Raw genomic sequence first — 56,229 nt, 5'->3', positions numbered from 1 at the left:
GATAACGCCGGCGGTCTGCATGCGCTGAAAACGGGCCAGGATCTCGTCTGCGGGTAATCCCAGTTCTTCGCCCAGAGCTCCCCAAGGGTCCGGCACCAGAGGCAGGCCGCTCTGGGTCGCCAGGATCAGTTTCCGGTCCAGCGAGCAGAGCACATAGCTGTGGTCAGACCGGGAAGTGGAGATGAACATGGAACTCTTCCTCCTTGGGCATGTTGTAAACGGGATAGCCCGTGGCGGATTCAATTGCGGCGATAACCCGGGCTATGTCGTCCGGCGCTTCCGTTGCCAAGACAAACCACATGTTCAGTTCATGTTCCCTGCGGTAGTTGTGGGCCACTTCCTCAAAGGCGTTAACCTTCGCGGTGATGCTGTCAAAGTCCTGTTCGGGAATGCGCATGGCGGCCAGAGTCAGCCCGCCTCCCATTTCGCCGGCATGGAACATGGGGCCGAAACGCGTGAAAATGCGACGATCCAGTAGGTCCTGCAGGGTGTTCAGAACCGCTTCTTCGGCCATACCCAGCTCATTGGCTACCGCTGCATAGGGCGAATGCACCAGAGGCAGCCCCGTTTGCAACCGGTTAATCACAGCCCGCTCCACCTCAGTAAATTCGGGCGTTGTCACCAGGCTCTCAGTCATGGCTGACATAACGGCCTCCTCTCTGCCGGTAGGCTTTGGTGCTGAACAGCACCGCATGAGGTATTTGCTCCAGGCCGTGATCTTCGATCAGCGCTTTGAGCTGGCGCAGAACCCGTTGCCGGTCTACGCCATGAATCATGCAAAACAGGTTGTAGGGCCAGTCAGGGAGCCGGCGAGGGCGCTGATAGCAGAGCGTGACATACGATGTGCGAGCCAGTGCCTGACCCAATGCCTGCACCTGGTCTTCAGGGACATCCCACACCACCATGGCATTGGCGGTGTAGCCGAGCGCTCGGTGCCGGACAACCAGCCCGAATCGCTTGATGAGCCCATGGGCCTGCCACTGCCTGATGGCTATTATCACCTCCTGCTCTGACAGACCGGTCTTTTCAGCCAGCGCCTCATAGGGCCGTGGTGTCAGCGGAAGGCCAAGTTCCAGATGCCGCCGCAGCCGAAACAAACCCCAGGCACTAACAGGACCGGTCGAGGCGACTTCCGGCACCATTGCCAGATATTCCGGGCACTGCTGAAGAGTCACGAGAGCGACTCCCAGTCAATATCGAAGCCCAGATCAATGTGGTATGCCTCCACCATCGGTAACCGAAGCATTGGCAGTCTGAGCTGGCGCTCCAGTTCGTCGAGCCGTTCTTCCAGGGTGTCTTCATCCGGGGCGGTCATGACGAACCAGAGGTTGTAGGTGTGCTCGCGGGCATAGTTGTGATTCACCCCGGGAGCGCGATTAACTGTGGCAGCGACCAGATCCAGCTGCTCATCTGGCACGGCCACGGCAGCCAGCAGGCTCGCGCCTGCTCGGCTATGTTCGAAAACCGGTCCGACCCGGCTGAGAACCTGGCTGTCCTGGAGCGACTGAAGTCGTTCAATAACCTCCTCTTCGGCGATGCCCAGCTGTCGGGCTATTGCTTCATAGGGCCTGTCACAGACGGGTAGGTCTCGCTGGAAAAGGTTGATCAATTGTTTGTCTGTCGTGTCCAGTCTCATCAGTGATCTCCTCCGGGTCGGAACCGATCAATACACGTCGTGCTGGGTGTTGTAGACGTTGAACTTGCCGGTGGGTGTTACCAGCCGTTCATCGGTGATCACCTTCTTCAGCTTGCGTGTCTTATCGTCAACTACCACCAGGGCGGATTTCTTGTCCTGAGCGTTCCAGACCGAGAACCAGACCTCATCGCCCTTAACGTTGTACTCCGGCTGAACGACCCGCTTGGGCCCTTCGCCCAGGTCTGCCCATTCGGCGATCGGGAGCACGTCATAGCCGGCATCGAGGTTATTGATGTCGAACACCGCAATGCTCTGGCTCACGGCTTCGGCCGGGTTCAGGGCGGTATCAACCCAGAGGTTGGTGGATTTCGGGTGGGTTTTGATAAAGAGCGACCCGCCGCCCTGGCCATTCAGTGTTCTGACCACTTTCCAGGCCTTGTCCGGGTGATCTTCCGGGTCAGTACCGATTAGCTGTATGGTCGGATCGCCCAGGTGACTTGTGGCCCAGACCGGACCATGTTCAGGATCCACGAAGTTAGCGCCGCGACCCGGGTGGGGAATCTTGCCCACGTCCACCATGGCTTCCAGGTTACGGTCCTGGGAGTCGACCACAGCGATCTTGTCGGACTGGTTGGCGGCGGTCATGAAGTAACGCATGCTGCTGTCCCAGCCGCCATCATGCAGGAAGCGCGCAGCATCGATATTGGTGATGGAGAGGTTGTCCAGATCCTCGTAGTTCACCAACATGATCTTGCCGGTTTCCTTCACGTTTACGATAAATTCCGGGTGCTTGTGAGACGCGACAATGGCAGCGACCCGTGGTTCCGGGTGGTAATCCTGGGTGTCCACAGTCATCCCGCGGGTGCCGACGATTTTCTTCGGTTCCAGGGTCTCCCCGTCCATGATCACAAACTGGGGTGGCCAGTAAGTACCTGCGATCGCGAACTTGTCCTCATAGCCCTTGTATTTCGAGGTTTCGACCGACCGCGCCTCCATGCCGACTTTGATCTTGGCCACCGTATCCGGCTCCTCCATCCACAGGTCGACCATATTCACCAGTGCATCGCGACCGATAACAAACAGGTACCGGCCGGAGGCGGACATGCGTGATATGTGGACCGCGTAACCCGTGTTAATGATGTGCGCGATTTCATGGGTATCGCCATCAATCAGGGCAATCTGTCCGGCATCCCGCAGGGTCACACTGAACAGGTTCTTAAGGTTCAAGTCGTTCATTTGCTTTTTGGGACGGTCTTCAGGCGGGACAACCACGTTCCAGGTCGCTTTCATTTCTTCCAGCCCGTATTCCGGAGGCTGGGGTGGTTCGTGCATGACGTATTTGGCCATCAGCTCCACTTCTTGCTCGGTCAGGTCGCCAGAGGTCAGCCAGTTCGGCATGCCCGCCGGTGAGCCATAGCTGATAAAGGCCTTCAGGTAATCAATGCCCCTTTCCTGGGTGATGTCGGTGGTCAGTGGCTTGCCCGTTGCGCCTTTGCGCAGAACGCCATGGCAGCCGGCGCAACGCTCGAAATAGATCTGTTTTGCTTTTTCAAACTCGGCATCGGTCAGGTCCGGGGCGCCCGGTGTGCGAACCACTTTCGCGGATTCGGGGTCGACCGCGCTGGCGGTGCCCTCATAAGCGGTTGTCGAAGGATCGGGATCCTTGGGCGTGGCCTGGACAGTCATCACTCCGAAGGAAGCGACGGCGACGGCCAGTGCCAATGGTTTGAACAGCAGGTTTGATACTCTCATCAGGTTCTCTCCTTGGATTTAAGAGTCCCTGTAGGTTTCGCTTCTTTGCTCTCATGGTCATTGATTAATATCAGATATATGTTAAGTGGCTGCGCTATACCCAATGCTAGGTAATCCAAAATAGTTCTGGATCTGAAGGGCTCTATTAACAAATATCAAGGATGAGTGTTATTGCTGTCTTCACGATGTGGCTGGGACTCGGGAGGATGTAGCGTGTGAATGGCTTTTGGCGGGAAGCGCAGATGCGAATGCTGATTGTGGCACTTCTTTTTTTAGGGTTGAGCATACTGTCCGTCACTGTTTTGGGCGACGACAACACAGACCGGAATGAGAGCCTTGCCCGTCTTGCCAATCTTGTGGTCCAGGATTGTGGCTCTTGTCATGGACTGACCCTGAGAGGAGGTCTGGGGCCACCCTTGCGGCCAGAGAATCTCGACCACCTTCCGGTAGAGGCCATTGCCGCCATTATCCGGGAGGGGGTACCAGGCACAGCGATGCCACCCTGGAAGCCATTGTTATCTCCGGAAGAGATCCACTGGATCAGCGAGTGGTTGAAAACCGGAGTACTGTTGTCGCCCTGATGGCCAACCTGGAGGAATAATCAAGCATGAGTCCGACATTCAAGTTGCCCGAAAAACTGATCCTGGCGTTGTTCCTGATCTTGGGCCTGGCCGGGTGTCAGACGTTCCAGGGATCGGCGGGGGCAGGGCCTCATCCTGAGCTCATGGGAACGGGTGATCTGGGCCTGATTATTGAACGCGCTTCTGGCTCAGTACTGGTCATTAATACTTCCCGCCACCAGATTCTCGGGCGAGTCGAAGGGTTGGGGGATCTGTCTCATGCATCGGTTGTCTATTCCAGGGACGCCCGATACGGCTATGTATTCGGAAGGGATGGCGGGCTCACCAAAGTGGATCTGCTGACCCAAACCATTGCCGATCGCATTATCCAGTCGGGTAACAGTATTGGCGGCGCGATATCTCAGGATGGCCGCTTTGTGGCCGTGTCCAACTACGAGCCGGGAGGCGTGAAGATTTTTGACAGCCAGACGTTGGCGCTGGTGACGGATGTGACCGCTAACTACACCAGTGGACACAGCGAATCGGGACAGTCAAAAACAGTCGGTCTGGTAGACGCGCCGGGTAACCAGTTTGTGTTCAGCCTGTTCGAGGCCGGTGAGATTTGGACCCTCGACATGAGTGATGGGTCGGCCGAGCCCACCCGCTTCAAGGCGGGCAAGTCACCTTACGACGCGCTGATCACCCCGGATGGCCGTTATTACATTGCCGGTCTGTTTGGTGAAGACGGCCTGTCTATGCTGGATCTGTGGAACCCGGGCCAGGGTGTGACTGAAATTCTTCCGGATTATGGCAAGGGCGAACAGAAACTTCCGGTGTACAAGATGCCCCACCTCGAAGGCTGGGCCATCGCCGACGGCCGGGCTTTTGTGCCGGCCGTCGGTCACCATCAGGTGCTGGTAGCAGATACGGACACCTGGTCCCTGATTGATCGGATTCCCGTACAGGGCCAGCCGGTGTTTGTGATGGCCAGTCCGGACAACCGCCAGATCTGGGTAAGCTTTGCCCACCCGACCAACGATGTGGTTCAGGTGATTGACTCACAGACCCATGAAATTATCCGTACTCTGGAGCCCGGTGACGCGGTTCTGCACATGGAATTTACCCCCCGTGGTGAGGAAGTGTGGGTGTCTGCCAGGGACAGTAACCGGGTAACCGTCTACAGCACCCGCACCCTGGAGCCGGTTGCGACGCTCAGTGCCGAAAAGCCCAGTGGCATCTTCTTTACCAGTCGGGCCCATGCCCTGGGTCTCTAGAGTGTGGCGGGCGGCGTCTGTCGCTCTACTGGCAGGCCTGTCGTGTGCAGCGCAGGCGGATAATGGGGATACACGGATTGTGCTCGGCGTTGAGTCCGCCACCAGCGTGACCGATGTGGCGCACTACCGGCTGACGGAGTATCTGCGAGAAGAAGGGTGCCTGGCCGATCTCCGGTTTAACACGCAGATCCAGAGCCTTGCACTGGCGTTCCTGCCGGTCGCTCCGGAGGGGCGCTCGCCGATCCTGGCGGCCGTTAACCGGAATGGGCAGCTTCCGGTTCCCGTCTGGGTAACGCGCAGGACGGCCGGTGTGAGGCATATCCGAGACCTGCAGGGGCGTGACCTTGCGACGGTTGCCGGCACAGATCCCTTGGGCGCCGGGCTGCCTCTGGCGGCGCTGAAAGAACAGGGCTTCATGCCCGGCGCGGAGCAGTTGTACGAAGCCGGTGACTACAGCTCTGCTTTGGGCCTGTTGCTTCACAACAACACCCATGCGGCGGTTTCAGAGTTGGGCTTTGTGAGGCCGTTTCTGGCCGGGAACAACCTGTTGGTGAGCTGGCAGGGCAGGCCGGTAGAGGCGGCTGGCTGGTACCGTCAGGCTGGCTGGGGCCAGGCGGCAATGGTTTGTGAGCGGGCATTGCTCAGGTTGCAGCGGGAAGATGACTCGCAGACATTTGTTATCTTCCCTGAATGGGTATTTGGCTTTGCCTTGCCCGACAAACAGTTTTCAGAGGATTCAGTGCAATGACGTTTTACCAATCGGTTGGCAACGAAATCGAGCTCTTTCAGGCGGCGGCAACCAACGGTTTGCCTGTGCTGATCAAGGGCCCTACAGGCTGTGGCAAAACCCGCTTCGTCCGGTTCATGGCCGAGAAGCTCGGGCGACCGGTGTATACGGTTGCCTGTCACGACGATCTGACCGCCGCTGACCTGGTAGGGCGCCACCTGATCGGGCCCGAGGGCACCTATTGGCAGGACGGCCCCTTGACCCGGGCGGTGCGTGAAGGTGGCATCTGCTACCTTGATGAGGTGGTGGAAGCCCGCAAGGACACCACCGTGGTTCTGCACCCGCTGGCGGATGATCGCCGTGAGCTGCCCATCGAACGCACCGGCGAGGTGCTGAAGGCGGCTCCGGGCTTTATGCTGGTGGTTTCCTACAATCCGGGCTACCAGAGCCTGCTCAAGGGCATGAAACCCAGTACCCGCCAGCGGTTTGTTTCGATGAGTTTCGACTACCCGGGCGCGGAGGCGGAACAGACCATCGTGATCGAGGAGTCCGGCTGCAACCGGGAGCTGGCGGAGCAACTGGTCAACCTGGCCCGGTCGGTCCGCAATCTGAAGGATCATGATCTGGAAGAGGCGGCGTCGACACGCCTGCTGATTCATACCGCGCATCTGGTGCGTGCTGGCGTTCCGGTGAGTGACGCCTGCCGGGCGGGGATGATCGAGCCGTTGTCGGACGACGAAGCAACTGTCAGTGCACTCATGGAGGTGGTCTATGCCGTATTCGGGAGGTCAGACGAAGGCCAGTAGTGGAGCCGTCGTTCCTGTTGCCTGGTACCTTTTGAACCTGCTGGCTCTGCCGGTTATCGGCTTCGCGGTGCTGGCCTGGCTGTTCCTGAGCTCTGAACAGGCACCGGCCTTGCGGCGGGCCCATACCCGGGCATCGTTTTACATGTCGATTATCGGCGCGGTGCTGATTTTCTCCGGCATCGGGGTGTTCTGGCTGCTGTTTGGCAATACCGGTAACTTCTGGACGGGCGCCATTGTCTGGGCAATTGTTCTGCACACGTCGTTCGTCTTGTGGGGGATGATCGCGCTGGCTCAGGCGATTGGTGACAAGCCGCCCTATTTTCCACGACGTTTTCTGTGAAGACGGGGTGAAGACGGGGTCAGATGAACGCTTTCATCTGGCCCCAAGTTCAGCCCATGGCATGAAACCCCGCAACGACCACCACCACGACCGGCGCCCAGGCCTGGGCGGCAACTCGCCAGCCAACTGGTGCATGGCGCATTTCCATAAAATGATCGACCAGCAGAACCGCTTTCACGATCACCAGTGCAAAAACCAGCCACACGAGAACAGAAGCATCCGCACCGGCCTGCATAGCAATCACAGGCGTCATGGTGCAAACCATCAGGGCGATGTAAACCGCTAGCATCGAGACTCCTCCTTACGCCAGAACATAAAGCATCGGGAACAAGACCAGCCACACCAGATCCACCATGTGCCAGTAGGATGCGCCAGATTCCATGCCGTTCATGTCGTCGCCGTTGTAGTCGCCTCTGGTGACCTTTACCGCCAGAACCACCAGGATGATCTGGCCCAGGACCACGTGCATGAAGTGGAAGAAGGTGAGGAAAAAATAGAACATGAAGAAGGTGTCGGTCCCCACGTTGTAGCCGTTGCTGTAAAGGTCTGCGTACTCCCAGAGTTTGCCAAAGGTGTAGATGCCCGAAGCCGCGATGGCGCCCCATAGCAGTGGGGTGACGCCTCCCTGACGATCGCGCAGGCGGTGAACGGCGACGGCCACCAGGTAACTGGCGGTGATCAGGCCGACCGTATTGATCAGGCCGGTCCAGGGATGCAGTACCTCTCGGCCGGCGCTGAAAGTGTCCGGATCCAGGCTGCGGGCGACGCCGAAACCGATGAACAGAATTCCGAACACCGCCAGTTCCGCGAAGATGAAGAACCAGACGGCGAGGTCGCCGGGCAGGTGGTTGGGTGTCGGGGCAGATGTTTGCATCGGTCTCAGCGGGTCAGGTTCATGTAGAGTTTGGGCAGCTGGAGCGGCAGCTGCGTCGGATCCTTGATGACCACGAAATGATTGCTGCCAAAGACATAGGGCAGGTATTCATTGGCGTCGTCATCAATGGTGACGCAGAAGGGGTCAGGCCCGCCTTGTGGGCTTCCTGCACCGCCATTCGGGTGTCCTCCACGCCGTAGCGGCCCTCGTACAGGTCCAGGTCATTAGGTTTGCCATCGGTAAGCAGCAGCAGGATTTTCTGGTGTTCGTGGCGCCCCTGCAGCAAACGGGTCGCCTGGCGTACGGCAGCGCCCATGCGGGTGTAGTAGCCTGGTTCCAGCGCCTGGATTCGGCCCCGGCTGATGTCGTTGAAGGGTTCGTCGAAGGACTTGATGTGGTGGAACCTTACGTGGTCCCGGCGGCGTGAGGAGAAGGCAAAAATCGCAAAGGGGTCGCGGCTGGCCTGGAGTGCTTCGCTGAGCAATTGCAGACCGTCCCGGGCGATGTCGATCACCCGTTGGCTGTTGTTGATGAAGGTGTCCGTGGACATGGAAATGTCCGCCAGAATCAGGCACGTAAGATCCCGCTGGTTTTGCTTGCAGCGGCGAAACAGTTTCTGGTCGATAACACCGATGCCACGACGGTGCTGGACCTCCCGCTCCATGCAGGCGTCCAGATCCAGCTCCTCGCCCTCGGTCTGGCGGCGCTCCCATTGCCGGAGCGGCTTCAGGGCGCTGAACTGCCGGCGCAGCCTCATGGCGGACCGGGACAGGTGGTCGGGCAGGCGGGTCGGCACCGATTCTTTACTGAGCATCGGCTGCAGGCAACAGAACTTCTCGCGATAGCTCTGGCTGCGCCAGTCCCACTCTGGCAGGTGAATGCCCGGGCCCAGGTGCAGGTCGTCATTCTCCTCGGACGGCAGGTCCAGATCGAACTTGATGGCCGACGACGCCTCGCGGCGGTCTTTGGAGACGGAGATCATATCCATGTCATCGGCTACGGCGTCGGCGTCGTCTTCCTCGGTATCGTCACCGGCCCGGTCCACCGGGATAAACTCGCTCCAGGAAAACAGGCTCTCCAGCCGGAACAGCATCAGGCCCTGATCCTTATCGAACGCATCGACCCGTTCGGCCCGCCGGCGCTTGCGTTTTTTCGCCAGACCACCCGGTGTGGATGTCAGGTTGTCATCGCCGATGATCTGCCCGGTCACCTTGCCCAGGGCGAGGGTAGGGTAAAGCCAGATAACCACGGGCCAGGGATCGGATTCAGCCCGTGGCAGGGAGGCCACGCTACCCGGATCAATCAGCGCCTGTCGGATGGCCTTTTCGCGTCGACCTTCGGCTGGAGGCAGGCTACCGGGATCCGGTCGCCATTGCAGGGTATGGCGCACCAGGCGCTGGTATACCGGCTCCAGCCCCGGCCACTTGGCCAGCAGGGTCTGGACCATGGCCTGATTGCCGGTCAGCCAGTCGGAGTCGGTCAGTTCGCCAAGAGACGCCAGGGCCGCCAGCCACAGATAGAGATCGCGGTTGACGGAACGGGAGGGGAACAGCGCCAGCCGTTCGGGCAGCCTCAGGCTCTGCTCATCCCGCCAGGCCAGCTCGAATTTCCGGTGGGTGCCGGCCAGTTTCTGCAGAAACCGGCGGCGGGTGCGAAAATGGCGCGGCTCTGCGGTCACGAGGCTGAGCGCCGGGTCGCCGCCCAGGGCCCGGAACAGCACGCCCAGGGTTCGTGCTTCGTCTTTCAGGTGTACCGCATGCTCCGGGAATTCGCCCATCGCCTGCCGGGTAATGTATTCGTGCCACTTGAAGCCGACCCATTCTTCCATTGGAACTCCTCAGACCCGGGCGCTGTGTTGGTGGGTGGATGGATCAACCTGGCGAACGGGAATCAGCACGGTCTGTTTGCCCGGTTCACCCGGCTCCCAGCTCAACAGGGAGCCGTCCGGATTGTTTTTCTGAACCTCCCGGCAGGCGCTGACGCACTGCAGGCATTGGGTGCAGGTAAATTTTGCCCGCTTGTGGCTGCGGGTCGGTAGCCGCATGGGGCAGGCCTCATCGCAGGCCCTGGTGCAATCGCGGCAGGCGGCGGCCCGCTTGGTATCAAAGGTGACCACGCTGCCTTTGCCATTGGTCATCCAGGCAATGCTCTGGACCACGCCGAAAGCACAGCCATACTTGCAGAACAGGTGCCGCGCGAAGAGGAAGTCCAGAGTAAAAAGAGTCGTGGCCACGGCCAGAAACACCGCCGGATAAAAAGCCAGCTGGCCGGTCACCAGATCGATGTACAGTGGAATGGGCGGCAGCAGGTAAGACAGCATGGCCAGGGCCCAGGAGAACCCGATCAGTGCGCACACCAGGCCCAGCCCGGCCCAGTGCAGGGCCTTGCCACGCCTGCCTTTGCGTAGCGCTTCGTAAAGGGTGGGTCTGCCGGTTACCCGGGTCATCAGATGGTTGATGGCCTCCACTACCGAAAAATGCGGGCACAGCCAGCCACAGTAGATCCTGCCCCATTTCCAGGCGATCCAGAGCACCAGTGGTACCAGCAGGGTAATGGGAAGTATGAACCAGACCAGGATCTGCCCGGCTACCTCTGTCGGTGAACTCTGGCTGACCCAGGCCAGCTCAAGATTGAATGACAGCGGAAAACCCAGCAGCACAAAGTGGGTTTCGGTAAGATCGTAGCGAAAAATATTGAGCACCGGTGCAAGCAGAAACAGCCCGAAGAAGGCGGTGCGTGTCAGCAACCGCTTCTTCTGGAGGGTGTCCTTGTTCGGGATCGTCTGCGCATGCACGGTAAACATCCGTTGAAGGTTATGCGGGCCGGAGCGCCTGCTCCGGCCCGCCGTTTTCACGCTTCCTGAGTGGCTGGTCCGCGGACTTCTTCAGCCGGGGCCGCCTGGCCCTTGATGAAGAAGCTGCCGAAGTACACCACCAGGCCCGCCATGAAGAAACAGCCGGCGACCAGGCGCATCCAGTAGAACAGCGCAATATTGTCCTGGGTGGCCATAAACGACAGTGCTTCACCGCTTTCCGGAAGTCGCTGCAGCCAGACCTGCAATACGCCAGCGCCGGTCAGGAACAGCGTGATGAATACCATGGAGATGGTCATCAGCCAGAACCCCCACATCTCGACAATCTGCGCGGTATTGCTGTTGCCGTAAGGCCGGCCCCGCATTATGGGAACCGCGTAGGAGATGATGGTCAGTACTATCATCACGTAGGCGCCGTAGAACGCCATGTGCCCATGGGCTGCGGTAATCTGGCTGCCGTGGGTGTAGTAGTTGACCGGCGCAAGGGTATGGAGGAAGCCCCACACACCAGCCCCCAGGAAGGCCATAACCGCAGTACCCATAGCCCACAGCATGGCGGCCTTGTTGGGATGATTGCGCCGACGCCGGTTAATCATATTGAAGGCAAAGATCACCATCATGAAAAACGGCAGGGGCTCAAGGGCAGAGAACACAGACCCCAGCCACAGCCAGTATTCGGGTGGGCCGATCCAGAAGAAGTGGTGTCCGGTGCCAATGATGCCGGTAATCAGCGCCATGGCGATGATTACGTACAGCCATTTCTCGATGACTTCGCGGTCAACACCGGTGAGCTTGATCAGAACATAGGCCAGGATCGCGCCCATGATGAGTTCCCAGACGCCTTCAACCCACAGGTGCACCACGAACCACCAGAAGTACTTGTCTTGAGTAAGGTTGCCCGGGTTGTAGAAAGAAAACATCCACAGCACGGCAAGGCCAATGAGACCGGTAATCAACACAATGTTGACCACGGTTTTCCGACCTTTCAGTGCCGTCATCATGATGTTGTAGAGAAATCCGACGACAACCAGCGCTATGCCTATTTTGGTAATCGTGGGTTGCTCAAGGAATTCACGCCCCATTGTTGGCAGCAGCTTGTTCATCGTGACATCCGCCAGGGTGGCGTAATCCACAAACAGGTAGCCAAGAATGGTCAGCGTACCTGCGACCGCGAAAACCCAGAACAGAATCCAGGCAAGCAGCGGGCTATGCAGCTCGGTCTGTGCTTCTTCCGGAACCAGGTAATAGGTTGCCCCCATAAAGCCGAAGAGCAACCAGACAATCAACAGGTTGGTATGAACCATCCTGGCAACGTTGAAGGGGATTTCCGGAAACAGAAAATCACCTACAACGTACTGGAGACCGAGGATCAGGCCGAACAGAATCTGGCCGGCAAACAGAACCAGGGCAAAGATGAAGTAGGGCATTGCTACCCTTTGGGATTCGTATTTCATGTCTTTTCCCTCAGCCTTCGATGTTGGGTGGCCAGTCGTTATCGTCAATCTTTGAAGTCCACTCCAGGAAGGCAGCGAGATCTTCGATTTCCTGATCGGTCAGATTGAACTGGGGCATCTGGCGGCGGCCGGGTACATTGGTGGGCATGGCGTTCATCCAGGCGTTCATGTACGCCTGGAAGACTTCGCTGTTCCCTGCACCGCGGCGGTCGAATACGTTGGCAAGTTCCGGCGCAAAGTACGCACCTTCACCCATCAGGGAGTGGCAACCCACACAGTTGTTGTTCTCCCAGACATGTTTGCCACGAACCACCTGATCGGTGAGTTGGTCGCGGTTGTCCCTCTCGGGCATCGCCCGAATCTGGGTGTCAAAAGTCAGCGCCAGAAACAACAGGACGAAGAATGCACTTCCCCCCAGATAAATGTTCCTGGCCATGCTTTTGGTAAAGCGCTCGGCCATGGGTCTCTCTCCTTGGTCTTTGTGAAATACCTGACTGCCCTGCTAGGATATAAAGATGCATCCATAATACTGTTGATCATTGTCAAGCATGTCCGGATATTTCACCATTGCGCCAGGGAGTTACCTCCGGAGGGGTAGGTGATAGACTCGAGCACCTATCGCTGGAAGTTTCCCCTTTCCTCACGGAGTCCCGATGGCCGCTGCATTTGCCCTTTTCTTCAAGCTTATCCCGCTCTATGTAACGGTTGCATTGGGCTGGATTGCCGGTCGCTATCTTGAGGCCAGCGGCCGCCACATTGCCGGCATAATGCTCTATATCGTGACGCCGTCCGTGGTGTTTTCCGGAGTTATGGCCGCGCCGCTTTCTCCGGAAGTCATCCTGCTGCCCTTTCTGGTATTCGGAATCTCTTCTGTTCTGGGAATCGTGCAATTAAAGCTGGCAAAGCGGGTGCTCTCCGATGGCAGTGCCAACATCATTCCCCTGTGTGTGGGTTCCGGTAACACCGGGTACTTCGGTGTGCCGGTGGCATTGTTGCTTTTCGGGGAAGAAGGGCTTGGGCTCTATATTGTGTGCATGTTGGGCACCACGCTGTTCGAGAACTCTGTAGGCTTCTATCTGGCTGCCCGGGGCCGTTACAGCATCAAGGACGCACTCTGGCGGGTGTTGAAGCTCCCGTCGGTATACGCCTTCCTGGCGGCAGTCTTCCTGAATCTGGCGGGTGTTGGTATTCCCGATATCTTTGTGCCGCTGTTCGATAACCTGCGCGGCGCCTACAGCATTCTGGGCATGATGATTATCGGTATGAGCATCACCAGCTTTCGTGGCCTGGCGGGCAATGTCCGTTTCACCGCCCTGGCATTCTTCGGGAAGTTCGTTGTCTGGCCCTTGGTTGCCATCGTGTTCTGGTGGGTTGATGCAACACTTCTGGGCATATATGAACCGGCGGTACACAAGGCCATGTTCCTGATCTCGATCACCCCGATTGCCGCCAATACCGTGGTTATCGCCACGTTGCTGGATACTTCGCCAAGGCAGGCAGCGGGTACCGTATTGCTGACCACGCTGTTCGCCCTGGCGTTTATCCCGGTGATGATTTCGCTGGCGTTCTAGTATCGGGTTACTAGCGGCTGCTCGAGGGCGTCGCCGTCGGTTCCGCTTCGCTGGCCCTGGCTTCTGCGATATCGCTCCGGGCATGGCGCACCACACTGATACCGGCCGTTATAGCCAGCGTGCCCATGATGGCGGCTACAATCAGGTCTGGCCAGGCTGTCCCGGTCCCGAACACACCAAGGGCGGCTACCATAACAGCGATGTTGCTGATGGCATCGTTGCGACTGCATAGCCAGACAGACCGCATGTCGGAATCGCCTTCACGGAATTTGAACAGCATGGCGGCCACGCTCATGTTGGCAGCAAGCGCCAGCAGGCCGACGGCTCCCATGGTCAGCGGCTCCGGGGTAATGTCCGCCTGAACCACCCAGATGGCACGGCCCCATACCACCAGGCCGAACACTGCCATGGTGATGCCCTTGACCATGGCTGCGCGACCGCGCCAGAGCATACCCATGGAGAGGACTGTCAGAGACAGAACGTAGTTGGCGCTGTCGCCGAAGAAATCGATGGCATCCGCCATCAGAGAGACCGAGCCGGATGACAGACTGGCGATGCCTTCCACCACGAACATGGCCAGGTTCACCCACAAGGCAATCCATAATGCTTTGCGAAAGCCCGGGGCAGGGGATTTGGGTTCGGGGGCGGAGCAACTGCACGCCATAAAGACCTCCTTGGTTCAGATAGTCTTATTGAAAACCCTGTAGTAGCTATAGGGTCAACAGTTGCTGCAGAAATTTTTGAGATTCGTCAGTTCTGGCGAGTCCCATGGGTGCCGGGTACGTGGTTGTGGCGGTCCTCGGGCTCTGGAGTATCAAACTCCGTGCTAAGCCCGCCAAGAATGCCGCATTCGCGCACAGTGCGCCCATCGGTACAGGCTTCTTGAAGCTGCTCGAGAGTTTCTTCAAGGCTCGCCAGCTCCTTGAGCCGTTCCCGTACGTGATTCAGATGGCGCGCCAGCAGGGCATCGACTTCGCTGCAATCCGCTTCCGGTTGCTCGGCCAGCCGGATCAGTTCGCGGATCTCGTCCTGGGCCATGTCCAAGTTGCGACAGCGCTTGATAAAAAGGAGGCGGTCCAAATGAGCATTGCGGTAAGAACGGTAGCCACTGTTGTCCCTGTCCGGTTCCGGTAGCAAACCGATTTTTTCGTAGTAGCGGATGGTTTCAACAGGAATGGCCGTTGTCTTTGCAAGTTCACCGATTTTCACTGCCTTATCCCCCCGGTAGTACCCGGAAAATGGACCGTTGCCTTGAATCCTCCGGTCGAGCCGGAGCTGAAATTCAGGGTACCACCATAGCGGTCTGTAATCTCCCGCACGATGGCCAGCCCCAGGCCGTGCCCCGGCGTTTGTTCGTCCAGACGCAGCCCTCGGGTGCCGAGGGTGTCCAGCGCGTCGGGAGGAATTCCGGGGCCATCGTCCTCAACGGTGATGGCAAATCCTTTCCCATCCTCTTGCAGGCCAAGCTCAACGAATCTGGCGGACCACTTGCCGGCATTGTCCAGTAGGTTGCCCAACACCTCGTTCAGGTCGTGCTCTTCGATAGGCCAGCGTCGTTCTTCGGTCAGTACGGTCGACATTTCAAAGGATTTTGCCGGATACAGCCGGCCGAGCATCCAGAGAAGGTCCCGGGCCTGCTTCAGAGGATAGGCGCTTTTGCCAACCTGTGGACCAGCGAACCGGCTGCGCCGCATTTCTGCTTCAAGTTGTCTGTCGATATCATCGAGCCTGCTGGCCATTTGTTGTCTGAGATCGTTGGGGAGGGGGCGGTCAGTATCTTCCAGAATCTGGCGAACGGCAGCGATGGGCGTTTTAACGCTGTGGGAGAGATTTGCCAGCGCATCCCGGGAACGCTCCAGCCGCTGGTCCAATGAGTCGAGTAACTGGTTGAGTTGCAGAACGAGAGGTTGGAACTCCTCGGGGGCCCTGACATCAATCCGCGATATCTCGCCATCCTGCAGTCGCTTTAATGCGGCCTTGAGGCTCACCACGGGGCGCATGGACAGGTTGATGCCCAGCCAGAGAACGCCAACCAGCAGCAGGATCAGCAGCAGGGAAACAACGGCCGTCCAGGCGTGAAGCTCGGCCTGGCTCCGGCTCAAGGCACCCAGGTCCTCGGAAACGATCACCACGATGGGCTGGTCGTCCACGCGAAAGGACTTCCTGTAAGCAAGGATATCCGAGGGCGCCTCCGCAATTTCGGCGCCACTGACGCGCAGTGTACCTTCCTCGCCGGACTTCACCAGTGGCATCAACAACGGCGCCCAATTCTCGGGGGAGATAATGGTCCGGGTGTCGGAATGGATAACGAATGCGTGGTGAAAAACTTCCTGGAAATAATCACCGGTCTGTAGGGTGTCCAGCCGACTACTGGAATCGCGAATCTGGTGTTCCAGAAAAGCGACTTCGTCTTTGAGCCGGGTTTCCACAAATTGGCGGGACATCCGGTCAAGGAGGAGCCCGTGCACCAGCCATGCGAGGGCCATCAGAAGGATGCCGCCCGGCAGCAGCAGTGCCAGTAGGGTTCCCCTGATTGATACCGGTTTCTTAAACGAGGTCATTAAACAGGTACCCCTGGCCACGTCGCGTCGAGATGGTATCCGTGCCTACCAGTTTCCGGAGTCTCCGAATGTAGGCCTCGATGACGTTTTCGCTGGGGTTGTCATTCAGGTTGTAAAGTTGCTCCATAAGCTGTTCTTTCGAGAAAACATGCCCTGGCCGGCTCATCAGGCAACGCAACAAGCGGAATTCGGTTCCTGTGAGGCTGTGTTCCGTGCCATCGGCCAGTTTCAGGCTTTGGCGATTCTCGTCCAGTTCGAAATGGCCGGCCTTTACCAGTGAATGCACCCGCCCCTCGCTACGGCGAATGATGGCGTTCAGCCGCGCAATCAGCTCCTCGGTCTGGAAAGGTTTGGCCAGGTAATCGTCGGCCCCGGCCTTCAGACCGTTCACTTTGTCCTGCCAGTCGCCGCGGGCGGTCAGAATCAGCACCGGAAGGCTGATGCCGCGCGTTCGCCATTTCCGAAGCACGTCCAGGCCATTTGCGTCCGGCAGCCCGAGGTCCAGAACCACGGCGCGATATTCTTCCTGATCGGCCAGCGCTGACGCTTCTCTCGCGGTGAAGGTGGCATCCACGCTGAACCCGGCCTTTTCCAGTTGGTTGGTTAGCCCGTCCGCAAGCAGTCGGTCATCTTCGACGAGCATTAAACGCATGTGTGTCCCCTTCCTACAGGTATTGCAGAGCGTGCCAGTGTCGCGCTTTTACCTGAACCCAGCCTGAACACTAAATAATTGGTCATTTTCAGAAAGGATTCAGGTTGGTGCGCGATGGTATTCATCGTTTCTGGATATTGCTCAAGTTTCGAAGCAAGCCATGGGTAATTTGATCCTCATTATTCCACAGGAGTAAACAAGATGAACGCATCCGCATTTCTGGTTGCCGCCGCAGCCATGACCATGTCAGCAACGGTTTTTGCGGCCGGTGCCCACAGTGGTGGCCACGGGGGTGGCAGCGGGGAGCCCGGCAAGGCCTCCGAAGTCAGCCGAACCATCAACGTCGAAATGCACGATAACTATTACGAGCCTGAATCTATCGAGGTCAATCCGGGTGAAACAGTTCGTTTTGTCGTCGTTAACAAGGGCAACCTGGTTCACGAATTCAATATCGGCACTCCCGACATGCATGAAGCCCATCAGGAAGAAATGATGATGATGGTTGAACATGGTGTTATTCAGGGAGGCACGCTCAATCACGACATGATGGAAATGGATATGGGCGACGGCCACTCCATGAAACACGATGATCCCAACAGTGTTCTTCTCGAGCCGGGCAAGAGTAAAGAGATCGTCTGGAAGTTCTCCGAGCAAGGCAACATCGAATTTGCCTGCAATGTTCCGGGGCATTACCAGGCCGGTATGTACGGGGACGTGAACTTCAACTGATCCTTCCAGATAACCACGTAGTCGAGAGTAGTCAACCATGAAGAAATCCTTTCTGGCAGGCCTTGCGGCCCTGCTGATGCCGGCGTTCGGCCTGGCCGGTGAATACAACCTGACAGTGGATCGGGTCCAGATTGATACCGGCGATTTTGTCAAAGAGGGCATTGGCTATAACGGGGAATCCCCGGGGCCGGTTCTGCGTTTCAAGCAGGGCGAAGAGGTGACGATTAATGTCACCAACAATCTTGATGAAATGACCTCCATCCATTGGCATGGACTCATTCTTCCGTATCAGCAGGATGGCGTGCCCGGTATCAGTTTTCCGGGGATCCAGCCGGGGGAAACCTTTACCTATCGTTTCCCTATACAGCAGGCGGGCACCTATTGGTTTCACAGTCACTCCGGTTTTCAGGAGCCGGACGGTGCTTACGGTGCCATTGTTATCGAACCCGAGGGGCGTGAGCCATTCCGCTACGACCGCGAGTACGTGGTTCAGTTGACCGACAAACATCCCCACTCCGGTGACCGCATCATGCGCAACCTGAAGATGATGCCTGACTACTACAACCGTCAGCAGCAGACCGTGGGTGAGTTTTTCTCCGATGCCTCCGAGCACGGTTTCATGAATACCCTGAAGGATCGTATGGCCTGGGGTGGCATGCGCATGATGAAGGCGGATGTCGAGGATCTGCAGGGATTCACGGCTTTGATCAACGGTAAAGGCCCGGATCAGAACTGGACGGGCATTTTTGAGCCCGGAGAGAGAATCCGGCTGCGCTTTATCAACTCGTCGGCAATGACCTACTTCGATATCCGTATCCCCGGTTTGAACATGACCGTGGTGCAGGCCGACGGCAACAATGTTCAGCCCGTTAATGTGGACGAATTCCGCATCGGCGTTGCGGAAACCTATGATGTCATCGTCCGTCCCCGGGATGAGCAGGCGTACACCATCTTTGCCGAGTCCATGGGCCGTTCCGGGTTTGCCAGGGCAACACTGGCTCCGGAAGAGGGCATGGAGGGTGTGGTCCCGGAATTGCGAGAACCCGCAAGATTGACCATGGCTGATATGGCCGGCATGCACGGCATGGATCATGGAAGCATGGAGATGGCCGAATCTGCCGATATGTCGGGCATGGATCACTCCGCCATGGAAAGTAAGGAACAGTCAGATATGGCCGGAATGGATCATTCAAGCATGGCGGGCATGGATCACAGTGGCATGATGATGTCCGGGAACGGAGCCAGCGATCCTTTCTATGCTGAAGGCAGTGGTATCGTTCCGGTGGCCGCAAATGGCGGTAAGTTCCTCTCCTACGCGGATCTCAGAGCGCAGAATCCGCTTTACGAGGATCGTGAGCCGACCCGTGAGATCGAGCTGAAGCTCACCGGCAACATGGAGCGCTATACCTGGAGTATTAATGGCGTGAAATACGAGGACGCCGATCCCATCCGTCTTCAGTATGGAGAGCGAGTCCGCTTCAAGTTTGTGAACGAAACCATGATGACCCACCCCATGCATCTGCACGGTATGTGGTCCATTCTGGATGTGGGGGCTGATCAGTGGAATCCCATCAAGCACACCATCAGTGTTCAGCCTGGCACCACGGTCTATATGGAAACCGAGGTGGACGAGCCCGGGCAGTGGGCCTTCCACTGTCATCTGTCCTATCACGCGGCCGCTGGTATGTTCCGGAAGGTTATAGTTGAGGGTGGTCCCGACTCCACGCAGGCCAAGACCGACGCTGTCGCTGGCAACGGAGGTGAGGCATGAGCCGCGTTCGATTCATGACTCTGGGGCTCTTGAGTTCACTGCTGTTGCCGACCACGGTAACCGCTCAGGAAATGATGGAGGACACTACCGCCCGGAAGCAGGCCCTGACAACCTGGGGCGTCCAGTTCGAAGAGTTCGAGTATCGTTACAGTGACGACGATGAGGAGCTTGGAGTCTGGAATGCCGATATTTTCTACGGCACCGACGAACTGAGATTTCGCTGGCTGACCAAGGGTGAGTATGAAATCGAAGAACAGGCATACGATAGTCTGGAAAACCAGCTAGTAGCACAGACTCCCATCTCCAAGTTCTTTGATGCCAAGGCAGGCGTTCGGTTCGACACGCCTGAAGGCCCGGACCGCACCTATGCGGTTCTTGGGCTTACCGGCCTGGCACCGCAGTGGTTTGAAGTGGATGCTAGCCTGTACGTCAGTGACGAGGGCGATACCTCGGCCGAGTTCGATGCTGAGTACGAGCTGCTGCTGACCAATCATTTGATTCTCTCGGCGGCGCTGGATGCCACCGTGGCATTCAGTGAGGACCGGGAGATTGGCCTGGGCAAAGGGCTGAGCTCTACCGAAACGGGCCTCAGATTGAGCTACGATCTGATTGACCGGGCTTTCTCGCCCTACGTGGGTGTGGTGCATGAACGGAAATACGGCGATACCGCAGATCTGGCGAAAGCCGAGGGTGGAAGCACGGAAGACTGGTTTGCGGTGGTTGGTGCGCGAATCGCTTTCTGATCTTTCGGATAGCGTGCCGGGGCAGAACTCACCCCGGCACACTCACGCCTCAGAGCACTTTCTTCAACTGGCCATAGTCTCCGCCAGTGCGCAGTACCAGAGTGATGTTATTGTCGTTACGGTTCCGGAAGAACCACCCGTGGTCGCCGGTAAAGGCGGCCTCAAGCTCGCCTTCATCTTCAGGAACACCTCGTCCTTTCTCGTACGAGATGGATTGGCCGCTGCCGTTGCCGTGGGTGTCGTAGTTGATAGGGCCGCCCTCAGACGCCCAGGAGAATCGGGCCACAGCACCTTCCTCCATAGTGAGTTTGAATTCGGTTCCCTCGCCCGGCGTCAAAACCACGCTTACTTCATCCTGCCACTGCGGTTCGGCAGCTTCTGGTTCAGGTGTGGGCTCTGGTTCCGCGGCCGCGACCTCCGCTTCGGGCGCAGAGACCGATTCCTCTGCAGGCTCGGTCATGACAGGCTCCGCCACTTCCTGAGGCCCTTGTGCGCTCGAAGATTGAACGACAACCATCTCGGCCTCCGCGTCGGCGGCGGCTTCCTCGGCCAGCTGTTCCTTGATTTCACCCATTTCGGTCAAGCCCAGCAAGCGACCGGCTCCGGTCGGATCGAGCGCGTACTCCGCGGGCATCACAACGGTAACCAGCAGTACCAGCGCCACGATGGCGGCAACAATGGTCGATCGAATCAGTTTCGCGGTGCTTGGCAGTTCTTCTCGATTAGGTATGTCGGTGTTGTACATAAAAGTTCTCCAGAATCAGGCGACGAAATAACCGGTAAGCTGGTAGCCGAATAGCAGGAAGCCTGCACTCATCATGGCCACATTCGCGGTGTAGGCGTGACGGAAAAAGCCGTCGGTTTTGCGCCAGAAATTGATGGCAATCAGGATCATGGCCAGGGCAATGAGCTGTCCGATTTCCACGCCCACATTGAAAGCGAGAAGGTTCGGAATCAGCCCATCGGGAGAGATGTCGTACTCAAGGATCTTGGTAGATAGCCCGAAGCCGTGGAAAAAGCCGAAGATGAGCGTGGCGGCTTTGGTGTTGGGCTGAAAGCCAAACCAGCGCTGATAGGCGCCGATGTTGTCCAGTGCCTTGTACACGATCGACAGGCCGATAATCGCATCAATGATGTAGCTGTTGATGCCCACATTGAAGTACACCCCCAGCAGCATCGTGGTGGAATGCCCCAGGGCAAACAGGCTCACATAGATAGCGATGTGCTGCATGCGGTACAGGAAGAAAATGACTCCCAGCAGAAACAGCAGGTGGTCGTAACCGGTGACCATGTGTTTGGCACCGAGGTAGGTAAAAGCAATCAGGTTTATGCCGGTAATCTCCTGGATGTATCCCTTGTCGCCCTGGGCGACGGCATGGGCCAACGCATCAGAGCTGAGGCCGAGCAGGCCCAGTGTCAGGAATATCCAGAAAAAACGATTTCCGCCGGCAGCAACCCGCGCCCAGTGGCGAGGTTTGCCAAGCAAAGTTGACAGCATAGTAACTCCGTAGAATGGATTTTCGTTCAGCTGCTAAGGCAGCATTGCTCAGACAATCGTGTAGAGCTTCGGCGGGCGGTCGAGCCGGTAACGAAAACTGCGGGGATTCTCTCCAGCAAAGGGAACAGGGCGCCGGAGTGAAGGTGTCAGGTTGGAGAATACCGGCATTTTCAACCGGTCTGCAGACTCGTGGGAGTGGTTGCCAGAGTCATGATGAGAGTGGCGGTCTTGATGGTCTTGCACGCTGTGGCTGTGATGATCATGACTGTGGTCGTGATCGCCTTCGTGCAGGATGTTGGGTTCAGTCAGCTCCGGTACTCCGTGGGATAACGTTTCTCCCATGACCGAGAATGTCAGGCCGATGAGAGCAATCAGCATGACAATAACCGGAAACGCTTTTTTACGGTTGATGGCCGTAATCATAAAAACCAGCTTTCGGACAAAGGCTCTGCGCGTGCATTAACCCGCCAGAGGGTATTGGAATAGTTTGTGAAGAGAGAATACCATTTCGGTTCGGTTTTGCAGGAATTAAAACAAATAAATGTTTCCTGGCCAGAGGAAGTGTAAATGACATGGCTTATTACCAAATACGCAATAACGGCTGCGCTGGTGGTCCTGATCTCTGAGGTTGCCAAGCGCAGTGACAAGTTGGGTGCATTGATTGCAGCCCTGCCCTTGGTGACCGTCCTGGCGATGATCTGGCTTTATGTTGAGCAGCAACCAGCAGAAAAAATCAGTAATCACGCCTGGTATACCTTCTGGTATGTGCTGCCCACCTTGCCCATGTTCCTGATGTTTCCCTCCCTCATGGCCAGATTCAGTTTCTGGCCGTCCCTGGGTATCGGCGCCATGGTCACAATTGCCTGCTTTGCCTCCCTGGCAGCTGTCACGAAAAAGTTCGGCATCTTTCTCCTGTGAAGCGCGCCCGTAAGTTCAACGGGTGTTCGGATGACACAGATCAACATGCGTGGACTTAAACGGATTACGCAGTCCTTTTTCAGCCTCAATTCAGTTTCATGGTCTTTACTGATGGTGATGCACAATGTTGCAGCCAATTAAGGAGGATCTCATGAACAGATTAAGCCGTTTCGTTGCATGTTCCGTGTTCGTCGCCTTGCCTGCCTTTGCTTTTGCTCAGGGCAACTCCGGGCAAATGCCAGGTGCTGGCATGATGAATCAGGAACAAGTGCAGCAGATGAATGAAAACATGGCACGCATGCAGGCAATGATGCAGGAAATGCGAAACGCCGACTCCAACGCTGAACGCCAGAGACTGCGCGAGCAACATATGGAGTACATGCAGGAGCAAATGCAGATGATGCGTGGCGGCATGATGGGGCCCGGAATGATGGGCAATGGTCAGGGAATGATGGGGAATGGCCAGGGAATGATGAACAACCAGGGCATGATGAACAATCAGGGCCAGGGCCAAGGCCGGAACCAGTCTGGCAATGCCCAGGGTAACCGTTCGGGTGGTCCGGGAATGGACAACGAGCAGCGCCTGGAAATGATGGAAAACCGCATGAACCAGATGCAGCTGATGATGGAACAGATGCTGGAACATCAGAGGCAACTGGACCGCAATTGATGCGGGTAAGCCGTCTAGTCGAACAGTGACAGCTGATCGGATTGCTGCTTCGATGGCACGCGGGGGCGTTTCTGGACGGGTCCCTTGCGACTGCCGTGTCGTAGCAGCACCCGATCTGTTTCTGTCTTGCTAACACGCTGCTTGTGAAAGTCGCCAACCGCCTTGCGGGCAACCCGAGCCGCCTGTTCATGATCGCACACCGGCGAGATGTAGGTGTTGCCGCCGTAACGCTCTTTCTGGGCCGGTGTCATCAGCCATGGGGTGTGGATCATTTCACTGGGCACGCCAGCCAGCTCGGGAATCCAGCGCCGGATGAACTCGCCATCGGGGTCCAGTTTCCGGCTTTGCAACACCGGGTTGTAGATTCGCAGGGCGTTGATGCCGGTCAGGCCGGACTGCATCTGGGTCTGGGAGTAGTGAATGCCCGGTTCGAAATCGGTAAACAGCCGGGCCAGGTGAAGGGCTGGATCGCGCCAGTGCAGCCACAGCTGGTAACTGGCAATCGCCATCAGCATGGCCCGCATCCGGAAGTTGATCCAGCCCGAATGATTAAGCGCACGCATGCTGGCATCCACCAGGGGCCAGCCCGTCTGACCTTCCTGCCAACGCTGCAGGCGTTCGGTATCATTGGGCCCGGTTTTTAGCGCCTCCATTTCCCGGTGCATCGCCCGGAATTCCAGCTCCGGTTCGTCCTCCAGTTTCTGGATAAAATGGCAATGCCAGTGCAATCGCGACCGGAAACTGGTCAGGCTTTTCTTTTTTCTGGGCAGGGTATTGCGGTGATTGCCTGTGGCCTTGGCCTCCTGGTAAATCTCCCTCAGACTGACGGTGCCGTAGGCAATATGCGGGCTCAGGCGAGAGCAGGCCCTGACCGCGGTGTTCGGGCTGGAAATGTTGTACTGGTAGCCGACGCAGCGGCGGTCGAGGAAAGAAGCGAGAAGTTTTTCGCCTCTCGCGCTGCCGCCAATCTGGCGGTCCGGGCAGCTATCCGGCCGTGTAAAGTCGAGACTGCCACGGCCACTCAAGCTGGCCTCGATGGCTTTCATTTCCGGCATTTTCGTCGGGGCTTCCAATACAGGTTGGCGCATCAGCTCGGTCCAGGCCTTGTCCCAGACATCCCGGTCGGTCAGGCGTCGCACCACACCGAACTGGTTCCATTCCCGTAATTCCACCTGGTTCTCCGAGCACCAGCCAATCACCGCCTTGTCACGCTCGAAGGTCCAGTGTCCGCCGGTTTCCTGATGGCAGAAAATGCGGTTGATGCTGTGATGGGCCCGCAGCTGCTTCAGCGCATCAATGACCGACCCTCTCATCATCAGAAGCTGGCTGCCGGCCTTCCGCAACTGCCGGTCAAGATCGTCCAGGGAGTCCCGGATAAACGCCCATTGGCGGCCGCTGGTGTCCGGCAGTTGCCAGTACCCATCTTCGATGACATACAGCGGTATGACCGGTTCGCCCAGGCTGGCCGCTGCAACCAGGGGGGCATGATCCCGGGTACGCAGGTCGCGCTTGAACCAGACCACGGTGGTCATGACTGTGTGTTCCTCTCGCGCCGGCAACGTTCGCTGCAGTAGCGAACTTTTTCCCAGTCCTTCGCCCATTTTTTGCGCCAGGCAAACGGGCGCTGGCAGACCGGGCAGGTTTTCTCCGGGAGATTAAGCTTCTTATGGGGCACCAGTGTCTTCCATTTCGGTGTCGTCCATTCGGGATGTATGGATTTCTACGTCTGCGCTGCCGGGCGGGATCAACGTCGGGGGCGGTTGCAGGAGGGGCTCAGGAGCTTGATTTTCGTGCCAGCTGAGCCAGGTCCTCACTGATCTGTTCGGGAGACAGGCCGGGACGAAGCAGCAGCCGGGCGTCGCCATTGCGATCAAACACGTAAACGGCGCTGCTGTGGGAAACGTTGTAATTACCGCTGGCGTCCGGATCGTCGTAACCGAAGGTGGTTCTATAACGTTTGGCGAGTTTTCGAAGCGCGGGTTCTTCTGAGGTCAGGCCAACGATGCGCTCGCCGAAGAAATTCACGTAACTGGCCAGGCGTTCCGGGGTATCCCTGCGCGGGTCAACGCTTACGAACAGGGTGGTGACATCGTCCCGATACTGTTCGGGAAGTTGCTGAACCGAGCGGCGCAGATCGGTCAGCGTGGTCGGGCAAACATCCGGGCAGGAGGTGAAGCCGAAATACAACAGACGGATGGTGCCTTTCGAATCAGCTGCCGTGACTGGCTGACCGTTGGTGCCCTGAAGTTGAAACTCCAGCTCGGGCATCAGGCCCGAGATATCCTTGCCATGCCAGTTTTCTTCCTTTCCGGTGCAGCCGGCGAGCATCAGGGCAACGAAAACAGACCACAGTGGCAGCATTCTTCTCATGCGTTTCCTCCTGCCAGAGAGCGGCTCTTGGGGTATTTGCCATCTTCGTGCATGGCCCGGCGAAGCACGATCAGAATGCCAATGATGCTCATCATGGCCGGGGGAATCCAGGTCAGGAGCCCGCCCAGTAACTGATCGGTTTCCGGAGGCATGGGCCACGCCCGGCCGCAGACCTCGTAAACGTCGTAAACCATGCCCCTGGAAAACACGATCCAGGCCCCGAGAATCATCTGGGGGATCGCCACCAGCGCCAGCAGGAGGATACGCTTGCCATAGCCCAGAGCACTGGTGACTGCCGGGGAGCGGGGATCGAAGATCAGCCACCAGAACAGCAGGCCATCCAGCAACATGCTCCAGTTCATGATCCAGTAGAGCTGCCGGCTGAGCATGGCGTCAAAATGGATGGGCGGCCAGAGCCAGAAGTAGATCAGTCCCACGAACAGAACCGATGCGATAACCGGTTGCTGCAGGAGCCGGTAAATCCAACCCAGTGGCTGCAGCCAGTAACGAACCGACGGCGACATCTTCCGATACCAGAACCGCATCACGGGCAGGGGATTCGACAGCGCAATCAGGATCGGCCCCAGGTGGTGAAGAATCAGGTGCTGCCCACGATGGACGAAAAACATGTATTGGGAGTAGTAGTCGAAGCGGGTCTGCATCACCGCATAGCAGAGCATGACCCCGAGCGTGAAAGTGACGATCCGGCCCGATCCCGGCCGATCCTGCTCCGGCATCCTCAGTAGCCCGACACCATAAAACCCGAGCACCAGCATATAACTGAGCAGGGTCAGGGGAGAAAAATCGTAGGGCAGCAAATAGCTCGATACTGGCATGGATCAGACTCGATGCGTGCACGCATTGGAAACCGGGTTTATCTTTCTTGTCAGTACCGCCGAGTTTTGCCGGCCCGGCGGCGGATTTCAAGGCCGGCTTCAGGAAACTTCTGATGGAGGCGGGGCATGGCCCGATTCTGTGATTCCATTTCAGCGCCGTCAGTGCTGATCTTTGATTGGCACGGCACCCTGGTAGACACCCACGATGCCATGTTCAGTGCCATGGAAGACATGCTGCCGCAGCTGGAGGACCTGGGGCTGGTGGAACGCCTGCTGCCGGAGGATAAATGCCGAACATCGGACGATGCACGCCTGGTGCGTTACATCCGAATCTTCCGGCGCCTGCATCCGCGCATTCTGGCCGAGCGCCGGGTGTCTCGGACGGACATCTTCAACGCCATCTTCGGCGATGACAAAGAAGCCAAGCTGATTGCCCACAAGGCCTACAACGAGGCTTATCGTCGGTATTTCGGGCAGGTGAAACCGTTTCAGCCCGGCGCGTATGAGTACCTCTGCGCCCTGAAAGCCATGGGTATACGGCTGGCGGTATCCACCAACCGGAACCGGGAGTTTCTGGACCGGGAATTACAGACGGTGGACGAAGGCAGGTGGCGGAACCTGTTTGATGCCACGGTGTGTGCCGACGACGTAACCGAGTACAAGCCTGACCCGGAGGTGATCCTCAAGGCCCTTGAAAAGCTTGATCTGCCAGCGGATGAAAAAGCCTGGTATGTCGGTGACAGCTACGTGGACATGCTCACTGCCAACAAGGCCGGCGTGTCGGGTGTGTTTTACAACGGGGCCTGCTGGGAATCCGGCCGAATCGACAGCTGGTTTTCGCACCGGGATGCCCCTGCGGCCATTCTGGACAGCTTTGAAGACCTGATGGACCTGCTGGCCCTGCTCGAACGAGGCCAGCCGGAAGCTTTTGAGCAGGCGCCGGCTGAAGTTCGCCCACGGCCTTTCCCCCCACCCCAGCGCCCTGAACCACGGATTGAGCCGGACTGGCACCCGGCGGTGGTCAAGCTCATCCGCCCTGCGGTTATCCTGTTTGACTGGCACGCCACACTGGTGGATACGTTGGACGCCATGTACCACGCGGTGGATGACATGCTGCCGGATTTTCACAAGCTGCAGCTCATGGACCGTATGGTGGCGCCGGAAGACAGCAAAACCCCGGAAGATGTGAAGCTGGTTGCCTATGTTCGGGAGTTTGCGAAGCTGCACCCCAAGGTGAAAGCAGACCGCAAGATTTCCCGGACCGACATTTTTGAGGTGCTGTTCGGCGACGACCAGGAGGCCAAACAGATCGCCCACCAGGCGTTCAACCACCATTATCGAAAACACTACGGAACCGTGAAGGCCTTTGAGCCGAAGGTGCGGGAGGTCTTGGAAGGGTTAAGGCGTCTGGGCATTCAGGTGGGGGTCATTACCAACCGGGATCGCGAGTTTTTCGAGCATGAACTGGCGGCGGTGGAGGACACCGGCTGGACCCACCTTTTTGATGTCGACGTCTGCGGCGACGACACGCCCCTGCGAAAGCCGCACCCGGATCAGTTGCTGCTGGCGGTTCAGAAGCTGGACTATCCCCCGGATCCGAGCGTTTGGTACGTGGGCGACAGCACGACGGATGTCATTGCTGCCAAACGCGCGGGCCTGACCTCGGTATTTTTCAACGGGGCCCAGTGGGATCTGCCCTGGCTGAACAAGATTTTCCCAGGCACCCACAAACACCCGGACAAGCCGGATGTGGTGGTCAATGATTTCTCGGAGTTCTGGGCGCTGGTGCTGGCCTGCGAGGTGGGGCCGCCCTGATTTTCCGCGGTGACTGCAGAAAGCGACGACAATGATCAGTATTTCTCAGAGTCGCTTAGAGCCTCCTCGATACTGAGCCCGATCACGACAACACCAATGGCCGCTTCGCCATTGCCAGATAACACCGGTGCACTGGCGGTGACCTGAAACCTCGCCGCTGAGGTGTCATAGCGAATTGGTGATATGTACAGCGGCCTGCCGGTATTGGCGCCCGGCGCCCGGCTCTCAATGACCCTCTGGAACTTTGGTTCGTCGCCCTGCCAGTAGTCGGAAGTGAGCCGGCTCATCGCGGCCAGGGTTCCCATGTCATTTACCAGCATCACTTCGGTGACCAGGCCCCGGTGTGATAGTTGCCAGGCCTGCAGTGCTTTAGAGCCCGGAAGTGCCAGGATCAACGCGGCCAGCTCCGGTGTCGCGACCGGTGACAAGGCCTGCCACTGACTGTCGATGGTCATTACATCGGTAAAACTTTCCTGCCTGGGGCCTGCATCAATGATCTGGCGGATGTCCAGAATGCTGTTCATTTCTTTGAGCAGGCGGCCTGATAGTTCCGTAATACGGCGTTCTTCCTCTTCGGACAGTGCAAGCTGACCGGCCATGCAACTGTTCAGAGTGCGGTTGAAAGTGCCGAGAAAATCCGGATAGTCGGAAACAAAGGCTTCGCTGAGGTACAGATAAAGCGGCGCGTAACGGACAAAATGGGCATTGAGTTGCGCGCCCTCCGAATCGTTTTCGTAACGGAGACGGTTCATGACGCGCTCATCCATCATTGCGGTATCGATTCGTCCCCGTTTGAGTAGCGCGAGCAACTGCGATGGCGAAGACACGCTCAAAAAAATGGCATAGCCGTTGGCTTCCAGCCAGGCTTCTTCGTTGCTGCCGGCCACTACTCCGATTCGCAGGTTGTTGGTGAACGCTTTATCGCCCCCGGTGAAAAAGTACCATTTCTCCAGAGCCACCGGATCGCTGCGTTCTGCTATGTTGTCGAGCTCTGCGGAGGGATCAATGGCAAAATAACCATCGATCATGTTGCGTTCCAGCGAGTGTATGGCGCGATTCTGGGGCGTAATCCGGATGCGTGTTGCCCAGCCAGCGCGGTTTGCAGCACAAACCACCGTGTCTGCGGTTTCGCCGGAAATTCGATTGGCTCCACCCTTCTCCTGGCTTGCCACCTGATAGGGTGGGCTTTCGAAGGTGTAGAGGTTCAGTGTTGGAGGCTGAGCCTGACACACGGTTGAATACAGTATTGTTGTCAGACTCAGAGCGAGTCGAAGGTTCATGGTGAAGGCAGCATCCGTGATGTGAACAATCCTTACGTCAGGCTAGCACCATTATGGGGCTTTTGCTGCACAACGTTAGGACATATTCTGATAGGCATGAATAACAACAAAGACCAACCAATGAATGAAAGAAAAGCATCGATCCTGGTAGTGGATGACGACGCTGCTATCCGTGAGCTGTTAGAGGAGCATCTGACCCGGGTAGGGTACGAGGTCCTGACCGCGGGCGACGGCGAACAGATGCGCCTGCAGCTGGACTCGGCCCACGTCGATCTGATTGTTCTGGATGTCATGTTGCCTGGCGATGACGGTTTCACTCTGTGCCGGCAGATTCGTGAACACAGTCGGGTGCCTATCATTATGCTCACGGCGAGCTCTGACGAAACCGACCGGGTTGTGGGCCTGGAACTGGGCGCCGATGATTACCTCGCCAAGCCCTTCAGTGCCCGGGAACTTCAGGCCCGAGTGAAAGCCCTTCTTCGCAGGGCGAGTTTCAGTCGATCCGACAATCCTCGCTACGTCATCTTTGATCGCTGGCGGCTGGATACCCTGGCCCACGAACTGATCGACGAGAATCAGCAGGGCACGGCACTTTCCGGTGCAGACTTCGCCCTGCTCCAGCTGTTTCTCCGTCATCCCAATGAGGTGCTGGATCGTGACACCATATCCGACGTTACCCGTGGCCGGGAGTCCATGCCCCTGGACAGGGTAGTGGATGTGGCTGTCAGTCGCCTGAGGCAACGTCTTGGCGATCAGGGCCGCAACCCCAGACTGATCAAGACAGTACGGGGCGCCGGCTACCTGCTGGCAGCAACGGTGGCCCATGTTTCGGAGTAGCGCGGGTGAATCGGAGAAGAAAAACTGGCGCTGGTTTCCCTCCTCACTGCTCGGACGGGTATTGCTGCTGACCCTGTTGGCAATGGCGAGTGCCCAGATCATTTCCAGCGCCGCCTGGATTGCCACGTTCCGGGCCCAGCAGGTTGAGGGGCTGGTGGCTACCACCCGCAACCTTGCGCAGTCGGCTGCGGCTACCGCGCAATTCTTCAACTCGCTCCCGCTGGAATACCGGCACATTGTGCTGGATCAACTGCGCGATATGGGGGGAACGCGGTTTTTTGTTTCGCTCAATGACAAGCTTATCAATATGGAGCCGCTACCAGACAGCGAGCGTAAGCGGCTGGTAACCGAAGAAGTCGAGCTGGTGTTGCGCAAACGGCTGGGAAACCGGATCAACCTGCATGTTGAATTCGTGGATCCCGCCAGTTTACGGATTCTCAACAGTGAATTGCCGCTGGATGCCCTGCCGCAATCCTGGGCCCACTATGCACTTACCCTGGAGCCTTTGAATCCGCCGGTTCTGGTTACCCAGGTCGAAGTCACAGACGGTGAGTGGCTGTACCTGGCGGCGGCACTGCCAGCCCCCTACGTGTCACTTGAGGATGAGGGGATACCAGGGCAACAGATCCTGTTTCTGGTGGTGATGATCGCCATACTGTTTCCAGTACTTGCGTGGCTTATCCGACAACAGACGCGGCCGTTGCGTAAGCTGGCCAAGGCCGCCCGGGATCTGCCCCTCGAGGATGATCAGCCACCTTTGGTTGAGAAGGGCAGTGCAGAGATTCTGGCGGTGACCCGGAGCTTTAATACCATGCGTCGCCGATTGCAGAGTTATATCAGCGACCGGAACCAGCTATTCCGTGCCATTTCCCACGACCTCAAAACCCCGATCACACGCTTGCGTTTGCGAGTGGATCTGATTGACGACGATGTTATGCGCGAACGCCTGGAGGCGGACCTCCATGAACTGGAATTGCTGGCGAAAAATGCCCTTCAGTCCATGAAAGACACCGATATACACGAGAACGCCGAGCCCGTGGATGTGGAGCGTATGCTCAGGGGAATGGCGGAAGCCTATCAGGGAGACGGGCCTGACCGGGTGACCGTGCAGGGCCATTGCCGGCCATACCGGGGCAAGCCACTGGCTCTGAAACGATGTCTTGGAAACCTGGTGGACAACGCCGTCAAGTATGGCGACAAAGCCATGGTGCGAATTGAAGACATGGCGGGCCAACTGGTGATCCACGTGGAGGATGAGGGCCCCGGTGTTTCCGAAGACCAGTTGTCCCGCATTTTCGAACCCTATTACCGGCTCGACAAAAATCAGCACCAGGGTTTTGGTCTCGGTCTGGGAATAGCCCGCAACATTGCGCAAAGCCACGGCGGTGAGCTGGACATCAGTAACCGTTCCGCCGGTGGGCTGCATGTAGAACTGACCTTGCCCCGCCACTGATAGCCCATGTAACAACCTTGTTACATGGGCATTTCCCTTTGATACGTAGCGTGTTCGTTTCTTGCCATAGACTCCAGAGTGCCAATAAAACAAAAACAAGGAGTCAAGAATGCTCAATGTTACCTATGGCACTACCCCTGCAAGAAAAACCTCAAGCGTACGCCTTTTAACAACCGCAGTTGTCCTGGCATCGCTGGGACTGACGGCCGGACAGGCACAGGCTCAGGACCAGAGCGTAGAGGACCGCCTCGCTGACCTCGAGGCAAGGCTGGCCGAAGTTGAACCGAAGGCCAATGGTCTGGAAGGTTTCTCCTTCAACACCTACGCCCGCTCTGGTCTGCTTCTGAACGGTGATCTGCAAAGTGCCCCGGGCGGTCCCTACCTGACCCCCGCGGGTTCCGTTGGTGGCGCCGTAGGCCGCCTCGGCAATGAACCCGATACCTACCTTGAAGCGATCCTGAACTACAAACAGGTGGCCGAGAATGGGACCAAATCCCACTACCGGCTGATGATTGCCGATTCCACGACGTCCTCGAATGACTGGACAGCCGGTGACGGCGCCCTGAACGTTCGTCAGGCCTATGTGGAATTCAGTAACCTGGCCAGCTTCTCCGGTATTTTCGAGGAGTCCGCGATCTGGGCCGGCAAGCGTTTTGACCGGGACCTGGACTTTGACATCCACTGGCTCGACAGCGACATCGTTTTTCTGGGTGGCCTGGGCGCCGGTGTCTATGACGTAACGTTTTCGGACAGCGTGAAATCAAACTTCTCCCTCTATGGCCGAAGCTTTCTGGAATTCCCTTCCGACATTCAGGACCAGGACATCACATCGGACACAGACAATCTGATCCTTACCGCCAATAACTACTTCGGTAACGTCCAGTGGCTGATCAATGGTATGAAGGCCCAGGAAAACGATCTGCGGGTGGTCGGTGGTGTCACGGAAGCTGCCGAGACCGGCCTGCACACCATGCTGGCGTACCACGGGGACAGTTTCTTCGGACTCTCGGACGGTAACTTCAAGGCCGCGATAATCCACGGCACCGGCCTGGGTGCCGAGACCAAGAACATCGGCGCCGATGGCGACCTGCATGAGGATGCAGTCAGCACCCGTGTGGCTGTCTACGGCACGACCTATCTCAGCGAAAACTGGCGGTTCGTGCCGGCGATTCTGGCGGAAACCAGTGAAGATCGTTACATCAAGGGCGACGAATACCAGTGGCTGACGTTCAATGCCCGTCTCGCCCAGGAGTTGAGTGCGAACTTTGAAATGCAGTATGAAGCCTCCTGGCAGACTATGGATCTCACCACTCTGGGCTATCAGGGGAGAAGTGCGGTGGATGGCGACTACAGCCGTTTTACTATAGCGCCCACCTTCAAGCCCCAGGTTGGCGGGTTCTGGAACCGTCCTGAAATCCGCGTGTTTGCAAGTTACTCAACCTGGGATGACGAGCTCGAGACATACGCTGCTGGCGATGCACTTGGCGTCGACAGTGATTTCGAAAGCGGTCAGTGGACCTTTGGTACCCAGATGGAAATCTGGTTCTGAACCTGATCAAGACAACAAAACAGGAAGGAATTGACCATGACTATGTTCAAGAAAACAATTGCTGCTGCAGCCGTATCTGCGGCGTTGCTTCCGGCCCAGGCCATTCAGGCCGGCGAAGTTGAAGTTCTGCACTGGTGGACCGCTGGCGGCGAAGCCCGCGCCGCGGCCGCGCTCAAGGAAATGATGGAAGAGCAGGGCCACACCTGGAAAGACTTTGCCGTGGCCGGTGGCGGCGGTGAAGCGGCCATGACTGTGCTCAAGACCCGCGCTGTCTCAGGCAACCCCCCGGCTGCCGCCCAGATCAAGGGCCTGGATATCCGGGAATGGGCCAAGCTGGGCTTTCTCACCAGCCTGGATGATGTGGCCGAGGCGAACAACTGGGACCAGTTGATTCCGCCGGTTATTGCCGATGTCATGCAATACGAGGACAGCTATGTCGCCGTGCCGGTGAATGTGCACAGGGTTAACTGGCTTTGGGCCAACCCGGAGGTACTTGAGAACGCAGGGGTTTCTGTGCCCAAGACCCTGGAAGAATTCTACGCCGCGGCGGAGAAGCTGGAAGCTGATGGTGTTATTCCGTTGGCCCATGGTGGTCAGCCCTGGCAGGACGCAACGGTTTTCGAAGCCGTGGCTCTGGCCGTCATGGGGCCGGAAGACTTCGCCAAGGCGTTTGTTGAGCACGACATGGACGTGATTAACAGCGCACAGATGGAAGAGGTCTTTGCCGAGTTTGCCAAGGTGATGAGCTACGTGGATGACAACGCAGCCGGACGTGACTGGAACACTGCCACCGGCATGGTCATTCGAGGCGAAGCGGCCATGCAGATCATGGGCGACTGGGCCAAGGGGGAATTCACCGCTGCTGGCCTGACTCCTGGCGAGGATTACATCTGTGCCCCGGCACCGGGTACTGGTGGTCAGTTCACCTTTAACGTCGACTCGTTCGCCATGTTCAGTCTCAGCGATGAGGACAACACCAAGGCGCAGAAAGACCTGGCTCGCACGATCATGGAGCCGGAGTTTCAGACCGTGTTCAACAAGGCCAAGGGCTCGATCCCGGTCCGTACCGACATGGATATGTCCGGCTTTGACACCTGTGCCCAGGCATCCATGGATACCTTCAAGAGCAGTGCTGATGATGGCGGCCTGGTGCCCAGCTTTGCCCACGGCCTGGCTACCACCAGTTACGTGCAGGGCCAGATTTTTGATGTTGTCACCAACTTCGTGAACTCCGATAACAAGGATCCGGTCCGGGCCACTGACCAGCTGGCAGCAGCTATCCAGGCGGCACTCTGATCCGGTAGGGGCCACCCGTTCGGGTGGCCCCCGATCCTCTCGGGAGACTCATCATGGAACACACTCAACGCCAACCCGCCAGGGTGGCCAGGGCGCCGTCACGCTTTCTCGACGCGTTGCAGCGCTGGCTGCCAAAGCTGGTTGTAGCGCCCACATTTGTCCTTATCGGTGTTGGCATATACGGCTACATGCTCTGGACCGGTGTGCTGTCGTTCACCAGCTCCAGCTTCCTGCCGGTGTATGACTTTGTCGGCTTCGATCAGTACGCCAAGCTGATGGCTAACGACCGCTGGCTAACCGCCTCCATCAATCTGGGCATCTTTGGCGGTCTTTTCATTCTCAGTTGCCTGGTTATTGGCGTGATACTGGCGATTTTCCTGGATCAGCGGATTCGCCAGGAAGGTGCTATCCGTACCATCTATCTGTACCCCATGGCCCTGTCGATGATTGTCACCGGCACCGTCTGGAAATGGATTCTGAACCCCAGCCTTGGGCTGGAAAAGCTGATGCACGACTGGGGTTGGACTTCGTTCAGTTTCGACTGGCTGGTTAGCTCGGACATGGCTATCTATACCATCGTGATGGCCGCGGTCTGGCAGGCCTCCGGCTTCGTCATGGCTCTGTTTCTGGCGGGGCTGCGCGGTGTGGATTCCTCCATTATCCGCGCCGCCCGGGTTGATGGCGCCAGCCTGCCGCTGATCTACTGGAAAATCATCCTGCCTTCCCTGCGGCCGGTATTCTTCAGCGCAGTGATGGTTCTGGCTCACATAGCCATCAAAAGCTTTGATCTGGTGATGGCGATGACCGCTGGCGGTCCGGGCTACTCCACCGACCTTCCGGCGGTATTCATGTATGCCCACACCTTCACCCGGGGTCAGATGGGCCTGGGGTCCGCCAGTGCCATGCTGATGCTGGGCGCCATTCTGGCCCTGATCGTGCCTTATCTGTATTCGGAACTGAGGGAGAAACGCCATGACTGATGTGGTTCGCACCGGCTTTCGTCCCAGCCGCGTGGCCATCTACGGGCTTTTGCTCCTGGCCGCCCTGGTCTACCTGATTCCGCTGTTCATCATGCTGGTGACCAGCTTCAAGACACCTATGGACATCCGAACCGGCAACCTGATGGCCCTGCCCACGGACTGGACCACCATTGGCTGGACCAAAGCCTGGTCCGAGGCCTGCACCGGTGTTCAGTGTGAGGGAATCAGCGGGTATTTCTGGAACTCGTTCAAGATGACCGTGCCCGCGGTATTGATTTCCACCTTGCTGGGTGCCTTCAACGGCTACGTGCTGTCCAAGTGGAAGTTCAAGGGCTCTGACCTGTTTTTCGGAATGCTGCTGTTCGGCTGCTTTGTTCCGTTCCAGGTGGTCCTGTTGCCCATGGCGGCAACCCTCGGAAAACTTGGCTTGGCCAATACCACCAGCGGCTTGGTGCTGGTGCACGTGATCTACGGGGTGGCGTTCACCACGCTGTTCTTCAGGAACTACTACGTGGCCATTCCGGATGCCCTCATCAAGGCCGCACGGCTGGACGGCGCCGGCTTCTTTACCATCTTTTTCCGCATTCTGCTGCCCATGTCCACACCCATATTCATGGTGTCGCTGATCTGGCAGTTCACACAGATCTGGAACGATTTCCTGTTCGGCGTGGTGTTCGCCAGCGGTGATAGCCAGCCCATCACCGTGGCGCTCAACAATCTGGTGAACACCAGCACCGGGGTGAAGGAATACAACGTGGATATGGCAGCAGCCATGATCGCGGCGCTGCCAACCCTGGTGGTCTATATCGTCGCCGGCAAATACTTCATCCGGGGCCTGACCGCCGGATCTGTCAAAGGTTGACCTGAGAGGATAACAATAATGTCTCAACTGGAACTGCGGAGCATCCGCAAAACCTATCCGGGCGTTGCCGAGGAAACCCTCAAGGGCATCGACATCGACATCGCTTCCGGTGAATTCCTGATACTCGTGGGCCCATCCGGCTGTGGTAAATCCACCCTGATGAATACCATCGCCGGCCTGGAGACCATCACCGATGGCTCGATAGTCCTGGACGGCAAGGACATCTCCACCATGGAACCAAAAGACCGGGACATCGCCATGGTATTCCAGTCTTACGCCCTGTACCCGACCATGTCCGTGCGCGAGAACATCGCATTCGGCCTGAAAATCCGCGGTTTACCCAAGCACGAGATTGATCAGGAAGTAGAGCGGGTGGCCGATTTACTGCAAATCTCCCAACTGCTCAACAAGAAGCCGGCAAACCTGTCTGGCGGCCAGCAGCAGCGGGTAGCCATGGGCCGAGCCCTGGCCCGCCGACCACGGATTTACCTGTTCGACGAGCCGCTCTCCAACCTGGATGCCAAATTGAGGGTGGAGATGCGCACCGAGATCAAGAAACTGCACCAGCGCCTGAAAACCACCATCGTGTACGTAACCCACGACCAGATAGAGGCCATGACCCTGGCAGACCGGATCGCCGTGCTCAAGGATGGTGAGTTACAACAGCTGGGTACGCCGAAAGAAGTCTATGACCGGCCGGAAAACCTGTTTGTTGCAGGCTTCATGGGCTCACCAGCCATGAGCTTTGTGCCGGTGACTGTGGAACAGGGGGAAGGTGGTCTTCAGGCGGAAGTGCGTGGCAATGATGGCCGGGCCTTGAAGCTGCCGGTGCCGGAATTCCTGGCCGACCGGGTTGGCAGAAAGGTGATTCTGGGTATCCGCCCGGAGCACATCACCCAGCCCCAGGATCAGAAGAACGACCAGACCCTGGTGGCGAAGGGCGAGTTCACCATTGAAGTGACCGAGCCCACCGGCCCGGACGTGATTGCTTTGATTCAGCTAAACGATACCAACGTTCATTGCCGGATTGATCCGGAACACCCGGTGACCTGGGGCGAGACTGCCGAGTTGATGTTCGATATGAAGAAGGTCGTGTTCTTCGATCCGGAAACTGAGAAGCGGATCGCCCCGCACTGATTGGCTGTTGCGGTTTTAAAGTTGCTCCACGTTCGCCAGCAGGTATTCGGCGCGCTGGAGCAGCGCTTCCCGTTTTTCGGGCTTCTGCTTGTCCCAGTTCCGGTACATCATGCCCATACGCGGGTTTTTGGCAAAGTCGTCCCGATGGCGATCGATGAAATGCCAGTACAGGGCGTTGAACGGGCACGCATCATTTTCAGTGGCCTTGTTTACCTTGTAGTGGCAGTTGGCGCAGTGGTCCGACATGCGCTGGATGTACTTGCCGCTGGCGGCATAGGGCTTTGAGCCCAGGTAGCCGCCATCGGCGTGCATCACCATGCCAAGGACGTTGGGCAGTTCCACCCAGTCGTAGGCATCGGCGTATACCGCCAGGTACCAGTCGCAGATCTCCTCCGGCTTGATGCCGGCCAGCAGCGCGAAGTTGCCGGTAACCATCAGGCGCTGAATGTGGTGGGCGTAGGCGTTTCGACGGGTGGCATCAATGGCCTTGTGCATGCACCGCATTTTCGTGTCCCCGGTCCAGTAGAACCAGGGCAGGGCGCGGGTGTTGCCCAGCCGGTTCTCCTGCGCATATCCCGGCATGTTCATCCAGTAAATGCCCCGAACAAACTCCCGCCAACCCAGGATCTGCCGGATGAATCCCTCTACCGCGTTGATCGGCGCTCGCCCTGAATACCATGCCTGGGCGGCCGCCTCGCAAACCGTCAGAGGATCCAGCAGCCCGGCATTGATATAGGGCGAAAGAATGGAGTGAAACAGCCAGTCCTCGGTATCGGAAATCGCGTCCTGATAATCGCCGAAACAGGGCAGGGCGAAATCAATAAAGTGTTCTAGCGCCGCCTGCGCGTCCTCGGCGGTCACGGCAAAATGGAAATCGTCGGTGGTGCCGAAATGATCGCCGAAATGCTCGTCCACCAGACCGATCACATCCCGGGTAATGGCATCCGGCTCTATCCGGAACGGCGCCGGGGCCGGCGGCTTGCCGGTCCATTTCTTCCGGTTGTCGGCATCAAAATTCCACTGTCCGCCCTCCGGTTCGCCCTCGGGGGTCATCAACAAACCGGTCTTGCGCCGCATCTCCCGGTAGAAGAATTCCATCCGCAACTGCTTGCGGCCTTCGGCCCAGTCGGCAAACTCCTGTTTGGATGCAATAAACCGTGTATCCGGCCGAATCTCCACCGGCACCCCGAGGCGTTCGTGCCAGCCACTGATCTGGTCATGCAGTCGCCATTCGCCACACTCGGTGGTGATTACTTTTTCCGCATTGAGCCGCTTCACCTGTTCGCCAACCACGGCCTCAAGGCTCTGGTGTTGGTTGTCCGGATGATAGGCCTGGTAATGAACCTGCCAGCCATCGCTCTCCAGTTGCCGGGCAAAGTGGCGCATGGCGCTGAACAGCAGCACGATTTTCTTCTTGTGGTGATTGGTGTAGCTCGCTTCCTCATGGACTTCGGCCATCACCACCAGATCCCGGTTGCGGTCGGCGTCTTCGAGGGCGCTGATGTCTCTCGTTAATTGGTCGCCGAGGATCAGAATCAGGTTAGCCATGGTGAAGATTTCTCCAGTCGATCAGGTTGCAGGAGCAATGACATCAGCCAATGCCCACAAAGGGGTAAACCAAGTACGCCAAGAGCCCAAGGGTGGTTCAGTAACCGGACTGGTAAACTGAAACCATCAGTCACCTGACCCGAATCAAAAAGCCAGCCAAGGGATTGCCCTAAAATGCCGGCAAATCCTGGATGCCCCGTTTTATCCCAGAGCGCTTATTATGACTTCCAACCCCGCACTCAAAGCCCAAGACTCAACACTGCCAGAGTTCATCTGGGATGACGCCCTGATTCGCCGCTATGACCTAAGCGGCCCGAGGTACACCTCCTATCCCACGGCCGTCGAGTTCAACCAGAACTACCCCATTGAGGACATGGTCAAAGCCGCGGCTCGCAGCAAGGCCAGTGGCCGGCCGCTGTCGCTGTACACCCACCTGCCGTTCTGTGCGCACCTTTGCTACTACTGTGCCTGCAACAAGGTCATTACCAAAAAACGCGACAAGGCGATGCCCTATGTTGAGCGGGTGCTGAAAGAGGCGGCTATCCAGTCAAAACTGTTCGGGGCCGACCGGCCAGTGACACAGCTGCATTGGGGTGGCGGTACCCCGACGTTTTTGCCTAAAGATGTGATGGAACACCTGATGGCGGGATACGGGGAGCTGTTCAACCTGCAAACCGGTGATGAGCGGGATTACAGTGTGGAAATTGATCCGCGGGAAGTGGACCAGGATACCCTGCCAACCCTTTGGAACCTGGGCTTTAACCGGATCAGTTTGGGGGTACAGGATGTAAACCCGGAGGTTCAGAAAGCCGTAAACCGCATCCAGCCCCGGGCCATGACCGAAGCCGTGCTCAGCGAGGCTCGGCGCATAGGCTTCCGTTCCATCAACCTGGATCTGATTTACGGCCTGCCCTATCAGACCCCGGAGAGCTTTGCGGAAACCCTGGAAGCGGTGATTGAGATGTCACCGGACCGGCTGTCAGTGTTCAGCTATGCTCACCTGCCGGACCGTTTCTATCCGCAGACCCGGATTCAGGGGGACACCTTGCCCAGTCCACAGCAGAAGCTGACCATCCTGCACAACACCATCAACCGCCTGCTGGACGCCGGGTACGAATACATTGGCATGGACCACTTCGCCAAGCCGGACGACAGTCTGGCCGTGGCGCAACGGGAAGGCCGTCTGCACCGGAATTTCCAGGGCTACACCACCCACTCCGAGTGCGATCTGGTTTCCCTAGGCGTTTCCGCGATCGGTCAGACGGACGATGCCTATTTCCAGAACAATCACGACCTCCCTTCCTGGGAGGCGGCCATTGATGCGGGCCAGCTGGCCATCACCAAAGGCGTCAACCTCACTCGGGACGACCGAATCCGCCGCTGGGTGATCGGCCAGCTGATTTGCCAGTTCCGGCTGGACCGTCAGCTGTTTGCAGATGTCTGGCAGGAAGATCTGAACCGGTATTTTGCCGATGAGCTCAGCCGTTTGAAGCCCATGATTCAGGATGAGTTGATTGCTGATGATGGCAATGCCCTTCAGGTTCAGCCCGCCGGCCGCCTGCTGATCCGGGCCATCTGCCAGATCTTTGACCTGTATCGCAAAGAAGGCGCCAGCCAGCGGTTCTCCCGGATTATCTGACAGTAGTTGCGAAGTCGGGGTCAGAAGAAAGCCTTCTTCCGACCCCATTTCCAGAGCCCAAAAAGGGGCTGCCCGTTACCGGACAGCCCCTTTTGCGTTTGCTGGCATCAGCTGTAGGCCGGCACCTTGAACTCGTTGGCCAGGTCCTGCAGGACCCTGGCGAGCCGCGCCTGCTCGCCGGTTACCTGGGTAATTTCCTGGGAACCGGTGAGGGTCAGGATCGCCGCTTCACTGACTGATTCCATGCTGCCCGCCAGTTCCCGGGTAACCGCCACCTGTTCTTCGGAGGCGGTGGCAATCTGGCTGGCCATATCGGAGATGCTGTTCACATCGGTCAGGATATCGGCGAAGGTCTGCTCCAGTTCTGATGCCTGCTCGCTGGTGGCGTTCGCCAGTTTGTGGCTTTCCACAATCGAACGGCTGGCACTGTCGGTAATGCTCTGGAACTCGTTGATAATGTCCTCAATCTGGGTCGTAGACTCGTGGGTCTGTTGTGCCAGGGTCCGGACTTCGTCCGCAACCACGGCAAACCCCCGGCCGTGCTCGCCTGCGCGGGCGGCTTCAATCGCTGCGTTCAACGCCAGCAGGTTGGTCTGGTCGGCAACCTTCCGGATTACGTCCACCACGTCGGCGATGGTTGAGCTGCGGTTCTCCAGCTCTTCGATCACCTCATTCACCTTCTGAACCGACTTCGCCAGGGAACGAATGCTCTTTACGCTGCCGTGCAGCACCTGCTCGCCACTGCGGCTCTTCTCCATGGCGCTGCGTGCGGCATCGGCCACCTGCTGGGTGTTCCGGGAGATTTCCTCGGAGGTGGCCGACATCTCTTCGGTGGCCGCAGCAACCTGTTCGATCTGTTGCTGCTGGTTTTTCACCTGGCTGGCGTTCTGACCGGCCGTAGAGCTGGTCTCTTCCGTGGCGGTGGCCAGCTGGACGCTGGATTTGTCGATGTGGAGCAGGGCATTGCCGAAGCGTCCGAACAGCTCGTTAATGGCCTTGCCAATGGTGCCCACCTCATCACGGCTGGAGATTTCAATCTCGCGGGTCAGGTCCTTGTTGTCCATGGCAAACCGAACGCCATCGAGGAGGCGGCCGACCTGGAGATTGATGGCACGGATAATCACCAGCATCAGCACCAGTACAGCCAGAACGGCACCTGCGGAAATGCCGGAGGCCAGCATCAGGTCGTTACGAGCATCGGTAACACCGTCTGATGCCAGGCTCATCACGTCGGATAACATATCCTTTCTCGCCTGATTGAGGTTGCCGATTCGCTGGGTGGTGGTTGTGAACCAATCAGAAGCGTCCAGTGCATACATGCCTGATGGGCTGCTGAACAGTGTCTCACGACGCTCGGCCAGAGCCTGGCTTGCAACGCTGAAGGTCTGATTCTCCAGGGTTGCCCGGATTTCATTGTCAGACGCCAGCATTGTTATGGCTTCGTTGAGAAAGGCTTCCTGCTGCCCGCCGAGACCCGCAATTCGGGCCACGGTGGGCAGATCGAAGTCACCGCTGCGAATCATGGAGGCGCCCGCGGCTCTTTCGCGGCCGGCCATCTCGGCAACCTTGGCGAGGGCATGGTAGCCGTTAACCTCGCGGGTCAAATCCGGATCGGTTGAGCGCCGGACAATAAGGCCAATGCGCTCTATCAAACCCGTAATCAGCGTCGTGTAGCCCCTGCTGGCATCGCTGCGGTTGTCGACGGAGCGGCGCAGGGCATCTATGTTGTCGAGTCCCTGGCGAACGGACTGAATGCTCGTTTCAACCATCCTGTCAAACGATGCATCTGTCATCAGGGCATTGATGTGGCGCTGATAGTCTGAAATCCGCGTGTCGGTTTGGCGCCGCTGTTCCGCAAGATCTCTTTCGGCCTGCCGGGCGGCATCGCTGCCCGGCTTGCTGGCAAGGAAAACCGCGGAGCGACCACGCTCTTTCTGAAGGGCTTCGGTGAGGGGATCACCGGCTTCAGCCAGTTCGATCTTTGAGAGCAGTTGTCGCATGTCATCCAATTCGCCTTGATTCAGAACGACGCTTTCTGCCGCGAAAAACAGGATAACAAGCAGGGCCGGCACCACCAGAGTGATCAGTTTGCCCCGCATGGAGAGATTGTTGATAAATTTCATAGCGTTCTGCCTTGGCTGTCCGTGTCGGATATGCCGCTATTATCCCGGCATAGCAAGGTTGCTCTCTATCAGCGTGAAGGAGTAGCAGTGGAGGTAGTTACGGGCAGGTAAGCTTATGTTTCTGCATGTTAAGGTTCTGATAATTATCAATTAACCGTGGCATCCGTAATGCCGCGTAGAGTACTACCACAGAGGTATTCAGCAGACTGGGGGTATCCTGCTGACAAAGGTCAAGGTAGCCGGGCGATGTGTCCGATATGGTCGATGCCGTTAATCCAAGGCGGAGAAAACCATGGAACTTGTGTGCCCGGCCGGCAGTCTCCCGGCCCTGAAAACCGCCGTTGATAACGGCGCCAACGCCGTGTATTTCGGTTTTAAAGACAGCACCAACGCCCGTCAGTTTGCCGGCCTGAACTTCAACGACAAGCGTGCTGCCGAGGGTATCGAGTATGCCCATCTCCGGGGCGCGAGAGTCTTTTGTGCCATCAATACCTACCCGCAACCAGACGGCTGGGAGCAATGGAAGGGGGCGGTGGACCGCGCCGCAAGTCTGGGTGTGGACGCCATTATCCTGGCCGACATGGGTCTGCTGGATTATGCCGCCAACCGATATCCGAACATCCCCCGGCATCTGTCGGTTCAGGGATCTGCCACCAGCCATGAAGCGCTCTCCTTCTACAAGGACAACTTCGATATTCGCCGGGCCGTGCTGCCCCGGGTTCTGTCACTGGACCAGGTTCGTGGTGTGGCCAAGCACAGCCCGGTGGAACTGGAAGTGTTTGCCTTCGGTAGCCTGTGCATCATGGCCGAGGGCCGTTGCTACCTGTCTTCCTATCTGACCGATGAATCCCCGAATACCCGGGGAGCCTGTTCCCCTGCCAAAGCTGTGCGTTGGCAGGAAACCTCGCAGGGGCTCGAATCCCGCCTCAACGATGTCCTGATTGACCGTTATGGCCAGGGCGAATCCGCCGGCTACCCGACGCTGTGCAAAGGCCGTTTTGAGGTTGAGGGTCATGTTTATCACGCCATTGAGGAGCCGGTCAGCCTGAACACCCTGGACCTGTTGCCGGAGCTTCAGGCACTGGGTATCAGTGCCGTGAAGATTGAGGGGCGCCAGCGAAGTCCGGCCTACATCGCAGACGTAGCCAGAACCTGGCGCAATGCCCTGGATAATCTTGAAGCCGGCACCGACGGCTTTACTGTTGAACCTCAATGGCAGCAGACACTGGCGGGGCTTTCCGAGGGCGGCCTGACAACGCTGGGCGCCTACCATCGCAAATGGAAATAAGGTTTCACCATCCATGCTGAAGTTATCCTTGGGGCCGATCCTGTGGTTCTGGTCCAGGCAGACCGTTTTCGATTTCTATGCCAATGCCGCCGAGTGGCCGGTGGATACCATCTATCTGGGCGAGGTGGTGTGCTCCCGCCGGCGGGAACTGAAACCGGATGACTGGCTGGATCTGGCTCGTGATCTGAAAGCCTGTGGCAAGAATGTGGTGCTCTCCACGCTCACGCTGATTGAGTCGGAGGCCGATTTGCGTCGCCTGCGCCGGTTCTGTGAGCAGAATGAATTCCTGGTGGAAGCCAACGACCAGAGCGCCCTGCAGGTAGCCATCCGGAATAAGATACCGTTTGTCACCGGCCCGTCCATGAACATCTACAACACCGCTACCCTGAAAATCCTGGCAAAGCAGGGCTTACAGGGCTGGAACCTGCCTGTGGAACTGGGCAAGGAAACCCTGGAGCAGCTAATCATAGAGCTGCAGCAGGAAGGATTGGATCTTCCCGCCGAAGTGTTTTCCTGGGGCTTCCTGCCCCTGGCCTGGTCCTCCCGCTGCTTTACCGCCCGCCATTACAACTTGCCCAAAGACAACTGCGAGTTCCGCTGCCTGCAGCATCCAGACGGCATGGAGTTGCGCTCCCGGGAAAGCCAGGAGCTGTTCCGCATCAACGGCATTTCCACCTTGTCTGGCTCCCGTTACGACCTGATGCGGGAGTTGCCGGATATGGAGCGTATGGGGGTAAACACCGTGCGCCTGAGCCCGGAACATCTGGGCATGGAGGAGGTGGTCAGACGCTTTGACAAGGTGCGCCGGGGCGAACTGCCGGCCACCGACCCGCTGCAGCTGGTGGAGGCACCACCCTGCAACGGGTACTGGTATGGCAAGCCGGGGATGGACCTGATTAAACCATGAATCACGGCCCGGGAGACGCACCCCGCGTGCTCATTCAGGGCGTAGTGTTTCTCGCCCAACCCAGATCCTCAAGGATTGTATAAAGCGCGGGCAGCACTACCAGTACCAGAACAGTGGATACCAGCAGACCAAACACTACGGAGATCACCAGTGGAATCACCGCCATGGCCTGTGTGCTGGTTTCGGTGAGCAGAGGCAGCAGGCCGGCTACGGTGGTGCTGGTGGTGATCATGATGGCCCGGAATCGGTTCCGGCTGGCATCCCCGGCGGCTTCGGCAGTGGTCCTGCCCTGTTCCCGGTAACTCTTTATGAACTGTACCAGCAGGATGGCATTGTTGACCACAATGCCAGCCAGAGACGCCGCGCCGATTATCGAGGGCATGGAAAGGTTGTAGCCCATGATCAGGTGGCCCCAGACCGCACCCATGAAAGCCACCGGAATCGACAGCATCACGATGAGCGGCTCCAGATAGCTGCGGAACTGGAATGAGAGGATCAGGAAAATGCCCAGCAAGCCAATCAACAGGCCTTGGGCGATGGACTGGCCGGTTTCCCGGGAGCGGGCGGTCTGGCCCTCTACCTGAAGAGTGAGTTCGGGCCATCGTTCGCGAAACTCTGGAAACGCATGATTCTGAAGGTCGGTAACGATGGCATCGGCATTGGTCTGACGGCCGTTCACATCCGCCGATACTGTCACAGTGCGCAGACCATCAATGCGGGTAACCTGGGCCCACTGGCGTTCTTCGGTGATGTCGGCTACCTCTCGTAGCGGGATCATCTGGCCGGTCTTGCCGGCAATAACAGTATCTTCCAGGAACGCCCGGGTGGAGCGTTCGGCCCGGTTCTGGCGGACCAGAATTTCGATGTGCTGGTCGTCTATCTGAACTGTATCGACAATATCGCCCAGCAGTGCGGTGCGGATCTGTCTGGCGATATCGCTGGCGGTCAAGCCCAGGGGCAGGGCGCTGTCTTTGAGTTTCAATGTGCGCTGGGGTTTGCCGGGCCGCAGGTCCTCCAGCACGTTGAAGGTGCCGGTGTACTGGGCCACCGCATTACCCATAAAACGGGCCGCTTCTTTTAGCTGATCCAGGTCGCTGCCCTGCAACCGGATCTCGATCGGAGTGCCCGCCGGGCCGAATCCCGGTTCCTGAATATTCAGAGCAATCAGGCCGGGGATATCGCCGATTTCCTGGTACCAGCGGTTGGTCAGGGTGGCCAGATCGACGGTACGGTTTTCCGCTGTGAGCAGGTCGGCCATCACCGTGGCCACATGAGCGCCTTTCTCGCCGGCACCTGCGTGCTGGTTGAAACGGGTCTGGACGTTGCGCACCAGTGCCTGGCCGTCAGGCTGCTGTGGGGTGTATTCCTCGTTGAGTCTGAGCATGGCTGCGGAAATCCGGTTGGTGATTTCGCGGGTCCGGTGCAGTGGAGTGCCCTGGGGCATCAGCAACCGGGCTTCCAGTACATCACCGTCGATTTCCGGCATGGCCTCCATGCGCACGTGGCCGCCCGCCATCAGGCCGACGGACCCCAGCGGAATGATCAGCACCCCGGCTAACACTCCGTAGCGAAAGCGGATGGCTGTGTCAGCCAGTTGCCCCACCTTTTCCCGGCTTGCTTCAAAGACCCGGTCAAACCGAGCGCGAAAGCGGGAAGCGGGTTTGTCCCGGCCTTGGCCCAAACCACTCTTCAGGTGATGAGGCAGAATCCAGAAGGCTTCGATCAACGAGGCGGCCAGGGCTGCAATAAGCACTACCGGCAAAACCTCCAGTACCGAACCAAGCTCGCCGGCCAGAAACGCGAGGGGCAAAAACACCGAGACGGTAGTCAGAAACGAGGACAACACGCCCGGGAGGATTTCCAGGGTGCCCTGGGCGGCGGCTTGAAGCGGAGTAGCGCCTTCGGAGGCATGACGGGCGATGTTCTCGGTGACCACCACCGAATCGTCCATCACGATGCCGATGGCCATCAGTAGTGCCACCAGGGTGATCATGTTCAGGGACAGCCCGGCCAGGGCCATCATCACGAAGGCGCCGGCAAAGGCCGCGGGCAGCCCGAACAGCGCCCAGAATGCCAGCCGGGGCCGGAAGAACAGGGCCATTACCAGCCCCACCAGTACCAGTCCGGTAACCCCGTTGCCGACCAGCATCTGCAGGCGGTCCTTGACGATGGAGGTCATATCCTGGGTGATCTCAAGGTTTACCGTTCCACCTCGCCGGGCGGTTTCTTCAGTAATGAACGCCTGCAGCGCGCCCATTACCCTTAGGGCATCTTCATCCCGGTTTTTGTGGATTTCCAGAATGATCGCCTGCTGGCCATTGAACTCGACCCGCTCCTCCCTCCGTTCATAAGTTTCAGACAGTGTGGCGATATCGCCAAGGGTGAGCACGGCTCCGGGCTGACTGCCGAGTACAGGCAGGCTGGCAAGTGTTTGCAGCGAGCGCCGCTCATCCACAAAACGGAGCTGGATATCCTGGCTGTGGGTCTCCAGGGTGCCCAGGGGCATGTCGACGTTCTGACTGCTGATGGCCCGGGCGATATCCTGAACGCCCAAACCATACTGCCGCAAGCGATCCCGGGATATCTCCACTTGCCACTGGCGCTGGGACAGGCCAACCGGTACCACATTGGCAACGCCTTCGATGGCAAACAGGTGGTCTTCCAACTGCCTGGTGTAGCTTTCCAGGTGGACGAAACTCATGGGGCCAGTGACCGCGATAGCAGCGACCAGGTCGGTGCGATAAAGCTCCCGGATGATCGGGTCTTCGGCTTCCTCCGGCAGGTCGGTGAGGGCCTCGATTTCCGTGCGGATGTCGTCCAGAAACTGGCCCATGTCGCCACCGGGCTCCATGCTGGCAATGGTCTGAGCCTGGTTTTCCCGGGCCGTGCAGCGGATCTCCTGCATGTGCTCTACCTGCTGCAGGGCTTCACCCAGGCGCTGGCAAATGGCTTCCTCCACGTCGGCCGCTGTAGCACCCCGGTATTCGATGGTGATGCTGACTTCCGGCGGCAAGTAGTCCGGAAAGGTTTCCCGGGTAAGGTTGGGGGCGGCAAACAGGCCGGCGGCCAGCATCAAAATCAGCAGCAGGTTGGCTGCCGTGGGATGCCCCGCGAACCAGCGGATCATGGTTGGTCTCCCGGGGCCAGCAAGGTGCCGTCTATGGCGGGCACAAGATCATCCAGCACCAGTAATTCCCCGGGCGCCAAGCCTTCGTTGATCACAGTCTTGTCTCCTTGTTGCCAGGAGATCGAGACCTCCCTGCGCTGCAGTCGATTGTCCTCATCAACAAGGTACACCACACCCTGGTGGACGGCGCTGGCCGGGATCACGATAACCGGCTCGGGAGTAGGAGCGGCAATCGTGGCCTGCACAAACATGTTTCGAACCAGCGGTGGGCGGGCCGGCGGATTGGCGTTGCGATAAGGCTCTTCCACCAAAACTACCACCTGAACCGTGCGTGTCGCCGGGTCGAGACTGCTGGTCACCCGGGTAAGTTCTCCGGGCCAGTGCGCATCCGGCACATTGGTGGGCATCACCCGGATGTCCAGGTCACCCAGAGGTATCTTTTCATGAAAATCGGTGAAGTGGTTGGTTGTGCCGGCGCCAGGGTCCGGCAGGCTGCCGTCCGACAGTTGAGATAACACCCGGCGCAGTTCCGCCACTTCCAGCTGCACTTTCGCCTCGGCCCGGGCTATGTTGTCGGCAATGAACAGGGGCCGGCCCGGGCTGACGTGCTGGCCGTTGTCGATATCGGCCTTATGTACCCGGAGATCCCAGGGCGCTTCAAAGCGGGTGTCTTTCAGGTCTTCCAGGGCACCGGCCAGGACCGACTCCGCCCTGGCCTTGCGGGCTTCCAGGGTATCCCGCCTCACCGGAATCAGGTTCAACTGGTTACTCAGGCTCTGAACCGCCTGTTCCTGCTGCAGGGTCGCCAGCTGCTGCTCGTCATACCGAGTTTCGGATAGGGCGCCCCTCGCGGCCAGGGTTCTTGCCCGGTCCAGTTCCCGCCTTGCCAGCGTCAGCCGGCGTTCCTCCAGCTTGAGTGATTCTCTGGTATTGCGCTCCTCTTGCTCAATTTGTCGCAGTTCAGCTTCTATGCCGGTCAGGTCCGCTCTGGCAGCTGCTGCGGCCAGCTCATAGCGGGTGGGATCGATCTGGAGCAGCCGGGTACCCGCGGCGATCAGGTTACCGCTTTCCAGATCAGGATGTTTCCAGATGACCCGCCCACCAACATTGGCCACTGCATTCCAGCTTTGGGCCGGCAGCACCTGACCGTAGCCCCGGGCTTCGATGCGGAACACTCGGGGTGTTACCTCGAGAGTCCGCACCGGGGTCGCGGCCGTCTGTGCCTCAATCCGTTCTGGCGGTTGTTTCAGATTTACCATGATCACGACAAAGACGATGCCGACGATCAACGCCAGGCCCAAAGCCAGTTTATTTTTCCGGGTCATCTGACATCCCCCGAAAGCTGGCGCTGTAGAGCTTGAAGATTCGAGGTGCCGCTTGCTCCAGAGTATTAATTTCGCCACTGACCATGGCCTGAACCACCAGCCCCTGAATGGCTCCGAGGTACAGCACCGCCGCGGCCTCGGTATCGATATCGGAAGTAATGAGACCTTGTTGTATACCGAGGTCCAATAACCCGATCACCTTCTTCCGGTAGCGTGCGAGAGTCTGGCGGATGATGTTTTTAGCAGGGCCGTTGCCGGGCTTCTGCAACTCCCCCAGCATCAGGCGAGGAATGCCCGGATGCCGGGCAATAAAGCCTACGTGGGCCAGGAACATGGCTTCGAGTGCCTGGTCCGCCTGCTGATGTTGGTCAGCGGCACTGAAGACCTCCCGCGTAATCTGCCCTGACACCCAGCCGGCCACCGATTCCCATAACCGGCTCTTGTTGGGGAAATGCTTGAACAGCGCTCCCTGCGAGAGTCCAATTTCATTGGCAATCCGGGCCGTAGTGAGGGTGGCAGGATCCTGCTCGGCGCAAAGCTGGATGACTGCCTCAATGGTGGAGGATTGGCGCAGTTTTGTGTTTTGGTAGGCGCGTTTGGTTTTTTCGTTGATCGTCGGCATAGGCTTCAGGGAAAGAAAGTAATTAATTACTTTATTCTGGGTTATGATGCCTGAGAAAGCAAGGTGGGTGCTGCATCCTGACGGTCAGGCCATTTTTTGAATTTCTGGATGTTCGGGATAGGCTGGAAGATGCACACATTCAGGGTGGAGCATATCTTGAATATCCAACTGAAACGCGCTTACGAAGCAGCAGAACGCTCAGATGGCCCACGGGTGCTTGTTGACCGTATCTGGCCTCGGGGATTGGCCAAAGAAGATGCGGATATAGCCCACTGGCTGAAGGGGCTGGCGCCGTCAACTGAACTGCGAAAGTGGTTCGGTCACGATCCGGATAAATGGCCGGAGTTTCGGGAGCGGTACCTTGAAGAGCTGACATCAGGTGATGCCGGCGAGGATCTTGAGGCACTCAAGAAACTGCTTGAGCAAAATGACTCCATAACGCTAGTGTTTGCGGCCAAAGACACCGAGCATAACAACGCGGTGGCGCTCCGGGACTTTATTCTGAAGGACAGCCTTTAGGGCGGAAGTTCCGAAAAGTAAGCTGCCACTCCAGGCTATCGAGCAGGTTCTTCAGCCCCAGGCCCAGCTCGGTGTCGCCTTCAATAACCAGCCGACGCTGGAAAAACAACTGGTCGGGGTCCTGTCGACGTTCCGCCAGGGTTCTGAAGGCGGTCAGCGAGCCGCGGATGGTTGCTTCGCCGGCGCCATCGATCACCCGGAGTCGCCCGGCCCAGAAGCCAATGGTGATACCGGGTTGTCCGCCATTCACCTCCAGACGAATACGTCGGCCTTCGAAGTCATCGAATTCTCCATCATCGATTGCCTGGGCAAAAATGCGATTAAGCGGCGCTTCTGCAGCCAGCTGCTTCAGGGGCACCGGGATTCGGCGATCAATAGCGCCTAGCATGGGCACGGGGGAGGGCAGGTACTCCCGAAGGACCGAAAGCGTTTGCCCCACGAGGGGAGAGTTCAGGGAGGTGATGGAAACTAGTGGAAAAGCCATGCTTTACTCCGGGCGGTCAGTAACCGGCCTAGAGTAAAGCAAAGGGCTCTGGAACGATTTGATATAACTCAGCCCTTGTGGAGGCCTTCTTCCACCGCCCAAACGGCCACTTCCACCCGGGAGCGCAGGTTCAGTTTCTTCAGCAGGTGTTTCACGTGGACTTTTACGGTGCCGTCGCTGATGTCGAGCTTGCGACCAATCATTTTGTTGGAGAGGCCCTCGGCAATCAGGCGCAGAATATCCTTTTCCCGTGGTGTGAGGCTGTCGAAATCGGGGCGTGATGCCTGCTGGGGTTTGTTGGAGCGCAATGCCTCTGCCAACAGGGTGGTCAGTCGGTCACTGATCACCATTTTGCCGACCGCCGCCTGATGGAGCTGGTTGATCATGTCTTCCGGCTCCATGTCCTTCAGCAGGTAGCCGTCTGCACCGGCCCGGAGAGCCGCTACCACGTCGTCTTCCTGGTCCGACACGGTGAACATGACAATGCGGGAGCTGATGTTCTGTTCCCGCAATTTCTTGAGCGCTTCGATGCCGTCCATCTCGGGCATGTTCAGGTCCATCAGGATCAGGTCGGGCTCCAGTTCAGTGGCCAGCCGAATGCCGTCGGCGGCGTTGCTGGCCTCCCCGGCCACGACCATATCGTCTTCCATGTCGATCAGCTGTTTGATGCCCTGGCGAAGAAGCGGGTGATCGTCGATCAACAGAATACTTGCGGGTGACTCAGACATCGGGTTCTCTCTTGTTGTCAGGCATTTGATGCTTCTGTGGGAATCAGGTTTCGGCTTTTGGGAACAAACCCCAGGGTGACTTCCACGCCCCGTTCATCCCGGTTGCTTACCTCGACCTTACCGCCCAGGGTCCGGGCGCGGTCCTGCATGATGATCAGGCCGTAATGGTTGACGGGCTGGTCGCTGCCAGGCAGGCCCTTGCCATTATCCCGGATCCGTACCCGTACCTGCGGTGATTCGAACAGAACATCCACGGTTATGTCCGTGGCGTCTGCGTGTTTGACCGCGTTGGCAAGGCCTTCCCTCACAATCTGCAGGGTATGGATCTCTTCATTCGGCGACAGGGTCTGGGGCGGCAAATTGTACTTCAGCTCAACCGGCTTACCCAGCCGCTCGGAAAACTCTTCAATGGTTTTTTGCAGGGCAGTAGCGAGATCCGGCGTGTCCAGCTTGAGCCGGAAGGTGGCCAGCAACTCCCGGAGCTGTCGGTAGGCGCTGTTCAGGCCAGTGCTCAGTTCATCGAGAATGGCCTCGTGAATCTCCTGCTGCTCGCCTTCGATGTTAAGGCGGCGCAACCGGGCAACCTGCATTTTCAGGTACGACAGTGACTGGGCCAGGGAATCATGCAGTTCACGGGCGATCACGGTACGTTCTTCAGCAAGGGTCTGCTGCTGTTCCTCGGTAATCTGCCGTTCCAGGAAAATGGCGGTGGCCAGCTGGTCGCTGAGGGTTTCCAACAGCCGACGAGAAGTTTTCGAAAGACCTTCTTTGGCCGGGTACCAGACTTCCAGCGTGCCCAGCAGCTGTCCGGGTGTCCGGATCGGCAGTAGCAGCCGACGGCCGTCGTTGGATTCCACGGGCAGCTCGTCATAGGCCTCAGGCGTCACCAGGCAGGCATTGCAGTGGTGATCACGGCAGTAGAAGGGCCGCTCTCGGCTGGCGGTCGTGATTGCTTGAATTGGCTCCGAGGATTCCTTGTCATGGAGATAGAGACGGATCGGGCCAATGCCCAGTAGCTGCTCAAGCTCCTGAAGCATGGGGATCGCCCCATTGCACAGATCGTGTTTGGCAAACAGGTCCCGGCTGGCTGAGTGCAGGAGCTGAAGGGCCGCGTGGCTCCTTTCCAGCTCTTCCGTTTTCAGTCGGGCCCTTTCTTCCAGCTCGTGGTAAGTCAGAGCCAGCTCGCTGGTCATCTGGTCAAAGGCCTGGCCAAGCTGTGCCAGCTCGTCGGAGCCGCTCAGGTTGGCCTTGCGGGAAAAGTCCTGATCGCCCACCGCGATGGCGATACTGACCAGTTTACGCAGTGGGCGCAAAATACGGTTTTTCAGATCAATGAACAGCGCCACGATGATAAGAATGGAGAAAGCCAGGCTGATTATCTGAATCAGGTGCAGCAGGTCAATACGGGCTTCGGTTCGCTGTTCCAGCATCTTCACCAGCTGGTCTACGTTATCAACGTATTGCTGTGTTGAGGCAAGCATGGCCGCTGAAACAGGCGTGCCCTGGTTGTGTTCCTGCAGGGCCGGCCGAAGCATGGTTTCCCAGGATTCCAGAATGATCTGGTACTGGGCGGCGAGCGGATGGTCGGGGCTCTCTGGGATGGCGTTGGTAATGCTGGCGTCAGCCAACTTGGTCTCGTAGCCGTCCAGCATCTTCATGACCGAGTCCTCCCCGGTCTCTGGAACGGCAGGCCCCGCGCTCCGGGCAAGCAACTGGAATGCCCCCATGCGCAGGGCGCCCGCCAGATTGATCGCGGTGGCATTGCCTTCGATGCTTTTGGAAACCGCAAGCGTGGTCGCCATGCTGACAAGGGCTGTCACCACCACTGCGCCAACGACGATGGCGATTCGGTTTACAAGCGGGCTTCTGGATTTCATTCGATCTCGTGCGCATCAATGCGTTTGGCGGGGCAGAGTGAATTATGCCTCGCACCAGGATTCCGTGATACCTCCTTGAGGATAGTCAATTACCCCAATGGTTGGTAACCCATCATAATCTTTGACCCTTTTATGATCAAAAGATGAAACTGAAAAACAGGTTTCCAGAAGAGCGACAGTAATGAAGTCCGAAACGGATCGTGCAGATGACCGGCTGGCGTCATTGGCAGTGGTACTGCCGTTGGCGGTAGCGGGCTTTGTTGTTGCTGCCGGGTGCTGGACTCTGTTTGCGGTGGCCGGAGTCCATCTGCGTTCGGAGCTGGCTCTCAGCAACCTGCAGTTTGGATTTCTGCTGGCGATGCCGATGGCGGTTGGCGCGGCGCTGGCGGTTCCTGCTGGCCTGGCGGCGCAGAAATTCGGCGCCCGCCGGATCATGTTGGTCTGTCTGGCCGGGCTCGCAGTCTGCATGGTGATACTCCTGACCACCGATACCTTCCCAGGGTACCTGATTGCCGCCGGCGGACTAGGTCTGGCGGGTGGATTCTACAGCGCCGGGTTGCAGTTCGTGACAGGACACTGTGAATCCAAACGCCTGGGCCTTGTGCTGGGGATGTTTGGCGCCGGCGTAACCGGCGCGGGATTCAACTACTACCTGGTGCCACTATTCCATGAGGCCTTTTCCTGGCACGGGGTGCCGTTGGCCTATCTAATCGTGCTGGTGCTGGTGCTTGCGCTGCTGGTCATGCTTACCGATCCGGAAGACGCTGAGGCGGACCCGACCGCAGAAACGTCAGTCCGGGTGCTGTTACACCGCATGCAGACGAGGCGGGCCGGTCAGCTTTGTGGCTATTTTGGCGTTGTCGCTGGCAGCTTCTTCGCGTTGGCTTTGTGGCTGCCGGATTATCTGTCCTCGCAGTTTGACCTGCCAGTGGACTCCGGCGCGCGGCTGGCTCAATGGTTTGTTATTCCCGGAGCCCTGGCCCAGATCGTGGGAGGCGGGTTTTCCGATCGATTCGGCAGTGCAAGGGTTGTCAGTCGCGCACTGATGGTCTGTCTGATGGCGCTGTTTGTTTTGTCTTACCCACCCATGACCCTGTTTATCCAGGGCGTTGACGCCACAATCCGCGTTGAATTTGCCCTGCCCATGCAAGTAGAGGGTGTGTTTGTCGTTACCCTCGGGCTGGCCATGGGCTGCACCATGGGCAGCCTCCAGCGGCTGGTTATTGTTGAGAATCGTTCGGTGGCGGCCTTTATTGCCGGGCTGCTTCTGGTGAGCGCCTGTTCGGTAGCCTTTGTGCTGCCGGTGATTTTCAGCAGCGTTAACCACTGGCTGGGTATCCGCAGTGCGGTCTTCATGATCCTCTTTCTGCTGCTGCTTGGCTGTCTTTTCCTGTTTGCCCGGGAAAGCCGCCGGCACGAGCGTGAACACCTTCTCCACCCGGGGATATAAGCCGCCTACCACCAGGGTGGTAGAAACGGGTTATGAGGTAGTAACCACGCAGATTTCGCGGTTTTTCTCACACACAATGGTCTCAAATCGGAGAAACGATCCGGCAGACGGAGAGAGAGACCATGAGTCATTTGATCGATAAACTGAATTACTTCAGGAAGAAGCGCGAGCCGTTCTCCAACGGCCATGGCGAAACCCACGAAGTCAGTCGCGAATGGGAAGACAGCTACCGCCAGCGCTGGCAGCACGACAAGATCGTGCGTTCCACCCACGGCGTAAACTGCACCGGCTCCTGCAGCTGGAAAATTTACGTCAAGAACGGCCTGGTTACCTGGGAAACCCAGCAAACCGATTATCCCCGTACCCGTCCGGATCTGCCCAACCACGAGCCACGCGGCTGCCCACGTGGTGCCAGCTATTCCTGGTACATGTACAGTGCCAACCGCCTGAAGTACCCGTTGATGCGCAAGCATCTGATGAAGCTTTGGCGTGCCGCGCGCATGCAGTTTAATGACCCGGTGGAAGCCTGGGCTTCTATCGTGGAAGACCCCAAGAAAACCGCTGAGTACAAGCCCCGCCGTGGTATGGGCGGATTCGTGCGCTCCAGCTGGGATGAAGTCAACGAGCTGATTGGCGCCTCCAACGTCTATACCGCCAAAAAGCATGGCCCGGACCGCATCATCGGCTTCTCGCCGATTCCCGCCATGTCCATGGTTTCCTACGCTGCCGGCAGCCGTTACCTGTCCATGATCGGCGGCGTGTGCATGAGCTTCTATGACTGGTACTGCGACCTGCCGCCGGCCTCACCCCAGACCTGGGGTGAGCAGAC

At 58.1% G+C, this 56,229-nt stretch carries 55 protein-coding genes and 1 pseudogene (2 of these 56 running past the window's edge); 25 read left to right on the top strand and 31 right to left on the bottom strand.

Annotation, left to right across the window (positions count from 1 at the left end; translation table 11 throughout):
- The 5 genes in view from A8B84_RS16625 to A8B84_RS16605 are tightly spaced (at most 29 nt apart) and all read right to left on the bottom strand, a layout consistent with a single transcriptional unit that may run on beyond the window.
- Positions 1-189, bottom strand: partial view of an Lrp/AsnC family transcriptional regulator gene (locus tag A8B84_RS16625; RefSeq protein WP_064227574.1) — the beginning only. Its footprint begins 327 nt before the window's first position; the window shows 189 of its 516 coding nt (coding positions 1-189); the start codon lies at positions 187-189; its stop codon lies beyond the left edge, outside the window.
- Positions 164-646, bottom strand: a complete 483-nt coding sequence (locus A8B84_RS16620; protein ID WP_082905201.1) for an Lrp/AsnC family transcriptional regulator — start codon at positions 644-646, stop codon at positions 164-166. The genes A8B84_RS16625 and A8B84_RS16620 overlap by 26 nt, the downstream gene beginning before the upstream one ends.
- Entirely contained in the window at positions 630-1,142 is a 513-nt protein-coding gene (locus tag A8B84_RS16615; protein ID WP_064227575.1) for an Lrp/AsnC family transcriptional regulator, read from the bottom strand. Before A8B84_RS16615 ends, A8B84_RS16620 begins: the two co-directional genes overlap by 17 nt.
- A gap of 29 nt (positions 1,143-1,171) precedes the next feature.
- Positions 1,172-1,636 carry an AsnC family transcriptional regulator gene (locus tag A8B84_RS16610; protein WP_064227576.1) on the bottom strand — a complete coding sequence of 155 codons (465 nt, stop codon included), beginning with the start codon at positions 1,634-1,636 and terminating at the stop codon, positions 1,172-1,174.
- 27 nt (positions 1,637-1,663) lie between these two features.
- A complete protein-coding gene (locus tag A8B84_RS16605) occupies positions 1,664-3,388 on the bottom strand; it encodes a nitrite reductase (RefSeq protein ID WP_082905200.1) in 1,725 nt (574 codons plus the stop codon).
- Between the two features lie 242 nt (positions 3,389-3,630).
- On the opposite strand from A8B84_RS16605, the gene A8B84_RS16600 reads away from it, so the two are divergent.
- The 5 genes from A8B84_RS16600 (at position 3,631) to A8B84_RS16580 (ending at position 7,095) form a co-directional block, all read left to right on the top strand.
- Positions 3,631-3,969, top strand: coding sequence for a c-type cytochrome (locus A8B84_RS16600; protein ID WP_064227577.1), 339 nt, complete (start codon positions 3,631-3,633; stop codon positions 3,967-3,969).
- A gap of 59 nt (positions 3,970-4,028) precedes the next feature.
- Positions 4,029-5,222: a cytochrome D1 domain-containing protein gene (locus A8B84_RS16595; protein WP_413772182.1), complete on the top strand. Its 1,194-nt coding sequence runs from the start codon at positions 4,029-4,031 to the stop codon at positions 5,220-5,222.
- 79 nt (positions 5,223-5,301) lie between these two features.
- Positions 5,302-5,970, top strand: a complete 669-nt coding sequence (locus A8B84_RS16590; RefSeq protein WP_227512668.1) for a hypothetical protein — start codon at positions 5,302-5,304, stop codon at positions 5,968-5,970.
- On the top strand, positions 5,967-6,755 hold the full coding sequence (locus A8B84_RS16585; RefSeq protein ID WP_064227580.1) for a CbbQ/NirQ/NorQ/GpvN family protein: 789 nt from the start codon (positions 5,967-5,969) through the stop codon (positions 6,753-6,755). The genes A8B84_RS16590 and A8B84_RS16585 overlap by 4 nt, the downstream gene beginning before the upstream one ends.
- On the top strand, positions 6,721-7,095 hold the full coding sequence (locus A8B84_RS16580) for a hypothetical protein (protein WP_064227581.1): 375 nt from the start codon (positions 6,721-6,723) through the stop codon (positions 7,093-7,095). The genes A8B84_RS16585 and A8B84_RS16580 overlap by 35 nt, the downstream gene beginning before the upstream one ends.
- A gap of 49 nt (positions 7,096-7,144) precedes the next feature.
- Here A8B84_RS16580 and A8B84_RS16575 read toward each other — a convergent pair whose 3' ends face one another.
- The 6 genes and pseudogenes from A8B84_RS16575 to A8B84_RS16550 all read right to left on the bottom strand — a co-directional run bounded on the left by A8B84_RS16575 (position 7,145) and on the right by A8B84_RS16550 (position 12,695).
- On the bottom strand, positions 7,145-7,384 hold the full coding sequence (locus A8B84_RS16575) for a cytochrome C oxidase subunit IV family protein (protein WP_064227582.1): 240 nt from the start codon (positions 7,382-7,384) through the stop codon (positions 7,145-7,147).
- A 12-nt stretch (positions 7,385-7,396) separates the two neighbouring features.
- Positions 7,397-7,969, bottom strand: coding sequence for a cytochrome c oxidase subunit 3 (locus A8B84_RS16570; protein ID WP_064227583.1), 573 nt, complete (start codon positions 7,967-7,969; stop codon positions 7,397-7,399).
- Positions 7,970-7,974: 5 nt separating this feature from the next.
- Positions 7,975-9,797 (bottom strand): annotated as a pseudogene (locus A8B84_RS16565) (nitric oxide reductase activation protein NorD).
- A gap of 9 nt (positions 9,798-9,806) precedes the next feature.
- Positions 9,807-10,763 carry a 4Fe-4S binding protein gene (locus A8B84_RS16560; protein ID WP_227512669.1) on the bottom strand — a complete coding sequence of 319 codons (957 nt, stop codon included), beginning with the start codon at positions 10,761-10,763 and terminating at the stop codon, positions 9,807-9,809.
- A gap of 56 nt (positions 10,764-10,819) precedes the next feature.
- Complete coding sequence (locus A8B84_RS16555; protein ID WP_064227585.1) at positions 10,820-12,235, bottom strand: cbb3-type cytochrome c oxidase subunit I; 1,416 nt, start codon at positions 12,233-12,235, stop codon at positions 10,820-10,822.
- Between the two features lie 10 nt (positions 12,236-12,245).
- Entirely contained in the window at positions 12,246-12,695 is a 450-nt protein-coding gene (locus A8B84_RS16550; protein WP_064227586.1) for a c-type cytochrome, read from the bottom strand.
- A gap of 193 nt (positions 12,696-12,888) precedes the next feature.
- On the opposite strand from A8B84_RS16550, the gene A8B84_RS16545 reads away from it, so the two are divergent.
- A complete protein-coding gene (locus tag A8B84_RS16545) occupies positions 12,889-13,806 on the top strand; it encodes an AEC family transporter (protein ID WP_064227587.1) in 918 nt (305 codons plus the stop codon).
- Between the two features lie 10 nt (positions 13,807-13,816).
- On the opposite strand, the gene A8B84_RS16540 is transcribed toward A8B84_RS16545, so the two are convergent.
- From A8B84_RS16540 to A8B84_RS16525, 4 genes are all read right to left on the bottom strand, one after another.
- The gene (locus A8B84_RS16540) at positions 13,817-14,470 is read right to left on the bottom strand and encodes a cation transporter (RefSeq protein WP_064227588.1); all 654 of its coding nucleotides are present in this window, start codon (positions 14,468-14,470) and stop codon (positions 13,817-13,819) included.
- Between the two features lie 86 nt (positions 14,471-14,556).
- Positions 14,557-15,015: a Cd(II)/Pb(II)-responsive transcriptional regulator gene (cadR, locus tag A8B84_RS16535; protein WP_064227589.1), complete on the bottom strand. Its 459-nt coding sequence runs from the start codon at positions 15,013-15,015 to the stop codon at positions 14,557-14,559.
- Positions 15,012-16,367, bottom strand: a complete 1,356-nt coding sequence (locus A8B84_RS16530) for a sensor histidine kinase (protein ID WP_064227590.1) — start codon at positions 16,365-16,367, stop codon at positions 15,012-15,014. The genes cadR and A8B84_RS16530 overlap by 4 nt, the downstream gene beginning before the upstream one ends.
- Positions 16,354-17,019 (bottom strand): response regulator transcription factor, encoded by a 666-nt coding sequence (locus A8B84_RS16525; RefSeq protein ID WP_064227591.1) that lies wholly within the window; start codon positions 17,017-17,019, stop codon positions 16,354-16,356. The genes A8B84_RS16530 and A8B84_RS16525 overlap by 14 nt, the downstream gene beginning before the upstream one ends.
- 201 nt (positions 17,020-17,220) lie before the next feature.
- On the opposite strand from A8B84_RS16525, the gene A8B84_RS16520 reads away from it, so the two are divergent.
- From A8B84_RS16520 to A8B84_RS16510, 3 genes are read left to right on the top strand one after another with little or no spacing between them, the layout of a single operon-like run.
- Entirely contained in the window at positions 17,221-17,748 is a 528-nt protein-coding gene (locus tag A8B84_RS16520) for a cupredoxin domain-containing protein (RefSeq protein ID WP_064227592.1), read from the top strand.
- 37 nt (positions 17,749-17,785) lie between these two features.
- The gene (locus A8B84_RS16515; RefSeq protein WP_064227593.1) at positions 17,786-19,519 is read left to right on the top strand and encodes a copper resistance system multicopper oxidase; all 1,734 of its coding nucleotides are present in this window, start codon (positions 17,786-17,788) and stop codon (positions 19,517-19,519) included.
- Positions 19,516-20,262: a copper resistance protein B gene (locus A8B84_RS16510; protein WP_064227594.1), complete on the top strand. Its 747-nt coding sequence runs from the start codon at positions 19,516-19,518 to the stop codon at positions 20,260-20,262. Before A8B84_RS16515 ends, A8B84_RS16510 begins: the two co-directional genes overlap by 4 nt.
- A gap of 49 nt (positions 20,263-20,311) precedes the next feature.
- Here the strand turns inward: A8B84_RS16510 and A8B84_RS16505 are convergent, their stop codons facing one another.
- The 3 genes from A8B84_RS16505 to A8B84_RS16495 are packed head-to-tail and all read right to left on the bottom strand — an operon-like array spanning position 20,312 to position 22,183.
- Positions 20,312-21,007 (bottom strand): hypothetical protein, encoded by a 696-nt coding sequence (locus A8B84_RS16505; RefSeq protein ID WP_064227595.1) that lies wholly within the window; start codon positions 21,005-21,007, stop codon positions 20,312-20,314.
- Between the two features lie 15 nt (positions 21,008-21,022).
- Positions 21,023-21,760 (bottom strand): HupE/UreJ family protein, encoded by a 738-nt coding sequence (locus A8B84_RS16500; RefSeq protein WP_227512670.1) that lies wholly within the window; start codon positions 21,758-21,760, stop codon positions 21,023-21,025.
- 48 nt (positions 21,761-21,808) lie between these two features.
- A complete protein-coding gene (locus A8B84_RS16495; protein WP_064227596.1) occupies positions 21,809-22,183 on the bottom strand; it encodes a hypothetical protein in 375 nt (124 codons plus the stop codon).
- Between the two features lie 144 nt (positions 22,184-22,327).
- Between A8B84_RS16495 and A8B84_RS16490 the strand changes: the two genes are divergently transcribed.
- Both A8B84_RS16490 and A8B84_RS16485 read left to right on the top strand, forming a co-directional pair.
- Positions 22,328-22,678 (top strand): DUF3147 family protein, encoded by a 351-nt coding sequence (locus tag A8B84_RS16490; RefSeq protein ID WP_064227597.1) that lies wholly within the window; start codon positions 22,328-22,330, stop codon positions 22,676-22,678.
- A 151-nt stretch (positions 22,679-22,829) separates the two neighbouring features.
- Positions 22,830-23,348 (top strand): hypothetical protein, encoded by a 519-nt coding sequence (locus A8B84_RS16485; RefSeq protein WP_064227598.1) that lies wholly within the window; start codon positions 22,830-22,832, stop codon positions 23,346-23,348.
- 14 nt (positions 23,349-23,362) lie between these two features.
- On the opposite strand, the gene A8B84_RS16480 is transcribed toward A8B84_RS16485, so the two are convergent.
- The 4 genes from A8B84_RS16480 to A8B84_RS16470 all read right to left on the bottom strand — a co-directional run bounded on the left by A8B84_RS16480 (position 23,363) and on the right by A8B84_RS16470 (position 26,554).
- Positions 23,363-24,880: an FAD-binding domain-containing protein gene (locus tag A8B84_RS16480; protein WP_064227599.1), complete on the bottom strand. Its 1,518-nt coding sequence runs from the start codon at positions 24,878-24,880 to the stop codon at positions 23,363-23,365.
- Positions 24,877-25,023: a DUF2256 domain-containing protein gene (locus A8B84_RS21360; RefSeq protein ID WP_082905199.1), complete on the bottom strand. Its 147-nt coding sequence runs from the start codon at positions 25,021-25,023 to the stop codon at positions 24,877-24,879. The genes A8B84_RS16480 and A8B84_RS21360 overlap by 4 nt, the downstream gene beginning before the upstream one ends.
- Positions 25,024-25,121: 98 nt before the next feature.
- The gene (locus A8B84_RS16475) at positions 25,122-25,718 is read right to left on the bottom strand and encodes an SCO family protein (protein WP_064227600.1); all 597 of its coding nucleotides are present in this window, start codon (positions 25,716-25,718) and stop codon (positions 25,122-25,124) included.
- Positions 25,715-26,554 carry a cytochrome c oxidase assembly protein gene (locus A8B84_RS16470; RefSeq protein ID WP_064227601.1) on the bottom strand — a complete coding sequence of 280 codons (840 nt, stop codon included), beginning with the start codon at positions 26,552-26,554 and terminating at the stop codon, positions 25,715-25,717. The genes A8B84_RS16475 and A8B84_RS16470 overlap by 4 nt, the downstream gene beginning before the upstream one ends.
- Positions 26,555-26,680: 126 nt before the next feature.
- On the opposite strand from A8B84_RS16470, the gene A8B84_RS16465 reads away from it, so the two are divergent.
- Entirely contained in the window at positions 26,681-28,369 is a 1,689-nt protein-coding gene (locus A8B84_RS16465; RefSeq protein ID WP_064227602.1) for an HAD family hydrolase, read from the top strand.
- Between the two features lie 35 nt (positions 28,370-28,404).
- Here the strand turns inward: A8B84_RS16465 and A8B84_RS16460 are convergent, their stop codons facing one another.
- A complete protein-coding gene (locus A8B84_RS16460; protein WP_064227603.1) occupies positions 28,405-29,649 on the bottom strand; it encodes a substrate-binding periplasmic protein in 1,245 nt (414 codons plus the stop codon).
- Positions 29,650-29,769: 120 nt separating this feature from the next.
- Between A8B84_RS16460 and A8B84_RS16455 the strand changes: the two genes are divergently transcribed.
- The 7 genes from A8B84_RS16455 to A8B84_RS16425 all read left to right on the top strand — a co-directional run bounded on the left by A8B84_RS16455 (position 29,770) and on the right by A8B84_RS16425 (position 37,763).
- Entirely contained in the window at positions 29,770-30,486 is a 717-nt protein-coding gene (locus tag A8B84_RS16455; RefSeq protein WP_064227604.1) for a response regulator, read from the top strand.
- Positions 30,473-31,939, top strand: a complete 1,467-nt coding sequence (locus A8B84_RS16450; RefSeq protein ID WP_064227605.1) for an ATP-binding protein — start codon at positions 30,473-30,475, stop codon at positions 31,937-31,939. Before A8B84_RS16455 ends, A8B84_RS16450 begins: the two co-directional genes overlap by 14 nt.
- A gap of 109 nt (positions 31,940-32,048) precedes the next feature.
- Entirely contained in the window at positions 32,049-33,488 is a 1,440-nt protein-coding gene (locus A8B84_RS16445) for a carbohydrate porin (RefSeq protein ID WP_064227606.1), read from the top strand.
- A 36-nt stretch (positions 33,489-33,524) separates the two neighbouring features.
- Complete coding sequence (locus A8B84_RS16440; RefSeq protein WP_064227607.1) at positions 33,525-34,784, top strand: ABC transporter substrate-binding protein; 1,260 nt, start codon at positions 33,525-33,527, stop codon at positions 34,782-34,784.
- 53 nt (positions 34,785-34,837) lie between these two features.
- Positions 34,838-35,764, top strand: coding sequence for a carbohydrate ABC transporter permease (locus tag A8B84_RS16435; protein ID WP_064227608.1), 927 nt, complete (start codon positions 34,838-34,840; stop codon positions 35,762-35,764).
- Positions 35,757-36,626, top strand: a complete 870-nt coding sequence (locus A8B84_RS16430; protein ID WP_014578203.1) for a carbohydrate ABC transporter permease — start codon at positions 35,757-35,759, stop codon at positions 36,624-36,626. The genes A8B84_RS16435 and A8B84_RS16430 overlap by 8 nt, the downstream gene beginning before the upstream one ends.
- Positions 36,627-36,644: 18 nt before the next feature.
- Complete coding sequence (locus A8B84_RS16425) at positions 36,645-37,763, top strand: ABC transporter ATP-binding protein (RefSeq protein ID WP_064227609.1); 1,119 nt, start codon at positions 36,645-36,647, stop codon at positions 37,761-37,763.
- A 15-nt stretch (positions 37,764-37,778) separates the two neighbouring features.
- On the opposite strand, the gene A8B84_RS16420 is transcribed toward A8B84_RS16425, so the two are convergent.
- The gene (locus tag A8B84_RS16420; RefSeq protein WP_064227610.1) at positions 37,779-39,311 is read right to left on the bottom strand and encodes a cryptochrome/photolyase family protein; all 1,533 of its coding nucleotides are present in this window, start codon (positions 39,309-39,311) and stop codon (positions 37,779-37,781) included.
- Positions 39,312-39,531: 220 nt separating this feature from the next.
- On the opposite strand from A8B84_RS16420, the gene hemN reads away from it, so the two are divergent.
- Positions 39,532-40,950: an oxygen-independent coproporphyrinogen III oxidase gene (hemN, locus tag A8B84_RS16415; RefSeq protein ID WP_082905198.1), complete on the top strand. Its 1,419-nt coding sequence runs from the start codon at positions 39,532-39,534 to the stop codon at positions 40,948-40,950.
- 107 nt (positions 40,951-41,057) lie between these two features.
- Here hemN and A8B84_RS16410 read toward each other — a convergent pair whose 3' ends face one another.
- Entirely contained in the window at positions 41,058-43,073 is a 2,016-nt protein-coding gene (locus tag A8B84_RS16410; RefSeq protein ID WP_064227612.1) for a methyl-accepting chemotaxis protein, read from the bottom strand.
- A gap of 292 nt (positions 43,074-43,365) precedes the next feature.
- Between A8B84_RS16410 and ubiU the strand changes: the two genes are divergently transcribed.
- Positions 43,366-44,361 (top strand): ubiquinone anaerobic biosynthesis protein UbiU, encoded by a 996-nt coding sequence (gene ubiU / locus A8B84_RS16405; RefSeq protein ID WP_064227613.1) that lies wholly within the window; start codon positions 43,366-43,368, stop codon positions 44,359-44,361.
- A 13-nt stretch (positions 44,362-44,374) separates the two neighbouring features.
- Positions 44,375-45,268, top strand: coding sequence for a U32 family peptidase (locus A8B84_RS16400; protein WP_064227614.1), 894 nt, complete (start codon positions 44,375-44,377; stop codon positions 45,266-45,268).
- Positions 45,269-45,302: 34 nt separating this feature from the next.
- On the opposite strand, the gene A8B84_RS16395 is transcribed toward A8B84_RS16400, so the two are convergent.
- From A8B84_RS16395 to A8B84_RS16385, 3 genes are read right to left on the bottom strand one after another with little or no spacing between them, the layout of a single operon-like run.
- A complete protein-coding gene (locus tag A8B84_RS16395; RefSeq protein WP_064227615.1) occupies positions 45,303-48,395 on the bottom strand; it encodes an efflux RND transporter permease subunit in 3,093 nt (1,030 codons plus the stop codon).
- On the bottom strand, positions 48,392-49,720 hold the full coding sequence (locus tag A8B84_RS16390) for an efflux RND transporter periplasmic adaptor subunit (protein ID WP_064227616.1): 1,329 nt from the start codon (positions 49,718-49,720) through the stop codon (positions 48,392-48,394). The genes A8B84_RS16395 and A8B84_RS16390 overlap by 4 nt, the downstream gene beginning before the upstream one ends.
- Complete coding sequence (locus A8B84_RS16385; protein WP_064227617.1) at positions 49,704-50,342, bottom strand: TetR/AcrR family transcriptional regulator; 639 nt, start codon at positions 50,340-50,342, stop codon at positions 49,704-49,706. Before A8B84_RS16385 ends, A8B84_RS16390 begins: the two co-directional genes overlap by 17 nt.
- Positions 50,343-50,498: 156 nt before the next feature.
- Here A8B84_RS16385 and A8B84_RS16380 point away from each other — a divergent pair, with 156 nt between their 5' ends.
- A complete protein-coding gene (locus tag A8B84_RS16380; protein WP_064227710.1) occupies positions 50,499-50,861 on the top strand; it encodes a DUF488 domain-containing protein in 363 nt (120 codons plus the stop codon).
- On the opposite strand, the gene ubiT is transcribed toward A8B84_RS16380, so the two are convergent.
- The 3 genes from ubiT to A8B84_RS16365 form a co-directional block, all read right to left on the bottom strand.
- On the bottom strand, positions 50,839-51,345 hold the full coding sequence (gene ubiT / locus A8B84_RS16375; RefSeq protein WP_227512671.1) for a ubiquinone anaerobic biosynthesis accessory factor UbiT: 507 nt from the start codon (positions 51,343-51,345) through the stop codon (positions 50,839-50,841). The genes A8B84_RS16380 and ubiT overlap by 23 nt on opposite strands.
- 68 nt (positions 51,346-51,413) lie before the next feature.
- Positions 51,414-52,073, bottom strand: coding sequence for a two-component system response regulator NarL (gene narL / locus A8B84_RS16370; protein WP_064227618.1), 660 nt, complete (start codon positions 52,071-52,073; stop codon positions 51,414-51,416).
- Between the two features lie 17 nt (positions 52,074-52,090).
- Positions 52,091-53,950, bottom strand: a complete 1,860-nt coding sequence (locus tag A8B84_RS16365; protein ID WP_064227619.1) for a histidine kinase — start codon at positions 53,948-53,950, stop codon at positions 52,091-52,093.
- Between the two features lie 181 nt (positions 53,951-54,131).
- Between A8B84_RS16365 and A8B84_RS16360 the strand changes: the two genes are divergently transcribed.
- Both A8B84_RS16360 and A8B84_RS16355 read left to right on the top strand, forming a co-directional pair.
- Positions 54,132-55,400, top strand: coding sequence for an MFS transporter (locus tag A8B84_RS16360; protein WP_064227620.1), 1,269 nt, complete (start codon positions 54,132-54,134; stop codon positions 55,398-55,400).
- A 122-nt stretch (positions 55,401-55,522) separates the two neighbouring features.
- Positions 55,523-56,229: the 5' end (the start) of a nitrate reductase subunit alpha gene (locus tag A8B84_RS16355; protein ID WP_064227621.1), read on the top strand. Its footprint extends 3,037 nt past the window's final position; only the first 707 of its 3,744 coding nucleotides appear in the window; it begins with the start codon at positions 55,523-55,525; the stop codon falls past the right edge of the window.

This window comes from Marinobacter sp. EhC06, from assembly GCF_001650915.1.
Lineage (GTDB): Bacteria > Pseudomonadota > Gammaproteobacteria > Pseudomonadales > Oleiphilaceae > Marinobacter.
Note: the sequence above shows the minus strand (reverse complement) of the source record. Positions and strands in the feature narration are given on the sequence as shown.

Coding starts and splice junctions, on each gene's coding strand:
- A8B84_RS16620 (WP_082905201.1), bottom strand. CDS start 646: ATGTCAGCCATGACTGAGAGCCTGGTGACAACGCCCGAATTTACTGAG.
- A8B84_RS16615 (WP_064227575.1), bottom strand. CDS start 1,142: ATGGTGCCGGAAGTCGCCTCGACCGGTCCTGTTAGTGCCTGGGGTTTG.
- A8B84_RS16610 (WP_064227576.1), bottom strand. CDS start 1,636: ATGAGACTGGACACGACAGACAAACAATTGATCAACCTTTTCCAGCGA.
- A8B84_RS16605 (WP_082905200.1), bottom strand. CDS start 3,388: ATGAGAGTATCAAACCTGCTGTTCAAACCATTGGCACTGGCCGTCGCC.
- A8B84_RS16600 (WP_064227577.1), top strand. CDS start 3,631: ATGCGAATGCTGATTGTGGCACTTCTTTTTTTAGGGTTGAGCATACTG.
- A8B84_RS16585 (WP_064227580.1), top strand. CDS start 5,967: ATGACGTTTTACCAATCGGTTGGCAACGAAATCGAGCTCTTTCAGGCG.
- A8B84_RS16580 (WP_064227581.1), top strand. CDS start 6,721: ATGCCGTATTCGGGAGGTCAGACGAAGGCCAGTAGTGGAGCCGTCGTT.
- A8B84_RS16575 (WP_064227582.1), bottom strand. CDS start 7,384: ATGCTAGCGGTTTACATCGCCCTGATGGTTTGCACCATGACGCCTGTG.
- A8B84_RS16570 (WP_064227583.1), bottom strand. CDS start 7,969: ATGCAAACATCTGCCCCGACACCCAACCACCTGCCCGGCGACCTCGCC.
- A8B84_RS16555 (WP_064227585.1), bottom strand. CDS start 12,235: ATGAAATACGAATCCCAAAGGGTAGCAATGCCCTACTTCATCTTTGCC.
- A8B84_RS16550 (WP_064227586.1), bottom strand. CDS start 12,695: ATGGCCGAGCGCTTTACCAAAAGCATGGCCAGGAACATTTATCTGGGG.
- A8B84_RS16545 (WP_064227587.1), top strand. CDS start 12,889: ATGGCCGCTGCATTTGCCCTTTTCTTCAAGCTTATCCCGCTCTATGTA.
- A8B84_RS16540 (WP_064227588.1), bottom strand. CDS start 14,470: ATGGCGTGCAGTTGCTCCGCCCCCGAACCCAAATCCCCTGCCCCGGGC.
- A8B84_RS16530 (WP_064227590.1), bottom strand. CDS start 16,367: ATGACCTCGTTTAAGAAACCGGTATCAATCAGGGGAACCCTACTGGCA.
- A8B84_RS16525 (WP_064227591.1), bottom strand. CDS start 17,019: ATGCGTTTAATGCTCGTCGAAGATGACCGACTGCTTGCGGACGGGCTA.
- A8B84_RS16520 (WP_064227592.1), top strand. CDS start 17,221: ATGAACGCATCCGCATTTCTGGTTGCCGCCGCAGCCATGACCATGTCA.
- A8B84_RS16515 (WP_064227593.1), top strand. CDS start 17,786: ATGAAGAAATCCTTTCTGGCAGGCCTTGCGGCCCTGCTGATGCCGGCG.
- A8B84_RS16510 (WP_064227594.1), top strand. CDS start 19,516: ATGAGCCGCGTTCGATTCATGACTCTGGGGCTCTTGAGTTCACTGCTG.
- A8B84_RS16505 (WP_064227595.1), bottom strand. CDS start 21,007: ATGTACAACACCGACATACCTAATCGAGAAGAACTGCCAAGCACCGCG.
- A8B84_RS16500 (WP_227512670.1), bottom strand. CDS start 21,760: ATGCTGTCAACTTTGCTTGGCAAACCTCGCCACTGGGCGCGGGTTGCT.
- A8B84_RS16495 (WP_064227596.1), bottom strand. CDS start 22,183: ATGATTACGGCCATCAACCGTAAAAAAGCGTTTCCGGTTATTGTCATG.
- A8B84_RS16490 (WP_064227597.1), top strand. CDS start 22,328: ATGACATGGCTTATTACCAAATACGCAATAACGGCTGCGCTGGTGGTC.
- A8B84_RS16485 (WP_064227598.1), top strand. CDS start 22,830: ATGAACAGATTAAGCCGTTTCGTTGCATGTTCCGTGTTCGTCGCCTTG.
- A8B84_RS16480 (WP_064227599.1), bottom strand. CDS start 24,880: ATGACCACCGTGGTCTGGTTCAAGCGCGACCTGCGTACCCGGGATCAT.
- A8B84_RS16475 (WP_064227600.1), bottom strand. CDS start 25,718: ATGAGAAGAATGCTGCCACTGTGGTCTGTTTTCGTTGCCCTGATGCTC.
- A8B84_RS16470 (WP_064227601.1), bottom strand. CDS start 26,554: ATGCCAGTATCGAGCTATTTGCTGCCCTACGATTTTTCTCCCCTGACC.
- A8B84_RS16465 (WP_064227602.1), top strand. CDS start 26,681: ATGGCCCGATTCTGTGATTCCATTTCAGCGCCGTCAGTGCTGATCTTT.
- A8B84_RS16460 (WP_064227603.1), bottom strand. CDS start 29,649: ATGAACCTTCGACTCGCTCTGAGTCTGACAACAATACTGTATTCAACC.
- A8B84_RS16455 (WP_064227604.1), top strand. CDS start 29,770: ATGAATGAAAGAAAAGCATCGATCCTGGTAGTGGATGACGACGCTGCT.
- A8B84_RS16450 (WP_064227605.1), top strand. CDS start 30,473: ATGTTTCGGAGTAGCGCGGGTGAATCGGAGAAGAAAAACTGGCGCTGG.
- A8B84_RS16445 (WP_064227606.1), top strand. CDS start 32,049: ATGCTCAATGTTACCTATGGCACTACCCCTGCAAGAAAAACCTCAAGC.
- A8B84_RS16440 (WP_064227607.1), top strand. CDS start 33,525: ATGACTATGTTCAAGAAAACAATTGCTGCTGCAGCCGTATCTGCGGCG.
- A8B84_RS16435 (WP_064227608.1), top strand. CDS start 34,838: ATGGAACACACTCAACGCCAACCCGCCAGGGTGGCCAGGGCGCCGTCA.
- A8B84_RS16430 (WP_014578203.1), top strand. CDS start 35,757: ATGACTGATGTGGTTCGCACCGGCTTTCGTCCCAGCCGCGTGGCCATC.
- A8B84_RS16425 (WP_064227609.1), top strand. CDS start 36,645: ATGTCTCAACTGGAACTGCGGAGCATCCGCAAAACCTATCCGGGCGTT.
- A8B84_RS16420 (WP_064227610.1), bottom strand. CDS start 39,311: ATGGCTAACCTGATTCTGATCCTCGGCGACCAATTAACGAGAGACATC.
- hemN (WP_082905198.1), top strand. CDS start 39,532: ATGACTTCCAACCCCGCACTCAAAGCCCAAGACTCAACACTGCCAGAG.
- A8B84_RS16410 (WP_064227612.1), bottom strand. CDS start 43,073: ATGAAATTTATCAACAATCTCTCCATGCGGGGCAAACTGATCACTCTG.
- ubiU (WP_064227613.1), top strand. CDS start 43,366: ATGGAACTTGTGTGCCCGGCCGGCAGTCTCCCGGCCCTGAAAACCGCC.
- A8B84_RS16400 (WP_064227614.1), top strand. CDS start 44,375: ATGCTGAAGTTATCCTTGGGGCCGATCCTGTGGTTCTGGTCCAGGCAG.
- A8B84_RS16395 (WP_064227615.1), bottom strand. CDS start 48,395: ATGATCCGCTGGTTCGCGGGGCATCCCACGGCAGCCAACCTGCTGCTG.
- A8B84_RS16390 (WP_064227616.1), bottom strand. CDS start 49,720: ATGACCCGGAAAAATAAACTGGCTTTGGGCCTGGCGTTGATCGTCGGC.
- A8B84_RS16385 (WP_064227617.1), bottom strand. CDS start 50,342: ATGCCGACGATCAACGAAAAAACCAAACGCGCCTACCAAAACACAAAA.
- ubiT (WP_227512671.1), bottom strand. CDS start 51,345: ATGGCTTTTCCACTAGTTTCCATCACCTCCCTGAACTCTCCCCTCGTG.
- narL (WP_064227618.1), bottom strand. CDS start 52,073: ATGTCTGAGTCACCCGCAAGTATTCTGTTGATCGACGATCACCCGCTT.
- A8B84_RS16365 (WP_064227619.1), bottom strand. CDS start 53,950: ATGAAATCCAGAAGCCCGCTTGTAAACCGAATCGCCATCGTCGTTGGC.
- A8B84_RS16360 (WP_064227620.1), top strand. CDS start 54,132: ATGAAGTCCGAAACGGATCGTGCAGATGACCGGCTGGCGTCATTGGCA.